Origin of the sequence: Biformimicrobium ophioploci (assembly GCF_030270605.1) — a bacterium.
In the GTDB taxonomy this organism is placed as follows: domain Bacteria; phylum Pseudomonadota; class Gammaproteobacteria; order Pseudomonadales; family Cellvibrionaceae; genus Biformimicrobium; species Biformimicrobium ophioploci.
Window position 1 is genome coordinate 690,558 of record NZ_BSYJ01000002.1, and the last position, 55,195, is coordinate 745,752.

At 56.7% G+C, this 55,195-nt stretch carries 55 protein-coding genes and 6 tRNA genes (2 of these 61 only partly in view); 38 read left to right on the forward strand and 23 right to left on the reverse strand.

What is annotated here, in order from left to right; all coding sequences use genetic code 11:
- Together amrB and amrA are read left to right on the forward strand one after the other, a co-directional pair.
- Positions 1-522: the 3' portion of an AmmeMemoRadiSam system protein B gene (gene amrB, locus QSJ80_RS06410; protein WP_285763580.1), read on the forward strand. 288 nt of this gene lie to the left of the window's left edge; the window shows 522 of its 810 coding nt (coding positions 289-810); its start codon lies beyond the left edge, outside the window; the stop codon is at positions 520-522.
- Complete coding sequence (gene amrA, locus QSJ80_RS06415) at positions 519-1,100, forward strand: AmmeMemoRadiSam system protein A (RefSeq protein WP_285763581.1); 582 nt, start codon at positions 519-521, stop codon at positions 1,098-1,100. The genes amrB and amrA overlap by 4 nt, the downstream gene beginning before the upstream one ends.
- A gap of 44 nt (positions 1,101-1,144) precedes the next feature.
- On the opposite strand, the gene QSJ80_RS06420 is transcribed toward amrA, so the two are convergent.
- Together QSJ80_RS06420 and QSJ80_RS06425 are read right to left on the reverse strand one after the other, a co-directional pair.
- Positions 1,145-2,383, reverse strand: a complete 1,239-nt coding sequence (locus QSJ80_RS06420; RefSeq protein WP_285763582.1) for a hypothetical protein — start codon at positions 2,381-2,383, stop codon at positions 1,145-1,147.
- Positions 2,384-2,549: 166 nt separating this feature from the next.
- The gene (locus QSJ80_RS06425) at positions 2,550-4,064 is read right to left on the reverse strand and encodes a dipeptidase (RefSeq protein ID WP_285763583.1); all 1,515 of its coding nucleotides are present in this window, start codon (positions 4,062-4,064) and stop codon (positions 2,550-2,552) included.
- A gap of 294 nt (positions 4,065-4,358) precedes the next feature.
- Between QSJ80_RS06425 and QSJ80_RS06430 the strand changes: the two genes are divergently transcribed.
- Complete coding sequence (locus tag QSJ80_RS06430) at positions 4,359-5,246, forward strand: DUF5829 family protein (protein ID WP_285763584.1); 888 nt, start codon at positions 4,359-4,361, stop codon at positions 5,244-5,246.
- A 10-nt stretch (positions 5,247-5,256) separates the two neighbouring features.
- Here the strand turns inward: QSJ80_RS06430 and QSJ80_RS06435 are convergent, their stop codons facing one another.
- Together QSJ80_RS06435 and QSJ80_RS06440 are read right to left on the reverse strand one after the other, a co-directional pair.
- Entirely contained in the window at positions 5,257-5,715 is a 459-nt protein-coding gene (locus tag QSJ80_RS06435) for a zinc-binding dehydrogenase (protein WP_285763665.1), read from the reverse strand.
- Positions 5,612-6,106 carry an alcohol dehydrogenase catalytic domain-containing protein gene (locus tag QSJ80_RS06440; protein ID WP_285763585.1) on the reverse strand — a complete coding sequence of 165 codons (495 nt, stop codon included), beginning with the start codon at positions 6,104-6,106 and terminating at the stop codon, positions 5,612-5,614. The genes QSJ80_RS06435 and QSJ80_RS06440 overlap by 104 nt, the downstream gene beginning before the upstream one ends.
- Before the next feature lie 202 nt (positions 6,107-6,308).
- Between QSJ80_RS06440 and QSJ80_RS06445 the strand changes: the two genes are divergently transcribed.
- The 5 genes from QSJ80_RS06445 (at position 6,309) to QSJ80_RS06465 (ending at position 13,341) form a co-directional block, all read left to right on the forward strand.
- A complete protein-coding gene (locus QSJ80_RS06445) occupies positions 6,309-7,100 on the forward strand; it encodes an OmpW/AlkL family protein (protein ID WP_285763586.1) in 792 nt (263 codons plus the stop codon).
- A 305-nt stretch (positions 7,101-7,405) separates the two neighbouring features.
- Entirely contained in the window at positions 7,406-8,305 is a 900-nt protein-coding gene (locus tag QSJ80_RS06450) for a DUF5829 family protein (protein ID WP_285763587.1), read from the forward strand.
- Between the two features lie 2,254 nt (positions 8,306-10,559).
- Positions 10,560-11,213, forward strand: a complete 654-nt coding sequence (locus QSJ80_RS06455) for a recombinase family protein (protein WP_285763588.1) — start codon at positions 10,560-10,562, stop codon at positions 11,211-11,213.
- Between the two features lie 941 nt (positions 11,214-12,154).
- Positions 12,155-12,367 carry a hypothetical protein gene (locus tag QSJ80_RS06460; RefSeq protein ID WP_285763589.1) on the forward strand — a complete coding sequence of 71 codons (213 nt, stop codon included), beginning with the start codon at positions 12,155-12,157 and terminating at the stop codon, positions 12,365-12,367.
- A gap of 281 nt (positions 12,368-12,648) precedes the next feature.
- Complete coding sequence (locus QSJ80_RS06465; RefSeq protein ID WP_285763590.1) at positions 12,649-13,341, forward strand: hypothetical protein; 693 nt, start codon at positions 12,649-12,651, stop codon at positions 13,339-13,341.
- Here QSJ80_RS06465 and QSJ80_RS15625 read toward each other — a convergent pair.
- From QSJ80_RS15625 to QSJ80_RS06480, 4 genes are all read right to left on the reverse strand, one after another.
- A complete protein-coding gene (locus QSJ80_RS15625) occupies positions 13,249-13,746 on the reverse strand; it encodes a Rha family transcriptional regulator (protein ID WP_352176214.1) in 498 nt (165 codons plus the stop codon). The two genes, QSJ80_RS06465 and QSJ80_RS15625, sit on opposite strands and share 93 nt — an antisense overlap.
- Before the next feature lie 662 nt (positions 13,747-14,408).
- The gene (locus QSJ80_RS06470; protein WP_285763591.1) at positions 14,409-16,109 is read right to left on the reverse strand and encodes a site-specific integrase; all 1,701 of its coding nucleotides are present in this window, start codon (positions 16,107-16,109) and stop codon (positions 14,409-14,411) included.
- A 111-nt stretch (positions 16,110-16,220) separates the two neighbouring features.
- Positions 16,221-16,308 (reverse strand) — tRNA-Ser (locus QSJ80_RS06475).
- Between the two features lie 119 nt (positions 16,309-16,427).
- On the reverse strand, positions 16,428-16,988 hold the full coding sequence (locus QSJ80_RS06480) for a nitroreductase family protein (protein ID WP_285763592.1): 561 nt from the start codon (positions 16,986-16,988) through the stop codon (positions 16,428-16,430).
- A gap of 253 nt (positions 16,989-17,241) precedes the next feature.
- On the opposite strand from QSJ80_RS06480, the gene QSJ80_RS06485 reads away from it, so the two are divergent.
- The 3 genes from QSJ80_RS06485 (at position 17,242) to QSJ80_RS06495 (ending at position 19,871) form a co-directional block, all read left to right on the forward strand.
- The gene (locus QSJ80_RS06485; protein WP_285763593.1) at positions 17,242-18,642 is read left to right on the forward strand and encodes an adenylate/guanylate cyclase domain-containing protein; all 1,401 of its coding nucleotides are present in this window, start codon (positions 17,242-17,244) and stop codon (positions 18,640-18,642) included.
- A 301-nt stretch (positions 18,643-18,943) separates the two neighbouring features.
- The gene (locus QSJ80_RS06490) at positions 18,944-19,180 is read left to right on the forward strand and encodes a hypothetical protein (protein ID WP_285763594.1); all 237 of its coding nucleotides are present in this window, start codon (positions 18,944-18,946) and stop codon (positions 19,178-19,180) included.
- Between the two features lie 199 nt (positions 19,181-19,379).
- Entirely contained in the window at positions 19,380-19,871 is a 492-nt protein-coding gene (locus QSJ80_RS06495; protein ID WP_285763595.1) for a hypothetical protein, read from the forward strand.
- Positions 19,872-20,106: 235 nt separating this feature from the next.
- Here QSJ80_RS06495 and QSJ80_RS06500 read toward each other — a convergent pair.
- Together QSJ80_RS06500 and QSJ80_RS06505 are read right to left on the reverse strand one after the other, a co-directional pair.
- Positions 20,107-20,183, reverse strand: a tRNA-Arg gene (locus QSJ80_RS06500).
- Between the two features lie 209 nt (positions 20,184-20,392).
- A complete protein-coding gene (locus QSJ80_RS06505; RefSeq protein ID WP_285763666.1) occupies positions 20,393-21,331 on the reverse strand; it encodes a tRNA dihydrouridine synthase in 939 nt (312 codons plus the stop codon).
- A 313-nt stretch (positions 21,332-21,644) separates the two neighbouring features.
- Between QSJ80_RS06505 and QSJ80_RS06510 the strand changes: the two genes are divergently transcribed.
- The 5 genes from QSJ80_RS06510 to QSJ80_RS06530 all read left to right on the forward strand — a co-directional run bounded on the left by QSJ80_RS06510 (position 21,645) and on the right by QSJ80_RS06530 (position 26,919).
- On the forward strand, positions 21,645-21,902 hold the full coding sequence (locus tag QSJ80_RS06510; protein ID WP_285763596.1) for an OadG family transporter subunit: 258 nt from the start codon (positions 21,645-21,647) through the stop codon (positions 21,900-21,902).
- A gap of 51 nt (positions 21,903-21,953) precedes the next feature.
- The gene (gene oadA, locus QSJ80_RS06515; protein ID WP_285763597.1) at positions 21,954-23,735 is read left to right on the forward strand and encodes a sodium-extruding oxaloacetate decarboxylase subunit alpha; all 1,782 of its coding nucleotides are present in this window, start codon (positions 21,954-21,956) and stop codon (positions 23,733-23,735) included.
- 12 nt (positions 23,736-23,747) lie between these two features.
- Entirely contained in the window at positions 23,748-25,055 is a 1,308-nt protein-coding gene (locus QSJ80_RS06520) for a sodium ion-translocating decarboxylase subunit beta (protein WP_285763598.1), read from the forward strand.
- A 425-nt stretch (positions 25,056-25,480) separates the two neighbouring features.
- A complete protein-coding gene (locus QSJ80_RS06525) occupies positions 25,481-25,786 on the forward strand; it encodes a BolA family protein (protein WP_285763599.1) in 306 nt (101 codons plus the stop codon).
- Between the two features lie 326 nt (positions 25,787-26,112).
- A complete protein-coding gene (locus QSJ80_RS06530; protein ID WP_285763600.1) occupies positions 26,113-26,919 on the forward strand; it encodes an OmpW/AlkL family protein in 807 nt (268 codons plus the stop codon).
- 69 nt (positions 26,920-26,988) lie between these two features.
- Here the strand turns inward: QSJ80_RS06530 and QSJ80_RS06535 are convergent, their stop codons facing one another.
- From QSJ80_RS06535 to aptA (QSJ80_RS06550), 4 genes are all read right to left on the reverse strand, one after another.
- Positions 26,989-28,929 carry a Na+/H+ antiporter NhaC family protein gene (locus QSJ80_RS06535; protein ID WP_285763601.1) on the reverse strand — a complete coding sequence of 647 codons (1,941 nt, stop codon included), beginning with the start codon at positions 28,927-28,929 and terminating at the stop codon, positions 26,989-26,991.
- Positions 28,930-29,168: 239 nt separating this feature from the next.
- Positions 29,169-30,665 (reverse strand): CoA-acylating methylmalonate-semialdehyde dehydrogenase, encoded by a 1,497-nt coding sequence (locus tag QSJ80_RS06540; protein ID WP_285763602.1) that lies wholly within the window; start codon positions 30,663-30,665, stop codon positions 29,169-29,171.
- A 66-nt stretch (positions 30,666-30,731) separates the two neighbouring features.
- Positions 30,732-32,075, reverse strand: a complete 1,344-nt coding sequence (gene aptA / locus QSJ80_RS06545; protein ID WP_285763603.1) for an omega-aminotransferase AptA — start codon at positions 32,073-32,075, stop codon at positions 30,732-30,734.
- A gap of 215 nt (positions 32,076-32,290) precedes the next feature.
- Entirely contained in the window at positions 32,291-33,613 is a 1,323-nt protein-coding gene (gene aptA, locus QSJ80_RS06550; RefSeq protein ID WP_285763604.1) for an omega-aminotransferase AptA, read from the reverse strand.
- Between the two features lie 219 nt (positions 33,614-33,832).
- Here aptA (QSJ80_RS06550) and QSJ80_RS06555 point away from each other — a divergent pair, with 219 nt between their 5' ends.
- Positions 33,833-34,243 carry a hypothetical protein gene (locus QSJ80_RS06555; protein ID WP_285763605.1) on the forward strand — a complete coding sequence of 137 codons (411 nt, stop codon included), beginning with the start codon at positions 33,833-33,835 and terminating at the stop codon, positions 34,241-34,243.
- Here QSJ80_RS06555 and QSJ80_RS06560 read toward each other — a convergent pair.
- The gene (locus tag QSJ80_RS06560; RefSeq protein WP_285763606.1) at positions 34,240-35,016 is read right to left on the reverse strand and encodes a glutaminyl-peptide cyclotransferase; all 777 of its coding nucleotides are present in this window, start codon (positions 35,014-35,016) and stop codon (positions 34,240-34,242) included. The genes QSJ80_RS06555 and QSJ80_RS06560 overlap by 4 nt on opposite strands.
- Before the next feature lie 18 nt (positions 35,017-35,034).
- Here QSJ80_RS06560 and QSJ80_RS06565 point away from each other — a divergent pair, with 18 nt between their 5' ends.
- Positions 35,035-35,661 (forward strand): DUF502 domain-containing protein, encoded by a 627-nt coding sequence (locus QSJ80_RS06565; protein ID WP_285763607.1) that lies wholly within the window; start codon positions 35,035-35,037, stop codon positions 35,659-35,661.
- A 7-nt stretch (positions 35,662-35,668) separates the two neighbouring features.
- On the opposite strand, the gene mnmC is transcribed toward QSJ80_RS06565, so the two are convergent.
- From mnmC to QSJ80_RS06585, 4 genes are all read right to left on the reverse strand, one after another.
- Positions 35,669-37,672, reverse strand: coding sequence for a bifunctional tRNA (5-methylaminomethyl-2-thiouridine)(34)-methyltransferase MnmC2/FAD-dependent 5-carboxymethylaminomethyl-2-thiouridine(34) oxidoreductase MnmC1 (gene mnmC / locus QSJ80_RS06570; RefSeq protein WP_285763608.1), 2,004 nt, complete (start codon positions 37,670-37,672; stop codon positions 35,669-35,671).
- Positions 37,662-38,186, reverse strand: coding sequence for a flavodoxin FldB (fldB, locus tag QSJ80_RS06575; protein ID WP_285763609.1), 525 nt, complete (start codon positions 38,184-38,186; stop codon positions 37,662-37,664). Before fldB ends, mnmC begins: the two co-directional genes overlap by 11 nt.
- A 12-nt stretch (positions 38,187-38,198) precedes the next feature.
- The gene (trmL, locus tag QSJ80_RS06580) at positions 38,199-38,714 is read right to left on the reverse strand and encodes a tRNA (uridine(34)/cytosine(34)/5-carboxymethylaminomethyluridine(34)-2'-O)-methyltransferase TrmL (protein ID WP_285763610.1); all 516 of its coding nucleotides are present in this window, start codon (positions 38,712-38,714) and stop codon (positions 38,199-38,201) included.
- 74 nt (positions 38,715-38,788) lie between these two features.
- The gene (locus QSJ80_RS06585) at positions 38,789-39,328 is read right to left on the reverse strand and encodes a glycine cleavage system transcriptional repressor (RefSeq protein WP_285763611.1); all 540 of its coding nucleotides are present in this window, start codon (positions 39,326-39,328) and stop codon (positions 38,789-38,791) included.
- A 201-nt stretch (positions 39,329-39,529) separates the two neighbouring features.
- Here QSJ80_RS06585 and QSJ80_RS06590 point away from each other — a divergent pair, with 201 nt between their 5' ends.
- The 6 genes from QSJ80_RS06590 (at position 39,530) to tusA (ending at position 43,060) form a co-directional block, all read left to right on the forward strand.
- The gene (locus tag QSJ80_RS06590) at positions 39,530-39,841 is read left to right on the forward strand and encodes an MTH1187 family thiamine-binding protein (protein ID WP_285763612.1); all 312 of its coding nucleotides are present in this window, start codon (positions 39,530-39,532) and stop codon (positions 39,839-39,841) included.
- The gene (locus QSJ80_RS06595) at positions 39,838-40,656 is read left to right on the forward strand and encodes a class I SAM-dependent methyltransferase (protein ID WP_285763613.1); all 819 of its coding nucleotides are present in this window, start codon (positions 39,838-39,840) and stop codon (positions 40,654-40,656) included. Before QSJ80_RS06590 ends, QSJ80_RS06595 begins: the two co-directional genes overlap by 4 nt.
- A 116-nt stretch (positions 40,657-40,772) precedes the next feature.
- Positions 40,773-41,000, forward strand: coding sequence for a YheU family protein (locus tag QSJ80_RS06600; protein ID WP_285763614.1), 228 nt, complete (start codon positions 40,773-40,775; stop codon positions 40,998-41,000).
- A gap of 8 nt (positions 41,001-41,008) precedes the next feature.
- On the forward strand, positions 41,009-41,668 hold the full coding sequence (locus tag QSJ80_RS06605) for an alpha/beta family hydrolase (RefSeq protein ID WP_285763615.1): 660 nt from the start codon (positions 41,009-41,011) through the stop codon (positions 41,666-41,668).
- A 35-nt stretch (positions 41,669-41,703) separates the two neighbouring features.
- Entirely contained in the window at positions 41,704-42,801 is a 1,098-nt protein-coding gene (gene rlmM, locus QSJ80_RS06610) for a 23S rRNA (cytidine(2498)-2'-O)-methyltransferase RlmM (protein ID WP_285763616.1), read from the forward strand.
- 16 nt (positions 42,802-42,817) lie between these two features.
- Positions 42,818-43,060 carry a sulfurtransferase TusA gene (tusA, locus tag QSJ80_RS06615; protein ID WP_285763617.1) on the forward strand — a complete coding sequence of 81 codons (243 nt, stop codon included), beginning with the start codon at positions 42,818-42,820 and terminating at the stop codon, positions 43,058-43,060.
- A gap of 81 nt (positions 43,061-43,141) precedes the next feature.
- Here tusA and QSJ80_RS06620 read toward each other — a convergent pair whose 3' ends face one another.
- Complete coding sequence (locus tag QSJ80_RS06620) at positions 43,142-43,828, reverse strand: hypothetical protein (protein ID WP_285763618.1); 687 nt, start codon at positions 43,826-43,828, stop codon at positions 43,142-43,144.
- 306 nt (positions 43,829-44,134) lie between these two features.
- Between QSJ80_RS06620 and QSJ80_RS06625 the strand changes: the two genes are divergently transcribed.
- From QSJ80_RS06625 to QSJ80_RS06645, 5 genes are all read left to right on the forward strand, one after another.
- Positions 44,135-44,650: an elongation factor P hydroxylase gene (locus QSJ80_RS06625; RefSeq protein WP_285763619.1), complete on the forward strand. Its 516-nt coding sequence runs from the start codon at positions 44,135-44,137 to the stop codon at positions 44,648-44,650.
- A gap of 75 nt (positions 44,651-44,725) precedes the next feature.
- Positions 44,726-45,610 carry a 5'-3' exonuclease gene (locus QSJ80_RS06630; protein WP_285763620.1) on the forward strand — a complete coding sequence of 295 codons (885 nt, stop codon included), beginning with the start codon at positions 44,726-44,728 and terminating at the stop codon, positions 45,608-45,610.
- Positions 45,611-45,640: 30 nt separating this feature from the next.
- The gene (locus QSJ80_RS06635) at positions 45,641-46,786 is read left to right on the forward strand and encodes a 4-phosphoerythronate dehydrogenase (RefSeq protein WP_285763621.1); all 1,146 of its coding nucleotides are present in this window, start codon (positions 45,641-45,643) and stop codon (positions 46,784-46,786) included.
- A complete protein-coding gene (locus tag QSJ80_RS06640) occupies positions 46,783-47,937 on the forward strand; it encodes an ATP-NAD kinase family protein (RefSeq protein WP_285763622.1) in 1,155 nt (384 codons plus the stop codon). The genes QSJ80_RS06635 and QSJ80_RS06640 overlap by 4 nt, the downstream gene beginning before the upstream one ends.
- The gene (locus QSJ80_RS06645) at positions 47,934-48,893 is read left to right on the forward strand and encodes a class I SAM-dependent methyltransferase (RefSeq protein ID WP_285763623.1); all 960 of its coding nucleotides are present in this window, start codon (positions 47,934-47,936) and stop codon (positions 48,891-48,893) included. Before QSJ80_RS06640 ends, QSJ80_RS06645 begins: the two co-directional genes overlap by 4 nt.
- Here QSJ80_RS06645 and QSJ80_RS06650 read toward each other — a convergent pair.
- Together QSJ80_RS06650 and QSJ80_RS06655 are read right to left on the reverse strand one after the other, a co-directional pair.
- On the reverse strand, positions 48,853-49,272 hold the full coding sequence (locus QSJ80_RS06650) for a hypothetical protein (protein ID WP_285763624.1): 420 nt from the start codon (positions 49,270-49,272) through the stop codon (positions 48,853-48,855). The genes QSJ80_RS06645 and QSJ80_RS06650 overlap by 41 nt on opposite strands.
- A gap of 47 nt (positions 49,273-49,319) precedes the next feature.
- Positions 49,320-50,537 carry a pyridoxal phosphate-dependent aminotransferase gene (locus QSJ80_RS06655; RefSeq protein WP_285763625.1) on the reverse strand — a complete coding sequence of 406 codons (1,218 nt, stop codon included), beginning with the start codon at positions 50,535-50,537 and terminating at the stop codon, positions 49,320-49,322.
- A 101-nt stretch (positions 50,538-50,638) separates the two neighbouring features.
- Between QSJ80_RS06655 and msrB the strand changes: the two genes are divergently transcribed.
- From msrB to QSJ80_RS06690, 7 genes are all read left to right on the forward strand, one after another.
- Entirely contained in the window at positions 50,639-51,049 is a 411-nt protein-coding gene (gene msrB / locus QSJ80_RS06660; protein WP_285763626.1) for a peptide-methionine (R)-S-oxide reductase MsrB, read from the forward strand.
- Between the two features lie 11 nt (positions 51,050-51,060).
- Positions 51,061-51,741: a DNA-3-methyladenine glycosylase I gene (locus QSJ80_RS06665; RefSeq protein WP_285763627.1), complete on the forward strand. Its 681-nt coding sequence runs from the start codon at positions 51,061-51,063 to the stop codon at positions 51,739-51,741.
- Positions 51,742-51,762: 21 nt separating this feature from the next.
- Complete coding sequence (locus QSJ80_RS06670) at positions 51,763-52,512, forward strand: DUF1499 domain-containing protein (protein WP_285763628.1); 750 nt, start codon at positions 51,763-51,765, stop codon at positions 52,510-52,512.
- 231 nt (positions 52,513-52,743) lie between these two features.
- Positions 52,744-52,819 (forward strand) — tRNA-Glu (locus tag QSJ80_RS06675).
- A 72-nt stretch (positions 52,820-52,891) separates the two neighbouring features.
- Positions 52,892-52,967, forward strand: a tRNA-Gly gene (locus tag QSJ80_RS06680).
- A 42-nt stretch (positions 52,968-53,009) separates the two neighbouring features.
- Positions 53,010-53,085, forward strand: a tRNA-Glu gene (locus QSJ80_RS06685).
- A gap of 5 nt (positions 53,086-53,090) precedes the next feature.
- Positions 53,091-53,166: transfer RNA gene (locus QSJ80_RS06690), tRNA-Gly, on the forward strand.
- A 53-nt stretch (positions 53,167-53,219) separates the two neighbouring features.
- On the opposite strand, the gene QSJ80_RS06695 is transcribed toward QSJ80_RS06690, so the two are convergent.
- Entirely contained in the window at positions 53,220-53,621 is a 402-nt protein-coding gene (locus QSJ80_RS06695; RefSeq protein ID WP_285763629.1) for a PA2817 family protein, read from the reverse strand.
- A 123-nt stretch (positions 53,622-53,744) separates the two neighbouring features.
- Here QSJ80_RS06695 and QSJ80_RS06700 point away from each other — a divergent pair, with 123 nt between their 5' ends.
- Positions 53,745-54,671, forward strand: coding sequence for an ABC transporter ATP-binding protein (locus tag QSJ80_RS06700; protein ID WP_285763630.1), 927 nt, complete (start codon positions 53,745-53,747; stop codon positions 54,669-54,671).
- Positions 54,668-55,195: the 5' portion of an ABC transporter permease gene (locus tag QSJ80_RS06705; protein ID WP_285763631.1), read on the forward strand. 246 nt of this gene lie beyond the right edge of the window; only the first 528 of its 774 coding nucleotides appear in the window; its start codon is at positions 54,668-54,670; its stop codon lies beyond the right edge, outside the window. The genes QSJ80_RS06700 and QSJ80_RS06705 overlap by 4 nt, the downstream gene beginning before the upstream one ends.

Genomic DNA, 55,195 nt, shown 5'->3' on the forward strand with positions numbered 1-55,195 from the left:
AGTACCCCGCTGGGCGATATCCCATTAGACCGGGAGATAATTGCCAGGCTTGAATTGTTGCCGCAGGTTCGCAGGCTGGATCAGGCCCATGCGCTCGAGCACAGCCTCGAGGTACAGCTGCCGTTTCTGCAGGAAACCCTCCGTGACTTTACCCTGGTTCCCATTGTGGCGGGGGATACCGGAGTGGAGGCGGTGGCGGAAGTGATTGCTCAACTCTGGGGTGGGGATGAAACCCTGATCCTGATCAGTTCCGATCTGAGTCACTACCTGGACTATGCCACGGCCTCGAAAATGGACCGGGCAACTTCAGAGGCAATTGAAGCGCTGGATGGCGCCAGAATAGGAGCGGGCGACGCGTGCGGTCGTGTTCCACTGCGCGGTTTTTTGCAGGAGGCACATCAGAGGGCGCTTCGTTGTCAGACCCTCGATCAGCGCAACAGTGGAGATACCGCCGGTCCAAAAGACCGGGTTGTTGGGTATGGCAGTTACCTGTTTTGGCAGGAAGAAGTTGGTGAGCCGTGACCGGGTATAAGATCCAGAAAGAGGAGCAGGAATTGCTGCTTGCTGTTGCGCGGGAATTCATTGAGTCCGGCGTGACTGGTATCGCAAGAATCGAGCCCGTTGTTGCCGAGTACCCTGTAGCGTTGCAGCAACAGTGTGCGAGCTTTGTGAGCATCAAGCGAGGAGATGAACTGCGGGCTTGCCTCGGTACTGTAGAAGCGCACCGACCTCTTGTTTCGGACGTGGCCAGTAACGCGCATGCTGCGGCGAGCCGGGATCATCGCTTTGCACCCCTGGAGGCGTGGGAACTTGCCACTCTGCAGGTGCAGATCTCAGTGCTCTCGTCCGCGCAACCAATGGAATTCACGACGGAAGAAGAACTGCTGGCACAGCTGAGACCCGGCACGGATGGACTGGTGCTTGAGGCGGGGTCTGCGCGCAGTACTTTCCTGCCGGTGGTTTGGGTAGCCTTGCCGGATCCGCAAGACTTTCTGCGTCAATTGAAATTAAAAGCGGGATTGCCGGGAGATTATTTCCCCGCGGAACTGAGGGTCAGTCGCTACACGACAGAATCCTTTGCTGCCCCCTATGCGAGCTAAAAGCATGATTGCTAATGTGCAATTCAGGGTAAAGGCAATGACTATTAGTCATTGCCTGCAAGAAACTTCCTGTCCAGTTGCGGCACGCGGTTGCCTGCGGCTTCCTCGACGAGCGCGCGAAACTTTTTCAGCGTCACTTCGCCACGCTCAGCGGCCAGGGCGGTGACCACGTCATCGAGACTGCGGTTGCCATTGCTGGATTTCTGGATAGTCTGGTCGATCTCGTGCAATACGACAGTAGCCCGCGCGGTAACCGGCCCTGAAGAACTTTTAACCAGCAGGTTGGGCGACTCCGTCCCCCATTTTGCGAGATTCTCAAGCGCTTGCTGAAAGCGCCGTTCACTGATGCCTCCGCTCCGGCGCAGCGTCTGCAGCGAGTAGTACTCGGCGATACCCTCAACGATCCAGTCGCTCTCCTTGTCGCCGCGGATGCCTGTTCCCACATGAATCAACTCGTGCAGTATGCTGCTGGTACGGTTGCCGGAGATCAGCGGCCGGTCGGCGTGCATAAACAGGGACCGGGTTCCGGAGAGTCCGCCGCGCCACATGGGGTCGCGGGCCATGACGATCAAAAGTTCTTGAGGGAATTCCGGAAACACTTTTTTCAGGTCCGGTAGCGTCCAGCTCAGAAACGCCAAGGTGTCTTGCCTCCGTACGCCCTTGCCAAGAGGTGCCGCGATTACCGTGCTGGTGCCATCGATCACATCCTGCCGGCTGCCGATTTCCCCGGCAATCATCCAGCCTTTGGGGCGAATAAAGCGGCGACCAGGATCTTTAAGTTCGAAATCCCCGCGCTTGTTTTTGCTGTAGGGTGCAAGCACGCTCCATTCGCCAGGCAGCTTCATTGCCAGCGTTGCCCGCGATTGCAGGCTTCTCGCCGCGCGGGCTGAAATTGGCGGAACCAGTTTATCGCTGCGAAAAATAGCCCACTTATTAGTGATGCGAGAGTCATATCGTCCGGAGGCTTTGATTTCGTCGATTACAAAATCGTAAGTAAGGGTCGAAGTGCCGGGATTCGGCTCCCAGATAACTTCGTCATTGTTGATTTTTACTCCGCCCGAACTCGTAACATTTTTGTGGCGCTCAGGATCTACGTGCAACGTCAGACGGCTCGGCAGCTTTGCGCCTTTTAAAGTAATGGAGACACGCGCAACTTCGTTTCCTGCCTCTAGCTGCGCCTCGTACAGGATGTCGTAGTACTTGATGCGGTCATCACTGGCGGCAAGCGCCATATTGGAAGCGATGAAGGCAACGCTCAGTATTGCGCGGAAAATCCAGGGCATTGATCGGAAACTCTACTTGTAATGCTTATGGAGTAAATTATGGGATTGACCACATCAACGAGGTCTTCTGTTGAGACAGTGCCGAAGCGTAACAGTGCCATTTAGTTGAGCAAAGTTTATAGCAGCGGCAGGTAATACCTAGCGTGATACCATTCGTTTAAATCTGTCACAAGTTGGCAATCTCTATCATCATCGCAGTGTACATTTTCAAGTTGAGGCGGAATTGCTCCTCGGTGATGAATTCGTGCTCTGTATGCCCGGTGTAAATCTGACCTGGCATTGAAGGGCCAAAGCTAATCGCGTCAGGTAGCAGTTTGGCATTGGATGAGCCGCCGATAGCGATGGGCTTGGCATCTTCCATCCCTGAAAAGTGACGAAAAACCGCCAGCAGCGGTTGAATGTGGCCTGCATCCTTAACGATCAGGGGCTCTTCATCCAAATCGATTTGGATGCCGGCTAATCGGGCACCGCTGTGCTGTTGCCAGTTAGAAAGGGCCGTGCGTATTTCACTTTCTAACTGCTTGGTCGCCTTGCCGGCGGGCCTGCGGAGATTCAGGTAGGTTGTGAGGCCGTTCAGTCCGGGCTTGACCATGGTTACCGTGGCCGTCAGGGGGCCCATAAAGTCATGAGTGTAAGCAATATCGCCAAACTTGGCCCCTTCGACACCGGTTCCCACCAGCTGGTTCAAGTAGTCCACGGTCGCCCCGGCTGCGTTGTTGGGCCACCGTCGGGCACCCAGAGCCGCCGCCAGGAAGGTGATCGCGTTGATGCCATGCTGTGGCTGGGCGCTATGTGCGGATTTTCCTCGCGTCGTTATGAGCCAGCGATCCCCGTCCTGACGAAACTCATACTTAATGTTTGATTGTGCGGCGGCGCGGGACCGGATTGCGGCTTTCAGCTGCGGGTCGGCATTGATGACAGTGGCATGGGCCTCATCGGGCACCTGACCGCGGAAATAGCCACCGTAAAACTCGGCGAGGTAGGGGCCGTCCTCGGGAATCGACTCGGTGTCTATCGCCGTTACCTGTACTTCACCCCAGCCTTTCTCTGCGGTTACTACCGGGTACACGGCATCGATGGTGATGCTGTACTGAGGGACGGGATAGTTCTCCAGAAATGCTCTGAGAGGCTCCCAGTCGGATTCCTCGGCAAGGTAAATCAGCAGCTCAACGCGACGCTTCAGGGCTAGCTCGCGATCCTGAATGGCCTTCATGGCATAAAGGGCGGTGGCAATTGGCCCCTTATTATCCTCGGCACCGCGGGCGATTAACTTGCCGGGCTCACTTTGGGTATCAAGTGAAAACGGGCTTGCTTCCCATTTGGCCGGGTCGGCTGGCATTACGTCGCCATGGGTTAGGATGCCCACCTTCTCTTTACCGCTACCTATGGCCACGATAACTACATGGCCATGGTCTTCGTATTCAAGCCCGAGCGCTTCGGCGTGCTGAGCCAGGCTGCTCTTGAAACCGACGAATTCTGGGTTTTGATCGAGTGATAGCTTGGCAGAGGCAACCGTTTGGTATTCGACCAGCTCCGCCAGAGTGTCTGTCATGGCTTGCGCATAGGTTTCGACCGCATACGCTGCCGTTTCCTTCGCGGTATCGGAAACCTGTGCTAGGGCGAGAGCCGATAGTAATCCCAGTAGCGTTACAAATACCGAATTGATCAAGGCTTGTTTCATTACTCTTTCCATTATTGGCCGGTCGAAGGGCGCTAGCCGGTGCCTTTGGTGTTTTTTCGCAGGTGCTGAGAACGAAAAAAGGTGATAAAACCGTTTTTCGATCGTATCTTGCCCAAAATATATTTGCTAACAGTTTGTGGCATAGGGTGCCATGGGTACGTCTTTATGACCTGTCTCGTTGACAACATAAAATATTGTCGCGACTATTTCACCTCCGATATAACAAGTGAGCACATTCTGGGTAGTTGACGTTGTGCGTAGCTCTCGACTGCTCGCATATCTGGATGGGACATTATGAATAAGTGGATCTTATACGCTGTATCTGCGGTATTCGCAGCGTCGGCTTCAAATACCCTTGCGCACCCCAAGCAAATCGCCTTCCTGAATCACCTATATGCCGTGGTTGATATTGAGACGGTGAATGCGATCGAGCAGTCCAGCTACTTACCGGGTTTCATTGACTACGAAAAGCTGACCGTAACCGCCGATGGCGAGGAAAGCTGGACTGGCCGTTATCTGAGCGGCAGATCGACGTATATCGAGTTCTTTAGTCCGGGTGATGTGGCAGGTGGGGAGTTGGGGAATATCGGACTTGCGTTTGGTACCGAGAGAGTTGGCGATATCGTGAGAATGGCGCGTCATATGCGCAAGGATGACGCGCGTTTTTCACGGGAAATGCGCAAGCGAAGTTTCGATGGGGAGGAGGTTGACTGGTTTCATGACCTCGGATTGAAAATGGAAAATACCGGCGCGGAATTCTGGGCCATGGAGTATGTTGCTGATTATATGGATCACACTGCGGCGAATAAGGAGCTTGCCGAAGGTGACTGGGACCGGATTAGTCGGGAGCGATACCTGAATGATAACTATCGCGGGAAACTCGTCCGGGACATTGCCTATGTAGCTTTCCATATCGATAAGGCGAGCATCCAGGAAGCAATGCCGCTCATTCTGGCAGCTGGATACGAAGTCGTGGAGGGCGATGGATTAACGCGCCTGCTCGGACAAGAAGCAGAGATCGATCTTTTCCATGCCGAGGGCGGGAAACGAGGATTGGGCAAGCTTGGGTTTGCCCTGAATCGTGCAGTGACAGGGCAGCACCTGGAGCGTATTGGCAATTCCGAGCTCCGCGTTGGCCCTGGTGAAATAGCTACCTGGACATTTGAGTTGCAAGAATCGTAGATAGTCCGGCTTAACATGTCGCCTTTCCGCTACGCAGGTGCTCGAACGCATCGTTGACCTTGCTCATTGGGAAGTGCTCATTGATTGGGGCGATATTGTGCCTGGCGGCGAACTCCAGCATCCGGCGTATGACCACCGGTGCGCCAACGGGTGAGGATCCCACAGACAGCTGGCTGAACATCATGTGCGGCAGCAGGTTGATATCCAGTGGTGCAGTTACGGCGCCGGGCATCTGCAGTGCACCGCGGGGCTTGAGCGTTGCCAGAACCGCATTCCAGTCCATCTGTACATTGACCGTGGACAGCACCAGATCAAAGCGGCCTGCCGCTTTTTTAATCGCTGCCGGGTCGCGCGAGTTGACGGTGTCATGGGCGCCCATCGCAAGTGCTTCCTCCTGCTTGGATTCGGAAGTGAAGGCCGTGACATGGCAGCCCCAGGCGTTTGCGAATTTCAGGCCCAGGTGACGCAGTTCGCCTTTGCCGAACGAAGTCGGCGAAGCCGCCATGGCGGGCGGCAATGGTGGGTTGCGCGCTGCCGCAGAGATTGTGGTCGCCGCCCATGCACTGGTCGCAGGTCATGCAATAGCCCGCATGCCAACCGAGCCCCACTCGGTCTCCTACAGCCAGATGGGTGACCTGCTCACCAACGGCCGCAACGGTCCCGATCACCTCGTGGCCGGGAACCAGCGGGTATTCCGCCATGCCCCATTCGTCGTCCAGCATACTGAGGTCACTGTGGCAGATGCCACAGGACTCGACTGCAATATCCACCTCATCCGATGCGATTTCAACGAGCTCAAACTCGAATGGCGCGAATTGTCCATTGGCTTCGGTTGCAGCGTAGGCTTTGACAGTGCGCATGGTGCTTCTTCACCCGGCTGGTCCATGAGTATTTGGGCTGGAGTATAGACAGCTAGCTGGGGTGGGATTGGGCGCAGGGAAAGGGAGCGACCGTAAGCGGGTCATGCGTACTATTCTGGCGTCTAAAGCTTACTGTTTTCGGTAAGTCGAAAATGGGTGAATTACACTTTTTATTTCATGGGTATAAAAGGAGTTGCCTTGAATGAAAAGGATGTTCAAATTTGCGCCAGTTCTGGCGCCGCTGGCTTTGGCATTTAGCAGTACCGTCTCGGCGAACGGCCTCGGCCTCACCGGGCCGCAGGACTTTATTGTCCGTGCTGGCGGATATTATATTTCCGCAGGAGATGACAAGGTCAGCTTTGTCGATGATACCTTCGAGAATTTCGACGGGTTTCGCTCTACGGTCGACCCGGGTTCCGAGTGGGGCTGGTATCTCAACCTGGAGTGGCAACCGATTGAGCACTGGGGCATCGAACTTGGCTATATGGACGGCGACAACCATACCAGCACGCACGCGGACGACTTTTTTTCACTGGATCTCGATGATCTTGAAGATGTCGAATATCGTGATGTCGCCCGGTTTGATGCTGATATCACTACCCTGAGCCTGAAATTCTACCCGCTCGATGAGAGCTGCCTGGTTCAGCCTTATGTGGGTGGTGGGATTAGCTATACCCACTTCGGCGAGCGTGGGCCCAATAACATAGTGCAGGATGACCTGGCTGAATTTGGCCTGCGCGGCGACTTCGATCTGGGGTCCTCCTGGGGCTATACCTGGCAAGCGGGAGTTGATTTCAATTTCGGACACGACAGCGCCTGGCTGCTGAACTTCGCTGCGGTTTACACGCGAGCCACGACAGATATGCGGTTGCAACTTTTTGATGACGTTCCGCCGCCCGCGGATGTAGAGCCGATTTTTGAGTCCTATTCCGGGGATTACATCTATGATCCGTGGATGCTCAATCTGTCAGTAGGGTACAAATTTTCCTTCTGATGCGCGAAATCCGGCAGTGGGCGCCTCGGCGCCCATGCTTTCATCATTAGAATTTGCTTTTATATGCCTGATGCGTATGGTCTGAATATCTCTAGGTCGCGGCAGAAACTTATAAATGTCTGAAATCGCATGTACCCGGTTGTTGCTTGGAAGCATGAATTAGAATGCAGGATGAGTCAGGTGCAAGGTGACCTGAATAGATTTTTGGCTGTTTTCTGTAGTAATTTATTGGTTTAACTGAAGATATTGTTTTTATTTCGCTCGTTGGCCATTTGTGCAGAGCTCAAAAATAAGGATAGAAGGTCATGAGTAAATGGATGTCGTTAGTTGCGTCGATAGTACTCTCTGTTTCTGCAGCAAATATTTACGCTCACCCTAATCAGGTTGCGTTTGTAAATCATCTTTATGCGGTTGTTGACCGTGAGACTATCGATGCTATCGAGCAGTCTAGCTATTTGGCTGATTTCATCGATTATGAAAAGAAAACGGTGAGGGCGGATGGCGGTAGTAGTTGGACCGGTCGATACTTTACAGGTAAATCGACATATATAGAACTCTTCGGCGCAGGTGACCTTAAGGGAGGCATACCGGGTGCGGTCGGGCTCGCTTTCGGAACTGACCGTATCGGCGATGTCGATAAAATAGAGCGTCATTTAGAGAGGGATGGCGCTAATTATTCTAGGAGTTTGCGCAGCCGCAATTTCGATGGGGAGGAGATAGACTGGTTCCATGCTCTCGGATTAGAGGTCGAAAACAGAGGGGCTTATTTCTGGCTCATGGAATATGTAAAAGAATATTTAGACCATCCTGCGGCCGAAAAAGAAGTTGCTGAAGGGGAGTGGGATTTAGTCAGCCGTGAGAGATATAACAGCGATGATTATCGTGGAAAGCTTGTCCAAGACACGAGATATATCGCCTTCCACGTTTCCAGGGAAAGTATCCCTGATTCAATGCCACTGTTTCTCGCTGCTGGGTACAATGTCTCTGAGGGTGAGGGGGTGACACGCCTGATAGGCCAGGAAGCAGAGATTGCTCTCTTTCACTCCGAAGGTGGTATGTATGGATTGGCAGAGCTTAGGTTTATCTTGAACCGTTCAGTTGCGGACCGGCATATTGAGCGCATAGGTAGCTCGGAGCTTGTTGTAGGTCCAGGAAAAACGGCCATATGGAAATTTGCGTTGCAAGAGCCTCAGCTCGAGAATTAGGGATCTCTAAATAGACCCCAAAAGTATCAACCTCTTTCAGGACGGGGCAGCAAATAAAAAAATCCCCATGCTTTCGGTCAAGGTGAGGTGCTTTTAGTAGGTACCGGTCGGGATGCGCTTCGCTTCGCTCGCGGCTCTACGGCGTTGCACGCCTCCGAGTCGAACAGAGTTAGAACAAACCCCTGTCATCGGATACAAAAAAAGCCCCATGCTTTCGGCCAAGGTGAGGTGCTTTTAGTGGGCTACCGGTCGGGATGCGCTTCGCTTCGCTCGCGGCTCTACGGCGTTGCACGCCTCCGAGTCGAACAGAGTTAGAACAAACCCCTGTCATCGGATACAAAAAAGCCCCATGCTTTCGGCCAAGGTGAGGTGCTTTTAGTGGGCTACCGGTCGGGATGCGCTTCGCTTCGCTCGCGGCTCTACGGCGTTGCACGCCTCCGAGTCGAACAGAGTTAGAACAAACCCCTGTCATCGGATACAAAAAAAGCCCCATGCTTTCGCATGGGGCTTTTTTTGTATGTGGCGGTGAGGGAGGGATTCGAACCCTCGATGCCTCTGTACTTTTCTCTGCTATCTAAAAAGCTTTGCTAATCAATAGCTTATGGCAATGTCGATTGGCGTTAGTTTCATTTTGTGTAGCATTATGATGCCATTTTATGTAGCAAATTGATAGCCTCAGGAGTCGGAAGGAACCCATTGCTACACAACTTTTCAGTAGCTAACAGCTCTCCTCGAATTCTTGTAGTCGAAGTTGTCAATCGATCCCGGTCCATACGATTGGCGACAGTTGTGACATCTCCACTCTTGGTTGCCTTCATCTCTTAGCGTGAATAATTTGTCATGCTGCTCGTGACATGGCAGGCAGAACGGACCGGCTTCAGACCCATCTTGGTTCAACATGTACCGCATGTAATCTCGGTCAACCCTTTCTCGCTTATCCCTCATGTACCACTTAGCGAACGCCGGTACCCAACTAAGCGTATAGCCCAGCAGCGTAAAAACTCCCGTAACCAAAGCTACCCAAACTTCCATCGACACCCCCCATCCCTAGTTAATCCATAACAAACCTCAAGCCTATCACCACCCAAGGAACCATATGAAATCAGAACATAAACGATGCTCCCAGTGCGGAGAGAAGAAACAACATAGCGAATTTAACCGCAACGGAACAGGAGGCCTCAGGACTGCCTGTAGAACCTGCTACAACTTCAGGAAGAAGTGGGAGAGGGCAGGACGTCTAGCTGTCCTCGGTACGCCCACGAGAGCGACAGGACGTCACTACGACCACCCGTTGTACCCAACCTGGAATGCAATGCTGTACCGCTGTAACAGTACCAACAGCAATTCCTACCGATGGTATGGAGCGAAGGGCATCAGAGTCTGTGAGCGTTGGCAGGACTTCTGGAACTTTGCTGAAGACATGGGAGAGAAGCCGAGCAGCGTTCACACGCTAGATCGTATCGATAATGCCGGTGACTACTGTCCTGAGAACTGCCGCTGGGCAACTCCCAAGGAGCAGGCGAACAACAGGACATCCAACAGACTGTGTCAGGTATTCGATGAGACCAGGAGTTTCAAGGAGTGGGCAGACTTGGCAGGGATGTCACATCAGAGGCTGAGACATCGTGTGGACAACCTCGGGATTGGTCTCGAGGCTGCCCTGTGTGGTGGTTAATTCTTGTCAGCGCGTAAATTGGAATAGTGGATAACCCAGTAGGCGGTAGCTCCTACGACCCCCGATATTAGTACGGCCAATCCCCATACGACTGGCCCAACGAATTGCGGCATCTCGGCAGTTTCGCTGTGCAGTTTTTCGCTGTCTCGGAAAATAGCAAGCGCGAGTGCCACATGGACGACTACGCTGGATACCATTATCACCAATGCAGCCAATTGCATTCCTGGGAGGCTAATACCTGAAATACTCATCCTTGTTTCCTATTTAGGTTCTTGAACGATCGTATTGGAACTCGGCGTGACCGCGATATCACAGAAGGAAACCTTAGGCTTTGATCAGGAATACGTAAAGGGACGCAAACTTTCTAGCTGCAAAAATTTCTCCCCAAGACCTCAATCTATAAAAGGCTGAGTTCCCCCCGTGGGGTGCCTCCTTTACATCCTCAAGACCTCCTCAGCACCCGTAACATCCCCCGCATTTACTGGCTGCAACGGAACCCTACGTAGGTTGAGTATGTTGCAAGGCCTGTCCTTCTGTGTTTTTATAATGCCGACAACCAGCAAGGACAGGCCGATAGCAATGATCAAGTACGTCATCTACCGTAGAGTATCTACAGCACAGCAGGGCGCCTCAGGCCTTGGTCTGGAGGCTCAGGAGCGGGACATTGATATCTTCCTCAATCAGTATTCAGGCCAGCCCTACACAATCCTCGGCACCTTCACGGAGGTCGTTACCGGCAAGGACACTGGAGCAGTGAAGGAGGAGCGGCAGAAGGCGATTGATCTCGCAAGGCGTAACAAGGCTGTCCTGCTGGTGGCCAAGCTCGACAGGCTGTCCCGTGACGTTGCTGACATCGCGACAGTGATCAAGACAGTGGATGTGAAGGTTGCCTGTATGCCTCACGCTGACAAGTTCCAGCTGCACCTGTATGCCGCTCTGGCTGAGCAGGAGAGGGAGTTTATCAGTCAGCGTACCAAGCAGGCTCTGGCCGCTGCTAAGGCTCGTGGCGTAAAGCTGGGAGGCAAGAGAGCAGGGCATAAGGCTAGTAATGAGGCAGTCAAGAAACAGGCTGACGAGCGAGCAGAGAAGCTGAGGGGTATCGTTAAACCGCTGGTTGCTGCAGGTATGACTACGAGAGAGATTGCTGACGAACTGAACAGGGCTGGGCTGCGTACTGTGCGCGGTAATGAGTATCAGTCAATGACGGTGAGCCGACTGATCAAGCGGTTGTGATTCCTGAGGAATCTACAGGTACTCGTAAGCCAGGACACCGGCAATGATCATCCAGAACAGCGGGGTGCCGATGACGCCCATGATTGCTCGAGCCAAAACGTAGTGCATGCCTTTCCCTCTCATTGTTGTTCTTGCCCACATTATACCAGATCGTTGTCTTGCCATGATGGTTAGCTACTGGGTTGAACAGATGGATGCTGATGCCAGGAAGCTGGAAGAGGCCCGTTTGGAGGATGCTCTAGAGGCGGAACTACGTACCTTTGTGGAGCATGCAGGAGGAATATCGTTGCCTAAGAAGTCCTGGGTAGACTGGTAAATCGATCAGCCGCGCCTATGGAAGAAGAATTGGAAAGGAATGATTAAGATTCCTTAGGAGTGTCTCAGATTGCCTGGGAACACCATTCCCCTCTTCATACCTCTTGCTCATTGCTTGTCTCCTACCTTCCTTAGCATTCGCCAGGATTGCGTAGGCAATGGTGGTAGCAGTAATCAATAGAGGTATCTTCCAAGCTGCACTGGGTTGTGTACACATCTCTTTGTTCCTGTAATTCAATTGGTGATAACCACCTGCTGAAGTCCTCAGGACATCTGGTTCATGTGTTCTTCCCCCGCACAATCGTACATGGCTCAGAGCAGCTACCTTTGTGTGAACAATCTTTATGACGATGTCTTGGCTGCGATCACCTCGTAGGAGGCTCTGGTGTGGGACTCCTGCCGGTCAGGGTATCGTCATAACAATTGTTTCTCATTGTTTCTTAGTTTGATGCTTGAGCTTGTGGAGCTTCTCCCTATCCCATCCACCTCTTGGGGAGAGGCCTCACCTTTTTTTAAGCAAAAGTAACTTACCTCCTCAGGTTCCTGAAGATTCCTCAACATCCTCAGGTTCCCCCATTTGTTTTCGTAAAAATAACTTACTACCAATTATCAGGAGCATTCCCCCAATGTATATCCGTACTGAACACTACAAATGTATTGCCGCTAACACCCCATTCAAGCTCATTGCTGATGTCGATGCTGAGGTAGCAACAATCCTTAGCACTCTTCAGGATGTCGAGCAGAAGCGTCGAGATCGAAAGGTTCCTGTGAGGGAATTGGTGAGCGACATTATCAAGGGCTTTGTGGTCGTCCCTAAGCGGAATGGTGGTCGTCATTGATCGATTGTCCCACCATGACCGACCTACACCTGTAGAGCCTTACACAGCCTCTCACATCCCTTTCTCAGACCGTGTTGCATTTCATTTCAGTCCTACCGCTACAGGTAAACGACTGTCATATCTCATCGATCACTTCAGCAGGCTCAAGGGTGAACCAGTAGATGCTGAGTTCATCGTTAAGTTCTGTATTGATCAGATATTCACAGATGTAACCAACCGTAATTACAAGGCAAGTTTGCCAAGAATCTTCAAGTTCCCATAAACAACCAAAGGAAGAACACATGACTAATATTCGCTCACAACTGGTAGCAGGTATGCGCCGCGCTACAGATGTACAACCTACCGCTCGCCCTGAGGCTGGCCGTCCCAACTATGAGACTGTCGACCCGTATAACGATGCTGCTGAAGTCAGTATTCGCGGTGTTAATCAGAAGTACCTGAACTCCCTCAATGATCAGCTGAAGGCTGGTGTCATTACCGCTGAACAACATGCTGTCTACATGCAGCAGGAACACGGTGACCTGGGGGCTATCCATCCTGACCACCGCTACCAGCAGGAGACTGCTTATGACTCTCCAACAGCCAAGCACATGGCATGGATGCGAGACCATATCGGTAACCAGGAATTCAGTACTTCCCTCTCATCATTCATGAACGGTGACCCTACTGCAGTTATGGCTGCGCACAAGCTGGTAGACCCTGAGTCAGGTGTCACACAGCAGGACATCCAGGAACTGTATGAGGATGTCGTAGCCCATGCGATGGACTCCGTAGATGACAAGCTCGAGGCGCTGGGCTTCGGTGACATCGATGCTGATGACCTGGCTCGCTATTCCAAGGCTGTACCGGCTTACGGTAGTCAGTCCCGTCAACTGATCAACTCAGTCATGGTCGGTGCTGTACAGGGTGACATGAGTGACCTCGCTGAGCTTGCGCACCGCTGTCGCCGTTGGATGCAGACAGGTCGGACGTAAGCGTATGCCAATAGCGATTGCCTGCCTTCTGCTCACCGCTGTACTCATACATGTCCACACTTTGCCTGCTACAGCATTCGAGAAGCTCCAAGTCTTCGCAGTGCTAACAGTCCCATGCTGGCAGTGGCTCTGATCACCGCTGACACAATCGAAGATTGGTCGAGCCGCAAGGCTCTGCCACCTGTCCACAAGACGCGCAGTGAACTCAGGTGATAACTGAGCGACGACTACGTAGCTGTCTCGTTGGTTGATCAGGTAGACCTTGGTCACTACCCCATTGGCTGATTGAGGCCCGTCCACCATTGGTGGTTGGGATATAAGTCCACGATCAGCGAGCCTTTCTACGGTTCGCTTCACGCTGTCGTGTCGAGCCTCAACGATCTCAGCGATCTCAAGGCTGCTCATGGTTGGTTCGGTGGTGTCCACCAGTTGTAGTTCTTGCTGTCGCTACGCTCCGACCTTCGGTCATGCCTATCCTCAACTTGTGCAACTTCTATCCGCTTTTCGGTCAATTCACGCAATTATCTGATCAGCGGGTAGGGTTGTGCTGTGGCATCTTCAGGATGACCAGGAGGAGGCCGGTGGTTCCGGTCTTCCTTCATCTATACACTGGGGATGTGAGGGAGTGATTAGGCGGTGACTGATGCGCCAAGCTCAGCAGGGCTGCTCAGGAGTGTCTGAGAGGCTCTGTAAGCCATTCTGAGGGCGATTAAAGCGAAAGTGTAGGCAACGTACTGCTGTGTAGTCGTGTCTACTGGGCGGCTTCTCAGGCGCCTTGCTGGCGATTCACTGCTTTTGGCCGCTGAGAGGTCTTACACTCTCTAATATCTTTGACCCAAGATATCTTAAAGAATGATAATGTTCTCCTTTCGATCCTATTCTTAGTAGTAATCAATCTTATACAATCTTTTCCTAAGATAATATCCTCAAGATATCCTGAGGATTAGTCTGTTATTGCTGTGTCAAGCTGTAGCCAGTCTGTAACCACAAATAACAACAATTCACTACGGGTGTACAAATAACAGCCAGTAACAAATCTTGTGTTGTATCTACTACCGGCTGCTGTTTCAGTCCTCAAGATTCCTGAAGTGGGAGACTGGAATCTTGGCTCTATCGATCTTCTGTATCACGGCATTAGCGGTATCAGTTTCTATCCCACCGTATCCACGACCAACGGAAGTGCCGGAGTGTCCTGTGATTGCATCGTGTACATCTTCTGCCACTCCCATTCGACGAGCAACAGTCTTGATGTAATGACGGAAGCCATGCATCGGTTGAATGCCTGACGTAATTCCGGCCTGCTTTAGGCGACGACCAAGAATCTTGCTGATACCTGAAGAGAGGTCGCCGTCCTTGTTCGGCTGCAGCATGGAAAACACGCGGTGGCTTGTGGCTGTCTTGTGCTGCTTATGCTGTCGCTTGCCTTCCTCGATATACTCAAGGAAGCCCAGGTCAATCAGGTGCTTGTGAACGGGTACCAGGCGAGCCTTGCCGTTCTTGGTTCGCTTGTCAGTATCATTCGGTGATATGTCGAAACACCAGATACCGTCCTCCTCGCGTACGTCGACCAGATGCAGCTGTACAATCTCATTGAGCCTTGCTCCGGTGTAGTAGGCGATCAGTGGTATCCAGAAGGTGGCGAGACCGTAGTCAATGTCTGCCTTCCTGCTGGGCTTGTATCGTTCACTGAATACAACACTACCGAATGCCTTCTTCAGGTCAGCGGCTGAGTAGCCTGTCTTCTTGGCTGGCGCTTTAGCTACATGGCGATCAACCCGCCTCAACGCTCCAGAGAATGGATTGCTATTGAGGTAGTGCTTATCGACCGCGAACGAGAAGACGGACTGAAACAGCTTCACATCTTTCTGTGTCGTGGTCAGGGCAACTGTCTCCTGATCGTTATCCTTCGCCCACTGTATCTGCTCGGAAAGCGGTAGAGCTTTGATGTTAGGCTTCTTCGTCTTCGGTCGCTGTCCCATCTTGGTAATGAATGCGCCGACCTGCTGCTTGGTCACCTGCTGTACAGGCACATCGTCGCCAAGATGCTCAATGAACCAGCGGGAGACCTGATCAAGATCACGGAAGCGTTTCGCCAGTGCTGCCTTCTTGCTTTCAGGGTTGTACGCGAACTCCTCAGCCTTGTACTGCTCGTAGAGTTCAGAGATCGTGAGCGCATCGTCAACTAATAGACGGGCGGCATCAGAGAGATGCTCTGCATTCAGGGAGATGTCTGCCGGTGTTGTCCACTTGTCAGCACCTCGGTGTGTCAGTGCGAAGAGCAGGCTGTCCCACTTGCTGACGATTACCTTACTGACATCTGCGAACCCTTTGCTTTTGGGTGACAGTGCGATCTTCTTTGCTGTCAGGAAATCCAATAGCAAGCGGTCTGCTGCCTTCTTACTTGGCGCCATGTCTGGTGTCAGATCGTGGAGGTAGCTGACGTAATCAACGATGTGATCAGCGTCTTCCATTTGCTCGATCTGGTAGGCGATGCACATGTCAGCAAGGACATGATGGTCTTTCGGCTTGAGCTTCAGGCTGTCATGACGCTTTGGCTGCAGCTTAAGGCGCGCCTCTGCGATCTTCTTGTCGATCTCAGCGATAACCTGGGGAGCGAGGGCGGCTGCTTCAGCCTTGTTCTTGGTCTTCAGCGACTCGAGGAACTCGGACTTGCCGATGATCTCACGGACAGCATCAGGCACACGCTTACGCACATACCAGTAACCGTTCTTGCGCTGATGGATTTTCATGATTGCAAAGCCTGCCACAATGCTTGATCTCCGATTGTGTAGCAATCAGACACCGTTTTATGTAGCAATTGTAGCAAGCTTAGACCTCTCCGAGGAGAGAGCCCTTAAGAATCAAGGGTTTAGAGAAGGTGGCGGTGAGGGAGGGATTCGAACCCTCGATACGTTTCCGTATACACACTTTCCAGGCGTGCTCCTTCAGCCACTCGGACACCTCACCGGAGAGGATCTGCCTTAAAGACAAAATCCTTTTGAATCAGGCACATAGGCCTCACTCAACGAGGGCGCAACTCTACACAAACGATAGCCGTTGCGCAACCCGTTTTGGAAAAAATCCGGTTACTTGGCGGTCCAGCTGGAGAAGTAGTCTTCTACCGCCAGTTGCGGGGCTTCACGAGGCGGGTTCTTCGGAGTGCCCATGTAGATGAAGCCGGCGATTTCTTCGTTAGCGGCAAGGCCCAGGCCGTCGTGGACGTCCCGGTTGAACGCCAGGTCACCTGTACGCCAGTAGGCGCCGACGCCTTCTGCAAACGCGGCGGTGAGCAGGGCCTGAACCGCGCCGGCGGTAGACATGCGCTGCTCAATTAATGGCACCTTGGGGTGCTCTGAAGTGCAGGTAACGGCTACGACAATCAGTGGTGCGCGCTGCGGCAGGCCGCGGGTTCTGTCGACTTGGAAGTCACTCATGTCGCCCTGTGCGTTGCAGGCCTGCACGAAAACTTCTCCCAGGGCCGCGCGCGCGTCGCCTTCCACTACGAGGAAACGCCACGGGCGCAGGTTGGCATGGTCGGCTGCGCGCAATGCCGCGCGGAATATACGTTGCCGCTGCTCTGCGTTGGGTGCAGGTTCTTTCAGCTGCCCTACAGAAACGCGGTTATGCAGTGCCCAGATAGCATCCATAAAGTGAAGCTCGTCTAAATCCTCGGAACGCCGCATTCTACGCGATGGGGCCCGCTTGCCAATAATGCCCGCGGGAATTTTGTGTTTTGAGGTAGGTGGCGCGCGATGAGTCCTGTACAATCTTTCAATTAGGAAAAACAACAACAATTTGTAACCAACGAGCTGTATAAAAAATGGTCTCCGGCTCGGGCGTAGCTAGTTTTGCGCCCGGTCATTGAGTACTGCACACGTACCGACCAAACCAATCCAGATAATGCTCAAACTGAAAGAACATCCTGACAATCGTGGCCTGACGGCCGAGACACTGTACCCATACTATTTTCGGGCGCTGATCTGCTTTGCAGCGTCGGGTACGCTGCTCAATAGTATCGACTGGTCCTCCAACTGGACGTCGGACAAGCTGGTGGTTGCCGGGATGGCGATCTTCCTGCTGATTTACATCGTGATAGCGGTGCGGCTGGTTAAGACGGCGAAGCCGGAGAAGGCGGAGTCGGTCAAGAATCTCCTCGCCTTTACAGATGCCGGCCTGATCGGCGGCGCGGTGGCGCTGACCAACTTCAACCCGTTGCCGAGTCTGCTGTTTGTCATCATGGTGCAGTTCAACGCCCTGAACCAGGGTGGCGGCCGGCGCTGGTTCGAACACAACACGGCACTGATTCTCGGTATTGCGGCCGGCTACATGGCGTACCGACCAGATGTAGTCGTGACGGCAGACCTCAGTATCAGCGCCGCCAGCCTGATCGGTGTCTTCACCTATTTCTGCGCTTATGCATTCTATACCCACAAACAAATCAAGAATCTGCGCATAGAGAACAGTCGCCTCGGCCACGAACAGCGTATATCCAAGATGCGCACCTACAAGTTGTCCCGCTATTTACCGCAGCGTTTGTGGCGCGCGATTACGACCGGCAAGGAGCAGGAGCTGGCCACCGATCGCAAACTGCTGACGGTCTTCTTCTCCGATATCAAGGATTTCAGCCAGCTGACAGAGGAACTGGAAGCGGAGACCCTGACCGAGCTGCTGAATAGTTACCTGACGGAAATGTCGAAAATCGCCGCGCAGTTTGGTGGCACCATCGACAAGTTCATCGGTGATGCCCTGATGGTGGTGTTTGGAGATGATGACAGCAAGGGACCGAAGTCGGATGCCCTGCGCTGCATCGCTATGTCCATCGCCATGCGCCGACGTGCGGCGGAAATGCAGAAGGAGTGGTTCGACAAGGGAATTTCCCGGCCGCTGCAGATTCGCATCGGCATCAACACCGGTTACTGCACAGTAGGGGTGTTCGGCACTGCCAACCACCAGACCTATACGGTACTGGGGACCCATGTGAACCTGGCCAGTCGCCTGGAGAGCGCGGCGGAACCCGGAGAAATCCTGGTGAGCCATGAGACCTGGTCGCTGGTGAAGAACTCTGTCCTTTGCCGCGACAAGGGGCATGTAACGGTCAAGGGTTTCAGTGCGCCGGTCAAGGTCTATCAGGTGATCGATATGCGCAAGAACCTTGGCCGCGACCAGAGTTATATCGAGGACCATGCGCCAGGTTTTTCCATGCACCTGGATCTCGATAAGGTGCGTAACTACGACAAAGACAAGGTGCTGAAGGCGCTGCAGGTTGCTGCGGCCAAACTGCGCGAGAAAGTCATCATCTAGTTATTGGCGACGGCGCCGTTATGGACGATGGTCATATAACGGCACGGGTAACCTTCTTAGCCTGCACCTGCGTTCCAGTTGGAGCGCATATTTTCCCTCCCTCGATTACATTCCATTACAGATCGCTGTTTCTCCCCCGATATCACGAAAAAGTGTGATAGGGTTCGCGTTAATGGCGCTATTGGCGGGAGTTATGGCTGGTGCTGAGGGGTATTTCAGCCATCCATTTCCGCGAGCGTCGAGCAGGTTTACGCAAAAGCACACGGGACGTGCTTGGTTTATTGCGCCATGGAGATGGGTTGTGAGTGAGTATCAATTAAATGCGATTCTGCGCAGGCTCGGCTTGCGCTCTGCGGAGCAGTTGATCATTTTGATTGCGCCCGCTTTTTCAAAACAGAGCCGGGATTCCCTTCCGTCCGCGAAGATCCTCAAGGCGGTAATTTCCGAGTGTAACTGTACGCTGGCCGGTGCTGTGCGTTACCTGAGTGAATTCTGGGATAGCCAGAGCGAGCCGTTAACCCGCAACTCGGAAGTTTGACCTGGAGGCCGTGAGGCAGGCTCCGGTATCCCTTCTGTGTCTGACGCCATTTCTGGCGCTGTAATAGATTGTCTGGCGGTACATTTATATGTGTCGCCGAATCGATTTCTGCCGTTGCTATAATTTTTCCGCTTTCTGAAATTGGTATTTTCGTACCATATGTGTCGATTGAGGCATGTATGGCGCGCTGCGGGGAGTTATGGATTACAGGCGTTGCAAGGGATGGTGCGCATCGGTTGGTTTGGCGATCCCACTACTGGTTCCCGTTGTGGTTTCGGCGGAAGACAGGAAACCGGATAATTTCGGGGCGACGTTCAGCCTCGGGCAGGCAATCAGGACGTCAGATTCGGCCGTTGCCGAGATAGCGCTCCGGTACGATCGTTGGGAGCTTGGCGGGACCATATTCGGTCACGGGGATACCAAGCGCGGCGACCAGAATCGCCTCGGGTATGGCGGCTCTGTTTCGCGCCTGTTCAAGCCGGGCTGGAAGTTGTGGCAGGGTGACCTCTACGGTCGCCTGGGGGTTGCCTACATCGAGGATTCCCCTCTGGTGGGGGAGTTTAATTTTCGCAGTGGCTTCGGGATAGATTTCCGGCACTTCCAGATTGAGTACAACCATTATTCCAGTGGAAAGATATATCCCATCAATACCGGGATTGACCTGATACAGCTAAAGGTGCCGTTCTTTTAATGGGTGAAGAGTTGGGAAGGGGGGATTAACCCCAAACACGCTGTGGCGCGTTTGGCCCCTTCGGGCTCGGCGCGAGCGGGGGGCTGGGAAGTGTGGCGGAAGGATGAGCTTCGCAGCAAAGCTGCTCGCTGGTCTCCGCGCACTGCGTGCGCTCCGGCTCGAACCTGCGGTTCTCATACTTTCCAGTAGAGCATACGAAAAAGGCCTGATCCGTTAGGATCAGGCCTTTTTCGTATGGCGCACTCGGAAGGATTCGAACCTTCGACCGCTCGGTTCGTAGCCGAGTACTCTATCCAGCTGAGCTACGAGTGCGTTGTTTGTGGTGGCGAACTATAGAGAGTTGCCGTTGCCGAGTCAACTGTTTTTTTGCAGGTTTTTCGAAAAACCCTTTTAAAAACCGCAGCTTACCTTTTTTGACGGGCTGCTTCTCAACTCGACTGGGCGCGCATTCTACCGCTATATGTTCTGAATGCAACACCTGCGCCCAAATTAATTTTAGGCCAATGCTGTACCCACTGCTGTCAGGCTGCGGTAGCCAGTTGCGGGGCGAAGGCGGCCTCGATTTCATCAGCGCTCCGGCGTCGCTTGAGCTCGTCGAAGAAAGTCCGTGCCTGGGGGTAGGTCTGGCTCAGGTAAACCAGCCACTGTTTGATCCGGTTGCCGAGGTGTTTGGCCGGGTAGTCAGCTTTGGTAACCAGATAGTATTCCCACAGCAGGGCAGCAACCTGCGACCAGGGCATGGGCGAATATGCCTGCCCGGTACAGTAGGCCCGGACCTGGTTGGGGAGGTCCGGGGTGGCCAGCAGGCTGCGGCCAAACATAAACGCATCGCAGCCGGTGACTTCGCGGCAGCGAATAAAGTCCTTGAGTGTCCAGATATCGCCGTTGGCGATGACCCGCATCGACGTCTTTTCCCGGATCTCACCAATGTACTCCCAGTAGGCCGGGGGCTTGTAGCCATCGACCTTGGAGCGCGCGTGGACGGCGAGGGTATCGGCGCCGCCGTTTTGCGCCGCCATGGCATTATCGAGGTAGCTGCTGCGGTCCTCGTAGCCAAGCCGGATCTTGGCTGACAGCGGTATCTGGTCGGGCAGGGCCTTGCGCACAGCGTCGACAATCGACTCGACCCGATGGGGTTCGCGCAGTAGGCACGCACCGCCATCACTGTTGTTCACTGACTTGGCCGGGCAGCCGAAATTCAGGTCGATGGACTGCGCGCCAAATTCCACCGCTTTGGCGGCGTGGTAGGCAATGTTTTCCGGGTTGCCGCCGAGTAGCTGAAGCTTGACCGGGGTACCGTTGGCCGTACGCGCGTTGTTGGCCAGCTCAGGACAGATACGCAGAAAGACGCGCTGCGGCAACTTTGTATGGGTGATGCGCAGGAATTCGGTCACGCACTGGTCGATACCGCTGACTTCGGACAAGAGTTTACGCACATGGTGGTCGATTACGCCTTCCATGGGTGCCTGCACCAGCAGGGGCGCGGTGGCATCAGGCTGGCGGGTAATGTCCTGTCGGGGAATATCGGTTGGCATCGAAACAGTCTGTTGGTTAAAAACCCGGCGGATGGTACCAGAAAATAGTATGACCGCTGAGCCGTCGAGTAGGAACCAACGTTTCAGCTGAAACCTGTTGACCATTGATTCTTAAAGGGTTTTTTATCAATAATGCGTGTTCACAAAAACGGCCCAGAATAAATGTCGCAAGAACGACGCGGGTCATCACTGTTTCAGTGCAGTGTTTATAACGGTCGAAAAGGATTCAGGGGGATTTATGGAGCAGGGACTCTGGCAGCAGGGTGTAGACCTGATGCTGTATGGCATGGGGACAGTATTTGTTTTCTTGCTGCTACTGGTGTTTGTCACCACTTTCATGTCCAGGATCATCACCGGCTTTTTCCCGGAAGCCGAGCCAGCACCTGCCGCATCTGCAAAAGCACCTGCGTCTAAGGGGCAGCTGCCCAGCGAGAAAACACTCGCCATCATCAAGGACGCGATTGCGCAGCATCGTAAGCGCAAGGATCGCGACTAGCGTCCGTATAAACCGTACACATTAAAAGATAATTGGTCTTAGGAATTTGCCATGAGTGATGTAAAAAAGCCTCTGGGCATTACTGACGTTGTTTTGCGTGATGCACACCAATCCCTGTTTGCGACACGCCTGCGTCTCGATGACATGCTGCCGATTGCGGAAAAGCTTGACCAGGTGGGTTTCTGGTCCCTGGAAACCTGGGGCGGGGCCACGTTCGATGCCTGTATCCGTTTCCTCGGCGAAGATCCTTGGGAGCGTATCCGCGAACTCAAGAAAGCCATGCCGAATACACCGCAACAAATGCTGTTCCGCGGTCAGAATATCCTCGGCTATCGCCACTATGCGGATGACGTCGTCGAGAAATTTGTCGAGCGTGCGGCCGTCAACGGGGTCGACGTCTTCCGTGTGTTCGATGCGATGAACGATATGCGCAACCTGCAAACTGCATTGCGTGCGGTAAAGCAGGTTGGCAAGCATGCGCAGGGCACGATTTCCTATACCGTGAGCCCGGTACACACCATGGATATGTGGGTGGAAATGGGGCGCCAGCTCGAAGATATGGGGGCGGACTCGATTGCGATCAAGGATATGGCCGGCCTGCTGCGTCCCTACGAGGGCTATGAGCTGGTCAAGCGCCTCAAGGCGGCGGTGGATATCCCGATCCACATGCAATGTCATGCAACCACAGGCCTGTCTACTGCTACAGCACTCAAGTGCGTGGAGGCAGGTATCGACAATGTCGATACTGCCATCTCGTCTATGTCCATGACTTACGGTCACAGCCCGACCGAGGCGTTGGTGGCAATTCTGGAAGGAACTGATCGCGACACTGGCCTAAATATTCACCTGCTGGAGGAAATTGCGGCTTATTTCCGTGAGGTGCGCAAGAAATACGCGAAGTTCGAAGGCTCCCTGAGAGGGGTGGACTCCCGCATTCTGGTCGCCCAGGTGCCGGGCGGTATGCTCACCAATATGGAAAACCAGCTGCGTGAACAGGGCGCGGGAGATCGCCTGGATGATGTACTTGCAGAAATTCCCCGGGTACGCGAAGACCTGGGCTTTATCCCGTTGGTGACACCCACCTCGCAGATTGTAGGCACCCAGGCGGTGCTCAACGTACTTACCGGGGAGCGCTACAAGAGCATTTCCAAAGAGACCGCGGGCGTACTCAAGGGTGAGTACGGTGCAACTGCAGCGCCGGTAAACGAGGAATTGCAGGCGCGCGTGCTGGACGGCGCGGAGGTCATTACCTGTCGTCCGGCTGACCTGATAAAGCCCGAGCTGTCCGCACTGACAGAGGAGCTCAAGCAGAAAGCTACGGAAGACGGGCTTTCCCTGAGCACCGGTGAAGGCGAGATAGACGATGTCCTGACTTACGCGCTGTTCCCGCAGATCGGCCTCAAGTTCCTGAAGAATCGCGGTAATCCGGATGCCTTTGAACCGGTCCCGACTGGAAAGGAATCTGATGCTGTGACCAGCGATGCTGGCGAAGAGATCTACACCGTTGAAGTGGAGGGCGAAAAATACACCGTGACGGTTTCCGATGGCGGGGACATCACCGGGCTGGTGCCACTTTCTGCCGGCGCTGCAACGGTTTCCGCTGCGGCCCCGGTAAGCGGCGGCGAGCCGGTCAAAGCGCCGCTCGCCGGTAATATTTTCAAAGTGCTGGCAAAGCCGGGTGAGACCGTAGCCGAGGGGCAGACGGTGCTGGTCATGGAAGCCATGAAAATGGAAACCGAGGTCAGCGCGCCGAAAGCCGGCACGGTTACTGAAGTGGTGGTCAAGGAAGGCGACGCAGTTGCCGTTGGCGACCAGCTGCTGTCAATCGCGTAACGGGGGCTGGTGATGGAAAATATTGTTGGCCTTTGGCAGGAGTCCGGGATAGCCCAGATTACCTGGGGGCAGTCGATCATGATTGTGATCGGGTTGCTGTTACTGTTCCTCGCGATTCGCAAGCGATTCGAGCCGCTGCTGCTGGTGCCGATCGGCTTTGGCGGCATTCTGGCGAACCTGCCAGGGGCGGGGCTGGCGCTCTCTTCGGTGGAAGTCGCTATCGCCAGTGGGGATGTGAACCTGCTGCGCCAGATGGCAGCGCTGGTCGGGACTGAATCGCTGGTTGACCTGAAAAATGCGCTGAGTGGTGCTCCTGTGGCAATACAGCAGGCTGCTGCGCAGATGGCGGCAGATGCGGGCTATACCGATGGCATGCTCCACAAGTTTTACACTGTCGCGATCGCATCCGGGGTAGCGCCGCTGGTAATTTTCATGGGCGTCGGCGCGATGACGGATTTCGGACCGCTGCTGGCCAATCCGCGTACGCTGTTCCTCGGTGCCGCGGCGCAATTTGGTATTTTCGCTACCGTGCTCGGCGCTGCAGGTCTGTCCGCGCTTGGTATCATGGATTACAGCATCGCTGATGCAGCCGCGATTGGTATTATCGGCGGCGCGGATGGCCCGACTGCGATCTACGTTTCCAGTATGCTGGCGCCGGACCTGCTCGGGGCAATCGCGGTCGCAGCGTATTCCTATATGGCTCTGGTTCCGCTTATCCAGCCGCCGATCATGCGTGCACTCACCTCCGAGGCAGAGCGCAAGATCGAAATGGTCCAGCTGCGCCACGTGTCGCGCCGTGAAAAAATCGCCTTCCCGCTCGCTCTGTTGATTCTCGTTGCCATATTCCTGCCAGACGCCACGCCACTGCTGGGTATGTTCTGCTTTGGTAACCTGATGCGTGAGTGCGGCGTTGTGGATCGGTTGACGGATACCGCGCAGAACGCCCTGATCAATATCACCACTATCTTCCTCGGGCTGTCCGTTGGCTCCAAGCTGGCTGCAGACAAGTTCCTGGACCCGAAAACCCTCGGTATTCTGGCGCTCGGCATAGTGGCATTTGCAATCGGTACTGCCATGGGTGTGCTGATGGCGAAATTCATGAACGCGGTCAGCAAGCAGAAGATCAACCCGTTGATTGGCTCGGCCGGTGTCTCGGCTGTGCCGATGGCTGCGCGGGTGTCGAACAAGCTGGGCCTCGAAGCCAACCCGCACAACTTCCTGCTGATGCATGCCATGGGCCCGAATGTGGCAGGGGTCATCGGGTCTGCCGTTGCCGCGGGTGTCATGATCACCATGGTGCGCGCCATGGGCGCAGCCTGATTCGCGCATATTGGGAATTTATTCCTTACCGACCGGATATGGCTCCGGTTGGGGGAATAAGTTTTTAAAGTGGCGGGCCGGTCGCGCTCACATTGATGAAAAAATAGCCGCCAGATATAATCTCGCTCTCTGAACACACGGCCCTGATTCCCACCCTGGGAGGGCTTGCTACAGAATGCGAGGTACCTGACGGCTATGTTTTATTTGCGTTGTATCTGGATGCAGCACCGGACCCGAGTGAAAGGTGCCATGGCTGGCAGTATGGCGATTGAAGGGCAGCGTGCGGGCTATTTCTGGGTCTAGTTCGAGGCCCCGCGATTGCCTCTTACGTGCAAACCTATATAAATGTATATAGATGAAGCGCCAGAAAGGCTTGCAACAGAGTGCAGGCCGTAGCCAAAAGGGAAACTAGTTGGAGATAACCTATGAGCCTTGCAGATCGGATCGCTGAAAAGTTGCAACAGGGCCTCGCGCCTTCACGCCTGACTGTAGAAAATGAAAGCCACATGCACAATGTGCCGGCGGGCTCGGAAAAGCATTTTCGGGTAGTAATGGTTAGTGAAGCCTTTGATGGTGTGCGCAAGGTGCAGCGGCACCAGAAAGTGTATGGCTTGCTGGCGGAAGAGCTGGCCGGTCCGGTACATGCGCTGGCATTGCATCTTTACTCACCGGATGAGTGGCAGGGTGAAGCCCCTTCCAGCCCGGAATGTATGGGCGGCGGTAAAAAATAATTTACCGCGGCTCTCTCCAATCTGATTTTTATTTGTTTTTCCTGTCTGACTCCCCTCAGCTTACCCGGCTTTTTCGTAACTTTTCCGCAAAACCATTCCCAATTTGGAAGCCGGGGAAATACCTTCCCTTCCGTTTTGCAAAATGCTTTTAAAAGCGGGTCGGCGCAGTTTTTTGTGTGTCGATTTGCGCGCCTTTTACACTATTTTCCCAATAAAACCCGTTACCAAAGGTGAATTTGTCACCTGACTATTCGAATCTGGCTACACTCAATTCGAGGTTGTTAATTTGCAGCGAGAAATCTCAGCTTTTGTAAATGGAGTTTTATATGAAAGTGATGCGCAAGATTGCACCGCTGGCCGTAGCGATTACTGCTGTTATTGGTGCACAACAGGCTCTGGCTGATTACGAAGGTGGTGATGCAGTAATTCGTTTCGGTGTGACCATGATTGATCCGGACAGTGATCGTCATCGCATCAAGCGGTTCGGGGATACCACCATTACCGATCCGGATGGGATTTTCGAGATCGATGATCTGGGCCTTTCCTTCGGTATTGATGACGATACCACGGGCTTCATCTCGGGTACGCTTCTGGTCGCTGACCACTGGGGTATCGGGGTATACGTACCGGGTGAAACCACGCACGACTTCAACCTTCGCCTGACCGGTGATGTGGTCTTCGATGATGAAGACTTCGAAAATGAGGTATTGCGCGCGACCGGCGATGTTGGTGACTTCCAGATGTGGTTGCCTTCCGTAACGGTGCAATGGTACCCGGTGTGTGTGGAATCCTGGGTTCAACCTTATGTCGGCCTTGGGGTTAACTATTCCGGTATGGATGACGAATCACTGTCGTCAACGGCCCGGAACTTCCTGATCGACAATGGTTATGCGCTTGGCCCTCGCGGTGCGAGAATTGATATCGACAACGACTGGGGTATTACCGGTGAGTTGGGTATCGACATTCTGTTCGGTGAGGACAGCCAGTGGCTGGTCAACTTCGGCGCGACCTATATGGACGTTGATACCGATGTGGAAGTCGTTATCGACGGCGTGGATGGTGATATCCGCTACGACGCCAGTGCCGATATCGATCCATGGGTATTCAACCTGGGTCTGGGTTACAAGTTCTAAACTTGGAACCGAAAAGAGAAAGGGGTGCCTTGGCACCCCTTTTTTTTGTTTGTGAATTGTTCCTGCGTTTCAGGACGCTTTAGTTGCTGCAGCCTTGGCAGGCTGTTCCCAGGGCTCTTCAGCGGATTTGCCGAAGTACGCAAGCACAGCGTACAGGGCACCGAATACGAGCGGGTAGGCGACCCACCAGGGCAGCCCGTAACCCGTCGGTATTGTTCCCAGTACAGAGCTGGCCCCGGCAATGACCAGAGCATAGGGCATTTGCGTGCGTACATGGTCAATCAGGTCGCAGCCACACGCCATCGCAGATAACAGGGTGCTCTCTGCCAGTGGCGAACAATGGTCTCCAAACAGGCCGCCGGACAGTACCGCAGCCACGCAGGCATAAAAAATATGCATATGGCTCTCGTCCGCAGTCATGCCATTGAATGCCATCACCGCCCACGCCAGTGGCAGGATCATCGGCATCATGATGCCCCAGACTCCCCAGCTTGACCCTGTTGCGAACGCCATAAAAGCGGTCAGCAGGAACACCAGGGTTGGCATCATGTACGGGTTGATTTTCTCTCCCAGCGCCAGGATCAGGTAGTCACTGGTGTGCAGTGCATCGTTGACCGCAGACAGCGACCACGCCAGCGACAATACAAAAATCACCAGCAGGATTGAGCGTGCGCCGGTAAACCAGGCACTGGTAATTTCCTCACTGGTCATCAGTCGCTGCCACAGCGTCATGAAGAAAGCCGCAAGGCAGGCGATGGTGGAGCCCCACATCATGGAGCCGAATGCATCAGCGTTGCCGATGATTTCACGCAGTGAGTCATCCGCACGATCAGGGCTGTACCAGCCGGTATACACCATGCCAATAATGGTGGCGACGATCAGTACCAGCATGGGCACCACCGCATTGATGGCCTTGAGCGGCACACCCGGTTTGGGGTCGAGTTCCCGCTCTTCAGGGGAGCCCTCTTCACCATTGGAGGAGCCGGGGGAGAGTGTTTTGCCCGTATGGAAAGCGCGGCGCTCCGCCGCGAGCATGGGGCCAAAGTCCTTTCCGGTCAGCGCAACCATAAACACGAATGCAATCGCGGCCATGGGGTAGAAGGTATAGGCGAGACAATTAAGAAAAATACCGTAGGCATTTTCCTGGTAGTCCGCAATTTTCTCCACACCGTCTGCAATCAGACCGACCTGAAAACCGACCCAGGTGGTTACCAGCAATACTGCAGAGACCGGTGCCGCTGTGGAATCCACCAGAAATGCGAGCTTCTCGCGGGAGATTCGCATGGTATCGCTGATCTTCTTCATGGTATTCCCCACGATCAGCGAATTCGCATAGTCGTCGAAGAAGATGGCTATGCCCAGCGCAGAGGTGCTGGCCTGGGTCTGCTTGCGCGTGCGGATAAAACCGCTCATCCAGCGCGCGATTCCCATGGTGCCGCCATTTTTGGAAACGATGCCCACCATGCCCCCAATCAGGAAGCAGAACACGATGACCTGCATGTGTTCTATATCGGTGACTGCCTGAACCGCCCATACGTTGGCTGAGTCCAACACAGATTTGAACAGCCCCGCCGGGGCAAGCCCGTACAGAAGCCACCCACCGAAGACCAGTGCGGTGAACAGTGCGAGGATCACATTGCGCAGGAGCATTGCCATGGCGACTGCCAGCACGGCGGGCACGACCGACAACCAGCCCGCAATCGCCGGGACCTCCTTCGCTACCAGTTGCTGGCCGGCGGTGTCGGTCACGCGGATGATCGAGTCGCTATCTGCGGTGAGGCCGGAAAAGGTGGCGACCTGTTCTGTTACCCGGGATTCGAATGTCTGCCCGTTGAGTTGCAGGAAAACACTGCTTTCATCTGGCAGTGCGGCGGTGACCGTTACCTCAAAAGGAACACCCTTCAGGAGTACCATCGGTGTATCGATCTGCGCGGCATCCTCGGCCTTGGCATGTGCGAGGGGAATCAGGCACAGCAGTGTGGCCAGTATCAGGGAAACAACACGGGACATTGGCAGTCCTCTTTTTAGGTTCGGGTGGGGTGCCTTTGGAAAGGTGGTTCCTGCAGGCGTATTGTCGTGAGATTAATCCCCTTGGGGGGTGCTGACAATAGCTGGAAACACTGTTTTGGGGGTGGGGAGAAGCGGTGTCTGGGTAGCCGCTGGGGAGAAAGGGGAGAGAGGGAAGAAAGGGGAGGGAGGATGGAAGAGGGGCGCCCGCTGTGCGGTCACCCCTCTGGATGGACTCGAGGTTAGCCGTTGCTTGGGAAGGTGAACTGTGCGCTTTCACGCACGCCACCAGCCGGCCAGCGCTGGGTAACGGTCTTGCGCTTGGTGTAGAAGCGCACAGAGTCCGGGCCGTAGGCGTGCAGATCGCCGAACAGGGAGCGTTTCCAGCCGCCAAAGCTGTGGTAGGCAACCGGTACCGGCAGCGGCACATTGATGCCGACCATGCCCACCTGGATGTTGTCGGCAAAGTAACGCGCAGCCTCACCATCGCGGGTGAAGATACAGGTACCGTTGCCGTATTCGTGGGCGTTGATCAGCTCCATGGCTTCCTGCATGTTTTGCACGCGGACTACGCAGAGCACCGGGCCGAAGATTTCGTCGGTATAGATCTTCATACCGGCGGTGACCTTGTCAAACAGGCAGGCACCCAGGTAGTTGCCGTTTTCGAAGCCCGGTACCACCAGATCGCGCCCATCGACCGCCAGCTCCGCACCTTCCTCGATACCGGAAGCGATGTAGCCGCAGACCTTGTCCAGATGCTGGCGCGTTACCAGTGGGCCCATATCGTTGCTGTTGTCCAGGCCATCGCCGACTTTCAGTGCGCTGATGCGCTCCTTGAGCTTGTCCACAAGCTGATCCGCGACTTCGTCACCGACGGCAACCGCAACGGAGATCGCCATGCAGCGCTCACCGCAGGAGCCGTAGGCTGCACCCATGAGTGCGCTGACAGCATTGTCGAGGTCTGCATCGGGCATGACGATCGCGTGGTTCTTGGCACCGCCGAAGGCCTGTACACGTTTGCCGTGCGCATTGCCGGTTGTGTAGACGTACTCCGCGATCGGGGTGGAGCCGACAAAGCTGACAGCCTTGACGCGCGCGTCGGTCAGCAGGGTGTCAACCGCTTCCTTGTCGCCATTGACGACGTTGAGGACGCCTGCCGGCAGGCCGGCCTCAAGGCCCAACTGTGCCATGAACAGCGCGGAGCTCGGGTCGCGTTCGGAGGGCTTCAGTATGAAGGTGTTGCCGCAGGCAACGGCCATCGGCCACATCCACATCGGCACCATGGCCGGGAAGTTGAACGGGGTGATGCCCGCACAGACGCCCAGCGGCTGGAAGTCGGACCAGGAGTCGATGGCCGGGCCGACGTTACGGCTGTACTCACCCTTGAGAACTTCCGGCGCAGAACAGGCATATTCGACGTTCTCGATACCGCGCTGCAGTTCGCCCATGGCATCGTTGAATACCTTGCCGTGTTCTGCGGTGATCATTTCACAGATCTTGTCCGCGTTTTGCTCCAGCAATTCCTTCAGGCGGAACATGATGCGCGCGCGCTTGATCGGCGGCGTGTCACGCCAGGCCGGGTAGGCAGCTTCGGCTGCTGCGATGGCTTCTTCTACTGTGGCCTTGCTGGCCAGTGCTACCTGCTTGGTCGCCTCGCCCGTGGACGGGTTGAACACGTCCTGTGTACGGCCGCTGTCTGCGACCAGTTCGCCGTTGATCAGGTGTCCTACGACATTCATATGCTTACTCCTCCGGTGCCCGTGGCAAATGCTACGGGCCATGCCCTGCCGGGCTTTCGTTATCTGTTACTGAATTTTTTCGAGCTGTGCAGCAATGGTTTCGACGATCTTGTCGATCTGCTCGCGCTCAATGATAAATGGCGGCGCAATGGCGATGGTGTCGCCGGTCCAGCGCAGCAGGACCCCGTCTTCCCAGGCGCCGAGGACCGCTTCCATGGCGCGCTTGGTTGCCTCGCCGGCGCGCGGCTCCAGCTGGATCGCCGCCGCCAGGCCGTAGTTGCGGACGTCCACAACGTGCGGTTTGCCCTTCAGGCTGTGTACTGCTTCCTCGAAGTAGGGCGAAATTTCACGCACCCGCTCGAACAGCTTTTCGTTTTCATAGATATCCAGCGTGGCCATGGCCGCGGCACAGGCAACGGGGTGCGCCGAGTAGGTGTAGCCGTGGGCCAGTTCCGGCAGGTGCTCGGGACCCTGCATGAAAGCCTCATGGATATGGTCGCGCACGAATACCGCACCCAGCGGTACCGCGGCATTGGAGATACCCTTGGCGGTGGTGATGATATCCGGCAGCACGCCGAACTCTTCTGCGGCGAACGCGGATCCGGTGCGACCAAAGCCGGTGATGACTTCGTCGAAGATCAGCAGGATATCGTGCTTGTCGCAGATCTCGCGCAATTTCTGCAGGTAGCCCTTGGGCGGCAGGATTACGCCCGCAGAGCCTGCAAACGGCTCCACGATCACCGCCGCAATGTTGCTGGCATCGTGCAGGCCCACCAGTTCTTCCAGCCGGTTTGCCATTTCCTCACCGCCGTGTTCCGGCAGGCCGCGGGAGAAGGCATTTTCCGGCAGCAGGGTGTGGGGCAGGTGGTCGGCGTCGACACCCGGCCCGAACAGCTTGCGGTTGCCGACCATACCGCCGACAGAAATGCCGCCGAAGTTCACACCGTGGTAACCCTGCACGCGGCCGATCAGCTTGGTGCGGCTGCCCTGACCTTTGGCGCGCCAGTAGGCACGGGCAATCTTGAGGGCGGTGTCAGCCGCTTCGGAGCCGGAATTACAGAAGAATACGTGGTTCAGGTCTGCGGGCGCCATCTTCGCCAGGCGATCTGCCAGGCGGAAGGCATCCGGGTGGCCAAACTGGAACGGTGGGCAGTAGTCCAGTGACTGCACCTGTTGCGCCACAGCTTCGGAAATCTCGCGGCGGCCGTGGCCGGCATTGGAGCACCACAGGCCGGAGAAGCCGTCGAGCACCGAGCGGCCATCGGCACTGGTGTAATACATGCCTTCGGCACCCACGATCAGGCGCGGGTTGGCTTTGAAGTGGCGGTTGGCCGTAAACGGCATCCAGAAAGCCTGCATTTGCTCTGGCTCGAGGCCGGCCAGCAGGGAAGGGTCGATGGATTGGCTCATGCTGTCCTCTTCAGGCGATCATGTTTTAAGCACGTGATTGTTATTGAGGGCGAGTCTATGGGCGATTAAGAACTTTTACAACCGGTAAATTGAATGATTATTCGGGAAATGTGGTGTGCGTGGCTACTGAGGGGCTGGCTGGTCACGAAGTCCGGTTCTGCAGAAAGAAAAAGGGCCCATGAAATGGGCCCTTTTGTTAAATATATTGATCAAGTCTAGCTTTTTAATACGGCTTCGAAAGCGTCAAAAATCTGGTCGATATGGCTGCTTTCGATAATGAGTGGCGGTGACATCATCAGCGTATCGCCTGCGGCGCGGACAGTGATGCCTTTCTCCAGCAGCTTGGCGGCAACCTGCTGGCCCCGGGTCGGGCCGGGCTCCCCATGCGGCTCCAGGTCGATTGCGCCGACCAGGCCCCAGTTACGTACATCCGTGACGTAGGGCAGGCCATCGAGGCGATGGATGCCTTCCTGCCAGATCTCTGCGGTGGTGCCAGCGCGCTCGAACAGCTTCTCGTTCTTGTAGATATCCAAAGTCGCCAGTGCGGCCGCGCAGGCAACCGGGTGGCCGGAGTAGGTATAGCCGTGCATGAACTCCGGGATGTTCTCGGGGCCCTGCATGCAGGCGTCGTAGACTTCCTGCTTCGCCATGACCGCACCCATGGGGATCACGCCGTTGGTCAGGCCCTTGGCTGAGGTGATGATGTCCGGGGTGATGCCGGTGGCGACAGAGGCGCAGCTGGCGCCGAGGCGGCCATAGCAGGTGATCACCTCATCGAAGATCAGCAGGATGTCGTGCTTGTCGCAGATGGCCCGCAACTTCTCCAGATAGCCTTTTGGCGGCAGGATGACGCCGCCCGCGCCGGACATGGGTTCCACGATCACTGCGGCAATATTGCTGGCGTCGTGCAGTGCGACAATGCGCTCCAGCTCATCGGCAAGCTCCGCGCCGTGCTCCGGCTGGCCCTTGCTGAAGGCGTTCTCCGGCAGCAGTGTGTGGTTCAGGAAGTCCGCCTCGATTACCGGGCCGAAGTTTTTGCGGTTGGGTGTCAGGCCAGCCACGGATACACCGCCGAAGTTGACGCCGTGGTAGGCCTTGTGGCGAGCGATAAACTTGGTCTTCTCGCCCTGGCCCCGGGCACGCCAGTAGGCGCGCGCCATTTTCAGGGCGGTATCGACCGCCTCACTGCCCGAGTTGGTAAAGAATACCCGGTTCAGGCCTTCGGGGGCGATTTCCGTCGCGAGGCGGTGGGCCAGCTCAAAGGCTTTCGGGTGGCCAAAGCCAAACGGGTTGGCGTAGTCCATATCCATCAATTGCTGGTGCACCGCATCGGCAATTTCCTTGCGCCCGTGACCGGCATTGACACACCAGAGGCCTGCGGTGGCATCGATGATCTTGCGGCCGTCCGCCATGGTCATATGCATGCCCTCCGCAGCCACGTACAGCTTCGGATTGGTCTTGAACACGCGGTTGGGGGTAAACGGCATCCACCAGGAGTTCAGCTGCTCCTGGGTCAGGCTATGGGTTTCGTTGGCCATTTGCGTCCTCTGAGCTAAATGTGATCACGAATTTTGGTGGCTAAGCTTGGCGCATTTTTAATGAAAATTAAAGCATGGAGTGCAATTGGGAGGCTGGCCAGCGGCAATGCGGAGAAATCAGGAATTCCGTCTCGTTTTATGGCGTTAAATTTGGCTATGACCCGCTAGCACAGAATTATACTTTTGGGGCCGCAGCCAGTATTTATAAGGACATAAATTGTGCGCGCCTGTTTCATTACCTTGACGACCCTTCTGTTATTGGGGGGCTGCACCGCACCGGTGCATTTCCTGGAGCCAGCCCGGGCGGATACCCACCTCGGCCTGAAGTCATTCAGTGGCTCTGCGCTGTCCTATCAGGTGGCGACCGCGAGCGGTGAAGCCAGCCTGAGCCTCAAGCCTATTCCGGCCAACATAACCAGCCTGAAACTGCTGATTCCCGGGATGAGAAGCCTGGAGGCCGTCGAGTGGACCGGAGATGACGGGGAAGTAATTTTCCTGTTGGAGCGAGCAAGCCTTGCCGAGGGGGTGCGCCTTGAGCGCCAGCGGGTAGGTTTCAGCCTGAACATTGCCGGTGAAAGCCTGGAGGCGATCCGGAGTGGCGGGGACCTGATCCTGCGTGACGACAATTAGTCCGTATCTGTGGTCTTCTGAAAGCCCAGCCCCTCTGGGCGGATCAGGTAGATCGTCGGCCAGTACTTGCCGGTAACCCATAGCCCGTTTCTGTTCCTGTCCCAGGCGATGCCATTAGCGATGCCCGGGTCGGACAGGCTGGTTGGGGCGTAATCCTTGAGGTCCACAATACCAACTACCTGGCCGTTGTCCGGGTCGATGGCGAGAATCCGGCTGTCGTACCAGACGTTTGCCCACACCAGGCCGTGGGCAAATTCCAGTTCGTTCAGGCGGTCCCATTTCCTGAACCCATCGCGCACTTGCAGCGTCTTGATTACCGAGAAGTCTTCTGGATCGTGGAATACCAGCTTGTCGCTGCCGTTACTCTTGATCAGGTGCTCGCCGTCAAACGCCAGCCCCCAGCCCTCACCTTCATAGTGGAGTGTGTCTAGCAGTTTCAGGCTTGTGCTGTCATAGACAAAAACTTCACCCGCTTTCCAAGTCAGCAGGTACAGCTTTCCGTTTGCGAGTGTCAGCCCCTCCGCAAAGCGATCCCCTGCGAGCCACTTGCGCTGTATGGCTTTGGCGCCCGGATCTGTATACTCGGCTAGCCATGAGTGCCCGTAGCGGCCGCTACTTTCAAACCAGCGATTACCACTGATTTCCAGACCCTGGGTGAAATGATTGTCGGTGCGCTGGATGCGATCGATCTCCGTGAATGGAATGTCGGGCGCTGAGTAGGCGCTGGTGGCGGCAACGGCCAGCAGGGTGGTTGCGCATAGTTTCTTCAACATGTCTGTGAATATCGCACTATGAAAAAAGTCAGGACGTTCCTGTCGCTCACGTTGCTTGGTGGTCTCGGTATTGTACTGCCCATCGTTATCTTTGTATTGCTTGCCCAGTGGCTGTTCAGCAAGGTTTCCAGCCTGTTGGCGCCGGCGAGCGCGTGGGTTGAGGCGAATTCACAGTTTAGTGACGCGTTTGCAAGCCTGGTGGTATTTGCGCTGATACTGAGCGGCTGCTTCCTGATCGGCCTGGTGGTCAAGACCGGCATAGGGCGCTGGGTACATACCCAGGTGGATTACTGGCTGGCGAGGCTTGCGCCGGGATACAAGACTATCCGCGAAATCGTGTCGCAGTTTCTCGGTGGGGACGGCAACCAGAGCCTGCTGTCCGGGCAGGTGGCGAAGGTTCGTATCCACGGGCCCGGCGTGCCGCTCAGCGTGACTGCAATCGTTACCTCAGAGCATGAAGGTGGTGAGTGCACGGTGTATGTGCCGACCGCGCCCATCCCCACTTCAGGTTTCGTTTACCACGTGCCGCGGGAGTGTGTGGAATTCATGCCACATGTATCTGTGGAGGCCGCGTTGCGCACGGTGGTGGCCTGTGGCGCGGGCAGCAATGAACTGTTTCGCACGGCCCCGCGCGTGCCTGCCTGATTTCCAGTTATCGATTGCGCCCCAACTCGCGAATCGCAAAGCGCGCCGGGTGTAGCGCCCTGGCAATATCCGCAGAAACCGGCAGGGGCTCCCTGCAGATCCAGGCTGCCAGCAGTTCCGCACTGAGAGGTGCATAGGCGATGCCGCGGGAACCAAGTCCACAAAGGGTGTACAGGCCTTCATGGTAGCTGCTGCGTTCTGCAACCAGCGTCTTGCGGTTTTTGCGCAGCGCGGCGTAGGTGTCCGGCAGGTGTTCGAATTCCGGTACCGGGCCGACGATAGGCAAATAGTCCGGTGTGGTGCAGCGCAGTGAGGCGCGGCCCTGCAGCGGGCCAGTCAGTTGACCGGCAATCTCTGGCAGCAGCGCGCGAATGGTCTCAGCGTTTTCCTGGTGCTCTGTCGCACGCTCATCGGTTTGCGGGTCTTTCAGCTTGAACGTCGCTCCGAACGTGCATTGTCCCCCCAGGCTCGGAGCCATGTAACCCTCTCCGCAAACCACCATATCCAGGCCATTATCGATCACTGCCTGGGTGACCTGTCCTCGAATCGGGCGCAGCGGCAATGGGTCGGTTACCGGGAAACGACGGTTTTCATTCGCACCGCACAGCACCACGGCATCGCTTTCGAAAACGCCATTTCCAGAGGTCAGTGCCCAGCCGCCGGTCTCGCCGCTGCGCTCTATAGCGGTGATCCCGGTGCCGCCATGGAATTCGATATTCGGGTGGTTCACCAGTGCCGCGCAGGCCTCGGGAGGCACCAGCCAGCCCGCTGCAGGAAACAGCAGTCCCGGGAATGCCAGCCGGGTGCCGGCCAGCGCCGAAGCCTCCTCGGCATCGACGTAGCGCACCAGTCCGCGGGCATCATAGTGCTGGGCCCAGGCCTTCAGGGTCGGCAGGTTCTTGCGTGCCTTGTCGCTCTCCGCCAGTTGCAGCACGCCACAGGGTTCGCCCTGGAAGGTCTTTCCCCAGCCGAGGTTCAGGTAGTGGCGCTGGGCGAATTGCAGTGCGGCCAGGTTGAACGCACCCTGGGCGCCGGGACCCGCAGAAATTTTTGCGTAAAGGATGCCCTGCGGGTTGCCGGAGGCTTCTGCGCCCGGCTGTCCATGCCGGTCGAAGATGCGCACCCTGAGGCCGCGCTCGGCAAGGGCGCGCGCGGCACTGCAACCAGCGAGGCCGGCACCGACAATCGCGATGCTGCGGACTTCCTGATGTGTTGCGGGCAGGTGCCACGGGGTGCTGCGGGGCGCAGTGTCCGGTTTCTGTTCAAGCTCGGCGCAGAGCATCTCCCGCTTGTGTCCGAAGCCCGCCACCTTGTGCCACTGGAAGCCTGCGCCTTCGAGGCCGCGTTTGACGATGGCTGCACAGGTAAATGTCGCGGCAGTTGCGCACGGCCGGGACAGCGCGGCCATCGCGTTGAAGAGCTCTGGCTGCCACATATCCGGGTTCTTGGCCGGCGCGAAACCGTCCAGGAACCAGGCGTCGACCAGCCCATCACGCTCGGGCGCATCGAGCAGCAGTGAGCGGAAGCCGCTGGTGGCCTCGTCGACGATGAGCGTGAGGTTGATATTGTTGTCGTTACCGCTGCCCAGTTTCAGGCGATGGATGCCGGGCAGGGGGGCCAGAGGGTACTGCGCAATGAGTTGCTTAGTCAGCCCGGCGAGCTCAGGCCACAGGGCCAGTGCGCGCTGCAGGTCTGCCAGGCGCAGCGGGTATTTTTCTACGGAAATGAAATTCAGCTGGCAGCCGGGAGGTGCAGTTTCCTGCCACAGCTGCCAGGCGGCGAGGAAGTTTAGACCGGTGCCGAACCCGGTTTCGCCGATCGTGAAGCTGGAGCCCGGGCGCATGCCACGCCAGCGCCTGGCGAGGTCGTTGTGCGAAAGAAAAACGTGTCGGGTTTCCTCGAGGCCATTGGCACGGGAAAAGTAAACATCGTCGAAAGTGCCGGACACCGGTTGCCCGTCTTCCTGCCAGTGGATGCTCGCGTAGTGCTGCTCCTCGGGGTTACTGCTCAAGGCCAAACTCGCGCATGATCTGATCGCACCAGGCCGCGATGCGTTCGTCGGTCAGGTCGAATTCGTTCTCGTCGTCCAGTGGCAGGCCGACAAACCGGGTTTCATCCTTGGTCAGGGCCTTGGAACCGGTAAAACGGTAGCCTTCCCGCGGCCAGTAACCCACCGGCTCTACGCCCAGTGCAACGACCTGTGCATGCAGGTAGCCGAGCGCATCCTGGAACCACTCGGGGTAGCCCTCCTGGTCCCCGAGGCCATAGAGCGCTACTTTCTTGCCGGCCAGTTCGAGCTCGGGCAGCTGGTCCCAGACGGCGTCCCAGTCTTCCTGTAGCTCTCCATAATCCCAGGTGGGGATACCGAGGATCAGGAAGTCGTAGGCCTCCATTTCCGTGACGGGGTCTTCTGCGACGTTGTGCAGGTCGATCCAGTTCTCGCCAATTTGCTGGCGAATCTTCTCCGCCGCCATTTCGGTGTAACAGGTGCTGGATCCGTAGAAGAGTCCGATGGGTGCTCGCATGTCTGGGGGGTACTACTGGTTATTGGGCTGCGGGTTTGCCGGGCTCTGGTTTACGGGGGCAGCGGTGGCTGCGCCGGGGTATCCGAGCTGGCGCCAGGCCTCGTAAATCACCACCGCGGCGGCATTCGAGAGGTTCATGCTGCGGCTCTGCGCCAGCATGGGAATCCGCAGGGTGTATTCGTTGCCGGTTGTTGCCAGGAATGTATCCGGCAGGCCGCGGGTCTCGGGGCCAAAAACAATGGTGTCGCCCTCGGCAAAGCCGGCTTCGCTGTGTGCTCTGGTGCCCTTGGTGCTGAGTGCAAAAACACGGCCGGGTTGTTCCGTTTCCACAAAGGCATCCCAGTTGGGGTGCCGGCGCACGACGCTGTATTCACTGTAATCGAGTCCGGCGCGGCGCAGGCGCTTGTCGTCCATCTCGAACCCAAGTGGCTCGATCAGGTGCAGTTCGGCACCGGTATTGGCGCACAGCCGGATGATGTTGCCGGTGTTGGGGGCGATCTCCGGTTCGAACAGGACAATGCGGAACATGGTGATAAGGGCGGTTGCCTGGCTGCTTGAAAGGCGCGGATTATGGCACAGCCGCCCGTAAGTGGGGAGTTGCCCTAACTGGCTTGCAGGGAGGTGGCGATCTCCTCGCAGTCGATGTCGATGCCCAGCTCGTCGGCAATTTCGTCGAGCTCGTCCTTGAGGCCATCGGTATCGATGGTCTCGGAAATGCTGACTACGCAGTCCGCAGTGAACAGTGGCTCTCCGCTCCAGGGCGCACTGGTGTAGCCGGTGTCCAGTTTCTCGATATTGATCTGGTGTGCTGCGAGGGCGCGTGACACCTCCCGCACGATGCCGGGGCGATCGTTGCCGACCAGGTGCAGTTTGAGGGATTGCTGCGGCTCTACATGCACGGCCTGAGCCTCCTCCAGCTGCAGCTTGAGGCCTTTTTCCGCAAGCCCCTCCAGGCTGCTGACCAGCGCATCGTACTGGGCCTCGGGTACGCTTACGCGCGCAATACCGGCAAATTTGCCGGCAAAGTGCGCCATGCGGCTGTCTTCCCAGTTGCCGCCGTTGGTGGAAACGGAACTTGCGACTTCTTCCAGCACGCCCGGGCGATCATCGCTGATCAGGGAGATAATCAGGTGCTTCTGCATGGGTAAATCCTTTTTCTGAAAAACGGCGCCATGCCTCTGGCAGGGGCCTCGCTAATCTAGAACTATAACAAATGTCGCTCTGCCGCAACCGGGATTGACAAGCCAGTCACGGAGGTGCGAGTGTGCACCGGTATCAACTGTGTTTGTGCGATGGGAGTGGTGCCAGTGGAGGGTACTGACTATTTGGAGATGGAGGGCGCTATGCAGGTACATGCTGACCTTTGCCTGATCCCGATCGGCACCGGGGTATCGTTCTCTGCCTATATCGCCGCCTGCCAGAAGGTCTTTGAGGATGCCGGCCTCAGTCACCAGTTGCACGCCTACGGCACCAATGTCGAAGGTGAGTGGGATGCCGTCATGGCTGCCATCAAGGCCTGTCACCAGGCGGTGCATGCCATGGGCGCCATGCGTATCAGCAGTACGGTGAAACTGGGAACCAGGACCGATCGCGCACAGACTCTGCAGGATAAAATCGACAGCGTTAATAACAAACGGAGTGAAAATCCCCGATGAAGACCATTGCTGCCTGGAAGTTACCCCTCGTTGCCCTCGGGCTTGCCGTGAGCCAGTTTTCCCTGGCCGATGACAAGGCCCTGGATGCAGCTATTGCGAGCGACAGCCGTGCCGAAGCGAATGTAGCGCGTGACAAGTTTCGCCACCCGAAAGAGACCCTCGCATTTTTCGGCGTAAAGCCGGATATGTCCGTCGTGGAAATCTGGCCGGGCGGTGGCTGGTACACCGAAATTCTCGGGCCCTACCTGTCCGAAAAGGGCACGCTGTATGCGGGGCACTTCCCGGCGGATACGGAGGTAGGTTACTACACTCGTTCGCTGGAGAAATTCAAGGAAAAAGTCGCTGCGGACAAGGCGAGCTACGGTTCTGTAAAGGTCACCGAGTTCTTCCCGAAGGACGGTCGCTCCCCGGCGCCGAGCGGCAGCGCGGATATGGTGCTGACATTCCGCAACGTGCACAACTGGATGCGCGGTAGCCATGAGCAGAAGGCGTTCGAGATTTTCTTCGATGCGCTGAAGCCGGGCGGCGTGCTGGGTGTGGTTGAGCACCGGGCCAAGCCGGGCACGTCCCTCGATGGCATGATCAAAAGCGGCTATGTGACCGAGCAGCACGTGATCGATATGGCCACCAAAGCGGGCTTTGTGCTTGAAGAGAAGAGTGAAGTGAACGCGAATGCGAAAGACAGTGCGGACCACCCGAAAGGTGTTTGGACGCTCCCGCCGCGTCTCGCTCTGGATGATCAGGATCGTGACAAGTACGTGGCGATTGGCGAAAGCGATCGCATGACCCTGAAATTCCGCAAGCCGGCCAAGTAATACACTTTCCTGGGCGCCCGGGCGCATGACCCGGGCTGTCGGGGCCCCAGCGGCCCCGCACGTTTACCGTCTTTTTGTTCCCGATATTTCCCACCTGTTTAAACTGCGGTACCTGAATGAAAGTCCCCCACGACCAGATTCCCCCTGAAACATTGCAAAGCCTGCTTGAGGAGTACGCGAGCCGCGATGGCACTGATTACGGTGAGCAGGAGGTGTCACTGCAATCCAAGGTCGCCCAGCTGCGCAGCCAGTTACAGCGTGGTGAAATCGTTATCTGGTTTGAACCGGCGGAGGAATCCGTCAACCTGGTTCCGGCAGCCGATATCCCGAAAGACCTCGAGTGACGCGGCCAGTGACACAGCAAACGATGCAGAATGTGGACTGGTTGATTGATCGCCCGCAGGCGGTGCGCGCCTGGTACCTCTTCGCCCATGGCGCAGGAGCACCCATGGACAGTACATTTATGGGTGAGATCGCGAGCCTGCTGTGCGCGCGTGGTATCGGCGTGGCGCGTTTCGAATTTCCCTACATGGCCCAGCGCCGTCACGGCGGCAAAAAGCGCCCTCCGGAAAAAGTCGACAAGCTGGTTTTGCAGTATGGGGCGGCGCTGCAGGCTTTCCTCGACGGACCTGAATTTGCCGGTGAGCCGGTGTTCATCGGCGGTAAATCCATGGGTGGGCGCATCGCGGCCATGCTGGCCGGCAGTGCGCTACCGGAGCCGGTCAGGGGGGTGTGCTGCCTTGGCTACCCGTTCCATCCCCAGGGTAAGCCGGACACGCTCCGTCTGGAGCCGCTGAACGCGTGTCGGCTACCGGTGCTGGTGGTGCAGGGCACCCGTGACCGGCTCGGCAATCGCGAGGAGGTTGATCAATATCCGCTCTCCGATAGAATGCGCTGCCACTGGCTGGCCGATGGTGATCACGACCTGAAGCCGCGTCGGCAGTCGGGCTATAGCCACGCTCAGCACCTTGCCGAAACTGCTGACGCTATAGTGAATTTCACGCAGGGCTGAGCAGTCCTGCAGTCGATTCCCTGAACGGATACCCAATGAGCAACGGTATTGACCATCTGGTTCTATTCTGCCGTCCCGGATTCGAGGGTGAGTGCGCCGCGGAGATTGGTGAGCGCGCCGGTGCCCTGGGCATCCCGGGGTACGCGAAAGCCAAGCCGGGCAGTGCGCTGGTGTTTTTTGTTTGCCAGCAAAAGGATGGTGCCTTCGAGTTGATCAAGCAGCTGGCGTTCGACGAGCTGGTCTTTGCCCGAGCCTGGTTTGCCGGCGCACCGGTGGCGATCGATTCCCCAGAAGACCGGATCAGCCCGCTGGTTGCCGCTGCAGAGGCTTTACCCCGTTGTGGCGGCCTGCTGCAGGAAACGGCCGACACAAACGATGGCAAGCAGTTGCAGGCGCTGGCCAAGAAACTGCAGCGTCCGCTGGAAAGTGTCCTGAGGAAGCGTACGCGACTCAAGAAGAACTCGCCCTGGCGTATGCACCTGTTGTGGCTTTCCGGCACGGAAGCGTTTTTGGGTACGTCCAACCGCAGGAATGCAAGCGCCTGGGCTGGCGGGATCCCGCGCCTGCGGGTTCCAAGGGACGCGCCGAGCCGTGCCACCCTGAAGCTGGAAGAGGCCTGGCACCACTTCATCCCGCAGGAAGAATGGGATATCCGCCTCGCGCCCTCGATGCGTGCGGTTGACCTGGGCGCGGCACCGGGCGGCTGGACTTACCAGCTGGTGCAGCGCAGCATGTTTGTATATGCGGTGGACAACGGCCCGATGGCGCAGTCGCTGATGGATACGGGGCAGGTGGAGCACGTCAAGGCTGACGGTTTCAGTTGGCGTCCGCCCAAACCGGTGCACTGGCTGGTTTGCGATATCGTCGACAAGCCATCACGCACTGCGGCCATGGTGAGTGACTGGTTTGTGCGTGGCGATTGCCGTGAGGCGGTGTTCAACCTGAAGCTACCGATGAAGAAGCGTTATGCGGAAGTAGTCAGCTGTGCGCAGAAAATTGCCAGTGCACTGCATGCGGCCAATATTGAATTCGAACTGCGTATGCGTCAGCTTTACTTTGATCGGGAGGAAGTTACCGTGCACTTGCGCCGCGTAGACCTCAACGATGAAATAGCGATGCACCGGAACTTTTAAAAAGAGTTGTTGCGATATGTCTGAAGACCTCGAACACCAGCATCACCTGGATGCCACTGGCCTGACTTGCCCGGAGCCGGTCATGATGCTGCACAATGCCGTGCGTGAGCTGGGGGCAGGGGAAGTCCTGCTGATGGTTGCCACAGACCCGTCGACCCGCCGCGATGTGCCGAAGTTTTGCCAGTTCCTCGGTCATGAACTGGTGCATGAACTTGCCGAAGACCAGCATTTTTCCTACTGGATTCGCAAGAGCGCCTGATTCCCGTTTATTGCTTGCCCATAACAGCAAAAGGCCCGCTCAGCGCGGGCCTTTTGCTGTTATGGGTGCTTGGAAATGTTGCTAGCCGGACTCGACCAGCGCGGCAATTGCCGCGAGGGCTTCCGGGTCTTCCTGCTTGATCTTGTTGGCGATACTGTGCTGGAAGAAGTAGCGGAAATCGCCGGCTTCGTCAGTGGTATACAGGCAGGCATCACCTGGCAGGACCGGCGTGTTGTGCACGCGATCGTGATCAATCAGGGTGCCGCGCAGTGTACCGTCTCCATAGAGGCGCCAGCTGACGACCTCGGAAAGGATCAGGTTCTGCTTTTCGTCATCCATGAGTACTGCGTGGGTACCGATGGTGTCGGGAACTTCCTGCATGATCTCGTCGGCGGCGTAGCCGTCGTACTCGTAGTACTCTGCGGCAGTTTCCAGCTCGACGACTTTGTGGATGGGTGGCTCAAAGAATATCTCTTCGATACCCGGGTCGTAGTAGCCCTCGAAGTGTCCGTCTAGAGGATCCTGTATGGCCGGACAGGCTACCAGTTTGTTTAACCACGGAACGAGGCCAACGACCTCGCCACTTTTCTTGAGGCCCCAGCAAAGTATTTTCAGGCTGTATAAATCGTCGCCACTGGAGCGGTTGGAGTAGAGCATTTCCAAGCCATCCAACTCGGGCGCCAGGCGGATGAACCGCTCCTCTTCCCGTGTTTTCATTGGCTTGCCGGTGAAGATGTCAACCACATTACTGGTAGTGTGGTCCGTCATATGCCACCTCCTGGCAGGGCCGCTGAGCGCAAGCGCTGTGGGGTGAAAGGTCTTATTATCGCCTTCCCTGAGAACGTCGGTACTACACGACTCCCTGATACTTAGGCAGTGCGCGAAACTGATCGTTCCAGACCTAAGTTATATTCTGTGCCCTTGAATGACAAGCAAGCCTTTAGAACCGTTAGTTATTTGAAACCACAACCTATTGTGGTTTTCGTATTGCCACTGTCGCTGATATAGTCCGCGCTGCCCAAGTAGTGAGCATATCGGGGGTTTAGTGTGCCGGAACCTGGCGCTGATCAAATTGTGAACGTTTTTAACCGGTGTTTTGCCGGGGCGGGCCAGTGGCACACCCGTCTGGTCGGTGGCGCACCAGAGCCCTTTTACGAGCCCGGCGAGGGGGATGCTGGCAGCCAGATCCTGTTCACCCTCGACTACGCCGCGAGCGCCTTGCACGAAGTCGCCCACTGGTGTGTGGCGGGGGAGGCCCGGCGCAAGTTGCCTGACTACGGTTACTGGTACGCGCCGGACGGTCGTACCGAGATACAGCAACAGGAGTTCGAGAGGGTCGAGGTTGCACCACAGGCGCTCGAGTGGATTTTTGCCGAATCCTGTGGGCTCAGCTTCCGGGTGAGCGCGGATAACCTGCAGGCCGGCCTGGGTGCCAGCGACACTTTCCGCGATAATATCTGGCGCCGTGTACAGGATCTTTGCGGGCGCGGCCTGAGCGAGCGCGCCGGCATCTTTGCCAGTGCGCTTGCGGCGCAGTTCGATTGTGGCAACCCGCTGGATGCGTCGCGTTATTGCCGGGAAAATATCTGATCCGAACACGTATACGCACGGGGCTGTTGTGGCAGTCCCCGCAATACTGAACGTAAAGCCAGCCAAGGAAAACGCTTGATTGCTTCCGGTTCCACCCTGCTGGTGGATGCATCTGTTTATATCTTCCGTTACTACTTCGCCCTGCCGGCGCGCTGGCAGAGCCGCACCGGCATGGATACGGAGGCAGTGCAGGGGTTTACCGGGTTTCTGCTGGACCTGATCGAGACCCGCCCTGCACGACTTGCCTGCGCGTTCGATGAATCGCTGGGAAGCTGTTTCCGAAACGAACTCTATCCCGATTACAAATGCAGCCGCGTACTGCCGGACGAGGCGCTCGCATTCCAGCTGGCTGCCTGCCACAGCATGGCGGAAACCCTCGGCATAGCCTGTTACGCACACGATCGCTATGAAGCAGACGACCTGCTGGCCTCACTCACGCGAACCTGTGCCAGTGAGGGGCCGTTGGTAGTATCCAGGGACAAGGACCTGGCCCAGTTGCTGGCCAGTGGTGCTGCCGGTATCTGGGATGCGGCCGCCAACGAAATACACGACACCGCGTCTACCCGGGCCCGCTTTGGTGTGGCGCCGGAGCAGATCCCTGACTACCTGGCACTGGTGGGCGATAGTATTGACGATATTCCCGGGGTGCCTGGCGTGGGTGCCAAGACTGCGGCACGCCTGCTCGGACACTTCCCGGATGTGGAGTCATTGATTGCGGGGGTGGCTGAGGTCGCCGGCCTGCCGCTACGCGGTGCGGCGGGCATTGCCGCCCGCCTTGAGGCCCACAGCGAGCAGATCCGGATGGCAAAGGCGCTGGCGACCCTGGCCGCAGATGCGCCGGCAGCAACCCGTGCGGATGATCTCGCATGGCACTCTCCCGGGGCAGATCTGCCCATCGCCTTCGCGGCGGAACTGGGACTGAGCCCTGCCGTGCAGGCGCGTATGGAGCGGCTTCTCTAGCGAAGCCGGCGAAGAATATCTGGAATTTGCATGTTGAATATAGTCGCAGACGAAAACATCCCCGGGCTGGAAACCTGGTTCGCCCCACTGGGAAGGGTTACCAGGGTCAACGGGCGCACCGTGACGCCTGGGCAGGTTCGTGATGCCGATGTATTGCTGGTGCGCTCGGTCACGCCGGTAGGTGCTGATCTGCTTGAGGGCAGTGCGGTACGGTTTGTCGGTACTTGCACCATTGGTACCGATCACGTGGATATCGACTGGCTGCAGAGGGCGGGTATCGCCTTTTCTGCGGCCCCCGGCTGTAATGCGCGCTCGGTGATGGAATATGTGTTTTGCGCGCTCGCTGCGCTGGACGTTCCCTGGTGGGATAAAAGCTTTGGCATTGTCGGCTGCGGCAATGTAGGCGGGCGACTGTATCGCACACTCAGGGCGCTTGGGCTGGAGTGTGTGGTATACGACCCATGGCTGGGTCCTGAAGATTGTGCAGACCTGGCGCCGCTGGAGCAGGTGCTCCAGCAACAGGTTGTCTGCCTGCACGCGCCGCTTGTCCGGGGCGGGCTGCACCCCAGCTTGCACATGATAGGCGAACGCGAACTCGCCATGCTGGGGCACGGCTCGGTTTTGCTGAACGCCGGTCGCGGCGGTGTCGTGGACAATCATGCGCTCTCGGACTTTATTTCTGCGCGCCCTGATATCGAGGTGGTGCTGGATGTCTGGGAAGGTGAGCCCTCGATTGATCCGGGCCTGCTGGCAAAAGTCAGTCTGGGGACACCCCATATCGCCGGCTATAGCTATGACGGCAAGTTGGCCGGTACTGAATTGATTTACCACGCGCTTGCAGATTATCTGGGGCAGAGTGCCTCCGGGCCAGGCAACGACATACAGGATAAGACCGTAATCGATTGCGACCTGGGGTCATTGAAGGGTCTGTCCGGCGCACTGCTGCAGATTTATGATCCGCGCAGGGATGACGAGGCACTGCGCCATGTGGCACTGGGCGGTGATCTCGGCGGCGGGTTCGACCGATTGCGCCGTGAATATCCGCGCCGGCTGGAATTCAATCACTTCCGGCTGTCGGGGCACGGTAGCGTGGTACCCCGTGAAGTTGCGCGTGTGGCTGATGTACTGGGCCTGGAAGTCGGTGCGGCCTTTGCGGTGAAGCAGGAAAGAAAGTGAAAAAAATCGGATTGATTATCAACCCGTGGGCCGGGGTTGGTGGGCCTGCGGGGCTCAAGGGGAGTGACGGAAGCCACACGGTGGAGCAGGCGCTCGCACGCGGCGCCACGCAACGCGCAGGCGCCCGTATGAAAACCGCCCTGGAATCCCTGTTGCCATTCAGTGCCGATATCCAGTTTGTCAGTTTTGCCGGTGAAATGGGTCAGGCTCTGCTCGAGTCCATGGGATTCCGGGTGGAAGTGATCGGTCGCTCAGCGGCTGAAACCAGTTGTGCGGAAGATACGGAGAAGGCCGCCCGTGTGATTCGCGACCATGGGGTAGACCTGTTGCTGTTTGCCGGCGGTGATGGCACCGCGCGTAACATCTACAACGCCATTGGCGATGACTTCCCTGTTCTCGGCATTCCCGCGGGAGTGAAAATGCATTCCGGTTGCTATGCCATCACACCGGCCGCTGGTGGCGAAGTGCTACGGCGCCTCATGAGCGGGGAACTGGTGGACCTGCGCTCCCAGGAAGTTCGCGATATCGATGAGCAGGCGTTTCGTGCGGGCAAGGTGCGGACGCGCTTCTATGGCGAGTTGCTGGTACCGGAGGCAGGACAGTTTGTGCAGGCGGTGAAAAATGCCGGGCGCGAGGTGGAGGCACTTGCGGTCGCCGACATCGCTGCGGAAATCGTCGAAAATATGGAAGAAGATACGCTCTACATTGTCGGGCCGGGGTCGACAACGTTTGCCGTAATGGAAGAGCTTGGCCTGGACGGAACCTTGCTGGGGGTGGACCTTGTCCGGGGTGGAGAGCTGCTCGCAGCAGATGTCAGCGCGGCAGAAATCGTCGCGCAGCTTTCAGAACAGGTTGGCCCGGTGAAGATCATTGTTACCGGCATCGGTGGCCAGGGGCATGTTCTCGGGCGGGGTAACCAGCAGATTTCACCCGAGGTGCTGCGCACAGTTGGGCGGGACAACATCATCGTTGTCGCTACCAAGACCAAGGTCTCCGAGCTGCAGGGGCGGCCGCTGTTGCTCGATAGTGGCGATGCGCAGCTCGATGAGGACTGGAGCGGCTTTATCCCGGTGATAACCGGTTACCGGGATTCGATTCTCTACCCGGTGAGTGACGGTCGCACGGGTTACGTGCAGGTGCCTGAAGCATGACGGCTGCTAGTGTTGAACCGTTGCTGGAAGCCTTGCGGATCCAGCTTGAGCGGATGGGAAAAGTGACCGGGGAGGGGGACAGTCGCCGGCTTTTCCACGGCCGTGGTGGCTGCTATCAGGGTTTCGATTTTCTTGTCGTAGATTATTTTGCGCCGGTAATGCTGGTGACCTTGTTCCGCCAGCCCGATAACGAGGCCGAAATCCTGAATGCCATGCAGGGCCTCCTTGCCGGGGCTGGTATCAGCAATATTGCAGTGCAGCGTCGCTACCTGCCGGGCGCTCCCTTGAGCTGGCTGACCGAGGCCTGCGGGGAAACACTGTATGCCCGGCGCGGGCCCCTGCGCTTCAATCTCGAGCTTGGCTACCAGAATGTCGGCTACTTTCTTGATATCGAGCCAGGCAGGCAATGGCTTGAAGCCAGGGTGCGGGAGCGCATGTCGGTAAACGGCCGCTGCCGGGTGCTGAACCTGTTCGCCTTTACCTGCGCCTTCTCCGTCATTGCCGCCCGCGAAGGGGCGTCGGTCCTGAACGTCGATATGAATGGCGGTGTACTCAGTCGGGGCCGGGAGAACCATCGCCTGAACGGGCTGGCCGGGGACGATGTGCGTTATATGGCGCTGGATATCCTGCGCAGTTTTGGCCGGATCAACCGGGCGGGGCCGTTCGATATTGCGGTGGTGGATCCACCCACGCACCAGAAAGGCAGCTTTGAGGCGGAGCGCCACTACAGCAAGCTGATCCGGCGCCTGCCTGAGTCACTGGCCGAGGGTGCCGAGCTACTATTATGCCTCAATTCGCCCGGACACAGCGAGGCCTGGCTGCGTGAGCTGGTTGCGCAAAGTTCCGATCAGTTCGAAGTGGTGGCGCGTCTGCCGCAGAGTGAGGATTTCCCGGATATCAGCGGCGATTCTGCGCTCAAGATGCTGCACCTGCGCCGCCGGCCATCTCCCGCATAAGCCGCATCATCAGGGCCTGGAGCTGGTCGGATGATCCCGAACGCACTGCGGCATCGAGCATCTGGGCGTTGGTCTGGCCCGTTACAGTCTCGGGATAGCTGGTCAGTAGCAGAAAGCTGCGGTGGTTGAGGCTGGCGTTTTCAATGGCCTCCTGACGCACGACATTCTCGTACTCGATATAGCCCGATTGCTGCAGCCAGGTCATGGCGCCGAGACAGGCGAGGTGGCGGGGTGAGTGCAGGCCGTATTCATCCGGGGCGTCCGGCCCGGAAATATCCTCGACGTAGACAGTAGTCGGCACCGGGAACTGGTTGTACAGGGCCAGCAGGATACGCCCCGCGTCCTTGTAAAAATCCAGAATGTGCAGGTCGCTGACCATTCCGCTATCGCTCCCGATTCGCTGTGCTGTGTGCTGACGCCAGCCGATTATGATTGTTCGTAGTGTCCGAGGAAGTGCCCGAGGCGCCTGATGGCGTCCGACATTTCATCTGCCCTTGGCAGGAACACAAAGCGTAAATGGTCAGGCTGGTCCCAGTGGAAAGCCGAGCCCTGGTTGAGCAGGATTTTTTCCTGCATCAGGAAATCCAGCACCAGCTGTTCATCCGAATTGATCTTGAAACGCTTGGTATCGAGCCTGGGGAAAAGGTAGATCGCACCTTTCGGCTTCACACAGGTGATGCCCGGGATTTCCGTGAGCATGCGCCACGCCAGGTCACGTTGCTGCCGCAGTCGGCCGCCGGGCAGCACCAAATCGTTGATACTCTGGTAGCCGCCCAGCGCGGTCTGTACGGCGTACATTGCCGGCACATTGGCGCACAAGCGCATGGATGCCAGCATGTCGATGCCTTCCATCAGGCCGTTGGCGCGATGCCGCGCGCCGCTGACGATCATCCAGCCCGAGCGGAACCCCGCCAGGCGATAGGCCTTGGACAGGCCGTTGAAGGTGATGCAAAGCACATCCTCCGCAAGGCTGCCCATGGGGATAAATTCGGCGTCCTCGTAGAGGATCTTTGAATAAATTTCGTCGGAGAAAATGATGAGGTCGTTCTGCCGGGCTATTTCCACGATCTCCAGCAGAAGCTCGCGGCTGTAGACCGCCCCGGTGGGATTGTTCGGGTTGATCAGCACGATCGCCCGGGTCCTCGGCGTGATCTTGCTGCGGATATCGTCGAGATCCGGGAACCATTCTGCCTGTTCATCGCAGCGGTACATCACCGCGTGCCCGCCCGTCAGGTTGATCGCCGCGGTCCACAGCGGGTAATTCGGCATGGGTACCAGCACTTCATCACCGGTATTCAGCAGCGCCTGGGTGGCGATACTGATAAGCTCCGAAACACCGTTGCCCAGATAGATATCGTCGATATCGACGTTGGGAATGCCGATATTCTGGCATTCCTGCATGATCGCCTTGCGCGCGGCGAACAGGCCGCGCGATTCGGTGTAACCCTGCGCGAGCGGCAGGTTGTGAATAACATCGCGGATGATTTCGTCCGGCGCATCGAAACCGAAAGGTGCCGGGTTGCCGATATTCAGTTTGAGAATGCGCAGGCCTTCCTCTTCCATACGGTGGGCCTGGGCCATGACAGGGCCGCGGATTTCGTAGCAGACACCGTGGAGTTTGTCCGACTTTGGGATATCCTTCATGATCGCATTCACATCCTGATGACAGAGTCCAGAGCGGTCACTATTGGCTGGTTGGTGGCGAAGGCTGACGGAGACCAATTTGCAGGACCGGGAGGCAGAGTATGTCAAAACTCGAAGACGATAACTACTGGCGGGAGCGCCTGACCCCGGAAGAATTTTATGTATGCCGGGAGAAGGGCACCGAGCGCGCATTTACCGGGGAATACTGGGATTGTTTCAGGGATGGCACCTACCGGTGCCGCTGCTGCGGCGAGCCTTTGTTCGTCTCTGAAAGCAAATTCGATGCGGGCTGCGGTTGGCCGAGCTTCTATGAGGCGGCGGGCCCGGTCGCGGAGCATGCCGATCATTCCCATGGCATGGTCCGTACGGAAATCACCTGCGGCAAGTGCAGGGCCCACCTGGGGCATGTGTTTCCCGACGGGCCGGCGCCCACGGGCTTGCGTTATTGTGTGAACTCTCTCTCTATTTCACTCGACGAGGAAGGCGAGGGAAATGAACAGGAAAATGAATAGCGGGGCCAGCTTTGCTGACATTTGAGGAAATCTATAAAAGTGCGGTAGCAATCAAGGGTGGGGGCAAAACCGGGAAGGCTTTCGTTGAAGGGCATTTGCCCGAGGTGCGCAGCGCGGATCAGCTGGGCAGCCTGCCGGATGCCTACTTTCTCTCTGAAATCAGCCGGCGTATTTTCCGCGCCGGGCTCAAGCACAGTATGGTCGACGGCAAGTGGCTTTCATTTGAAACGGCTTTCTGGGGCTTCGACCCCATGCGCTGCGCGATGATGAGTGACGACGAGCTGGACGAGCACATGGGTAATGCAGACCTGATCCGGCATTACGGCAAAATGAAATCCATTCGGCACAATGCGCAAATGGTGCTGGATAAGGGGCGTGAGGCCGGCAGCTTTGGCGAGTGGCTGGTGTCCTGGCCCGAAGACGATGCCGTGGGCCTTTGGCTATCGTTAAAGAGGCAGGGGGCGCAGCTTGGTGGGCAATCGGGTGCGCGTTTCCTGCGACAGGTCGGATATGACACATTCCTGCTGACTGATGATGTTGTCTCTGCACTCATTGCGCAGGAGATTGTCAGCAAAAGACCAACCGCGCAGCGTGACCTGAAACAGGTCCAGCTAGCATTTAACGGTTGGCGTGAAGAATCTGGAAGGCCTTTGGCGGAGATCAGTCGGATAATCTCGTTCGTCGCCTGGTAGGCCACCGCACCGGGGCCGGTTATGCAAGCACACTGGAGTCGCTGGGTACCCCGTACCCAATGGGTAATCGTTGGCAGTATGCTGGTGGCCGCCGTGCTGTTGCGCCAGCATCTGGTTGGCTTCCGGCCGGTATTCAGCTGGTTCCAGTACGCGGGGCTTGCAGCTGTGCTGATTGGCCTGTTCTGCACTTTCCTGTTTGGCTGGGGCGTGCGGATGCGTAACCCGGAAGTGCGCCGGAATGCGATCGTGGGGCTGTTTCTCGGCTTGCTGCCTCTGGGGGTGGTGCTCCTGAGTGTCGGCCAGAAAAACTTTGCGGTACCACCAATTCACGACATCACCACAGATACGGTCAACCCGCCCCAGTACCGGGTCGCATTGACGGCGCGCGCGCCGGGCGAAAATAGCCTCGAGTACGCTGGCGAGGCACTGGCGCTTCAGCAGCTAGAGGCTTACCCTGATCTTTCCCCCCTGTTCTTCGAGCTACCTGCGGCGGACGTGACCCGTCTTGCGGCAGAAGTCGCATTGGCGCAGGGCTGGCAGATTCTGGCGCGGGATGAATCGGCGGGGTACATAGAGGCGGTGGCAACCACGCCTCTGCTGCGGTTTCGTGACGATGTGGTCATCAGGGTTGTCGCCGAGGGGCAGGGCAGCCGGGTCGATGTGCGTTCGAGTTCACGGGTCGGGGTGAGTGACCTGGGTGCGAACGCCGAGCGAATCCGGGTTTTTTCCGCGGCCCTCAAGGAGGCGGTCGCCGCTGAGGGGCGCCGTTAGCAGCCCAGGTCCGTTGACTGCAGTGGTTGGACTGTGTGCCAGCTACTCATCCCGTATAGCGTTGGTCCAATCCGGACGGGTTCTGGTAAGTCACTGTTGGCAAAAGAAAAATATCTAAAAGTTTTTCAAAATGAGTGTTGACAGGTCATCGGGGCCTCAATAGAATGCGCCCCACTTCTGATGCAGAGCGGCAAACAAAAACGCCGGTTCTGGACCGGAAGAAGATTCTGGGTCCCCTTCGTCTAGAGGCCTAGGACACCGCCCTTTCACGGCGGTAACAGGGGTTCGACTCCCCTAGGGGACGCCACTTTTTTTCGGCTCTGGTACTTTATTATTGAGGTACGGGAGTTTTGGCTGGGGCGCCAGCCATGACGGAATTGCGGGAATAGCTCAGTTGGTAGAGCGCAACCTTGCCAAGGTTGAGGTCGCCGGTTCGAACCCGGTTTCCCGCTCCAAATTTCGATGCCGCACCAGGTGTGGGGCAACGTAAAGGTTCCGTCCCCTTCGTCTAGAGGCCTAGGACACCGCCCTTTCACGGCGGTAACAGGGGTTCGACTCCCCTAGGGGACGCCATTTTTGCGGGAATAGCTCAGTTGGTAGAGCGCAACCTTGCCAAGGTTGAGGTCGCCGGTTCGAACCCGGTTTCCCGCTCCAATTAAAAAACCGGTTCTTGCGAACCGGTTTTTTTTTGCCTTGATAAAGGGGCCTCAGTGGAGGCCGAAAATCTTGGCGCGGGCGTCCTGGTAGTGGAAGGTCTCGCCGCTGGACTCGGCCTCATAGCGCGCTTCGTCCAGCGCCTGATAGCGGGCGATGTCCTCATCCGGGATAAAGTGCATGCAATCACCACCAAAGTACCAGAACAGGTCAGGGTGAATATGCGGTGCCAGATTGGAGTAGAGCGATACAATCTTGCACAGGGTGCGTTGACCCAGGGCGATACCGTGCTCATCCAGCTCCCCGGCATCCGCCAGTGCTTTCAGGTCTTGCAGCAGGGTCTGCTCCTCATCGCTGACGGGGTGCTTGATTGCCGGCACCAGCTGGTTGGCCCTGTCGCGCAGGTCGCGCAGCAATTGCTGGTGGTGTTCTCTGTAACCGGTAAGGTTTTCCATCTGGGGGCTCACTCCTGTACTGCATACTATTGTGGCTGCTATTCACGTGGCGACCAGTTGCAAAAAAATGCGTGCCGGCGTTGAATAGGCGGCTAAATTTCTAACCCTGATTGGCTTGGTGCAATGGTATCAGCTCTTTCCATTGAAAATCTGGAAAAAACATACGACAACGGCTTTCAGGCGCTGAAGGGCATTGACCTGAAAGTGGAGCCGGGTGACTTCTTTGCCTTGCTTGGCCCCAACGGCGCGGGTAAGTCCACTACGATCGGCGTGATCAGCTCCCTGGTGCGCAAGTCTGGTGGCAAGGTACGTATATTCGGCGTCGATACGGACCAGGATTTCCCGGGCGCCAAGCAGCTGCTGGGCGTTGTGCCACAGGAATTCAATTTCGGTCAGTTCGAGAAGATCTACGACATTATCGTCACCCAGGCCGGATTTTATGGCTTGCCGCGGAAGCTGGCGGAAGAGCGCACTGAAAAGTACCTGCGCCAGCTGGGGCTTTGGGAAAAGCGCAATGATGTTGCCCGGACACTGTCGGGAGGCATGAAGCGCCGCCTGATGATTGCGCGTGCGCTGGTGCACGAGCCCAGGTTGCTGATTCTCGATGAGCCGACCGCTGGTGTGGATATCGAGCTGCGCCGTTCCATGTGGGAATTCCTGCAGGAAATCAATGCACAGGGCACCACCATCATCCTGACCACCCATTACCTGGAAGAGGCGGAAAGCCTCTGCCGCAATATCGCCATTATCGACAAGGGTGAGATCGTCGAGAACACCTCAATCAAGTCATTGCTGAAGACCCTGAGCCGGGAGGTGTTTATTCTGGACAGCCGCGATGCGCTTCCCGCCAGTCCTGATTTTGCCGGATACGAGGGCAGGGTGCTGGATGATCACTCGCTGGAGGTTGTGGTGGAAAAGGGGCAGTCGCTGAACCGTTTCTTTTCCTCGCTCGCGGAGCAGGAGATTGAAATAGTCAGTATGCGTAACAAGGCAAACCGCCTCGAGGAATTGTTCGTCGCGCTGGTGAAGAGCGGGCAGGAAGAATCATGAATAGTGCCCAGATCTGGATATCGTTCAAGACCATTGTGCGTCGGGAGATCCGGCGCTTTATGCGCATATGGCCGCAGACGCTGCTGCCGCCGGCGATCACCATGTCGCTTTACTTTGTGATTTTCGGCACCCTGATCGGCTCCCGGATTGGCCAGATGGGTGGCTTTGATTATATGCAGTTCGTGGTGCCTGGCCTCATCATGATGGCAGTGATCACGAACTCCTACTCGAATGTGGTTTCGTCGTTCTACAGCGCAAAGTTCCAGCGCAGTGTTGAGGAGCTACTCGTTTCGCCCACGCCCAACTGGGTGATTCTCTCCGGCTATGTGTTTGGCGGAGTCTGCCGCGGACTGGCCGTGGGCCTGATCGTAACGATCCTGTCCCTGTTTTTTTCGAAGTTGCAGGTGTCGCACCTGGGCCTGACCATTGCCATCGTGTTGATGACGTCGATCTTTTTCTCTCTGGCCGGCTTTATCAATGCTGTATTCGCCAACAGTTTCGATGACATCTCCATTATCCCGACC

What these genes read in the sequence shown, in the direction of transcription:
- QSJ80_RS06420 (WP_285763582.1), bottom strand. Translation starts at nt 2,383, where the DNA reads ATGCCCTGGATTTTCCGCGCAATACTGAGCGTTGCCTTCATCGCTTCC.
- QSJ80_RS06425 (WP_285763583.1), bottom strand. Translation starts at nt 4,064, where the DNA reads ATGAAACAAGCCTTGATCAATTCGGTATTTGTAACGCTACTGGGATTA.
- QSJ80_RS06430 (WP_285763584.1), top strand. Translation starts at nt 4,359, where the DNA reads ATGAATAAGTGGATCTTATACGCTGTATCTGCGGTATTCGCAGCGTCG.
- QSJ80_RS06440 (WP_285763585.1), bottom strand. Translation starts at nt 6,106, where the DNA reads ATGCGCACTGTCAAAGCCTACGCTGCAACCGAAGCCAATGGACAATTC.
- QSJ80_RS06445 (WP_285763586.1), top strand. Translation starts at nt 6,309, where the DNA reads ATGAAAAGGATGTTCAAATTTGCGCCAGTTCTGGCGCCGCTGGCTTTG.
- QSJ80_RS06450 (WP_285763587.1), top strand. Translation starts at nt 7,406, where the DNA reads ATGAGTAAATGGATGTCGTTAGTTGCGTCGATAGTACTCTCTGTTTCT.
- QSJ80_RS06455 (WP_285763588.1), top strand. Translation starts at nt 10,560, where the DNA reads ATGATCAAGTACGTCATCTACCGTAGAGTATCTACAGCACAGCAGGGC.
- QSJ80_RS06460 (WP_285763589.1), top strand. Translation starts at nt 12,155, where the DNA reads ATGTATATCCGTACTGAACACTACAAATGTATTGCCGCTAACACCCCA.
- QSJ80_RS06465 (WP_285763590.1), top strand. Translation starts at nt 12,649, where the DNA reads ATGACTAATATTCGCTCACAACTGGTAGCAGGTATGCGCCGCGCTACA.
- QSJ80_RS15625 (WP_352176214.1), bottom strand. Translation starts at nt 13,746, where the DNA reads ATGAGCAGCCTTGAGATCGCTGAGATCGTTGAGGCTCGACACGACAGC.
- QSJ80_RS06480 (WP_285763592.1), bottom strand. Translation starts at nt 16,988, where the DNA reads ATGGATGCTATCTGGGCACTGCATAACCGCGTTTCTGTAGGGCAGCTG.
- QSJ80_RS06485 (WP_285763593.1), top strand. Translation starts at nt 17,242, where the DNA reads ATGCTCAAACTGAAAGAACATCCTGACAATCGTGGCCTGACGGCCGAG.
- QSJ80_RS06495 (WP_285763595.1), top strand. Translation starts at nt 19,380, where the DNA reads ATGGATTACAGGCGTTGCAAGGGATGGTGCGCATCGGTTGGTTTGGCG.
- QSJ80_RS06505 (WP_285763666.1), bottom strand. Translation starts at nt 21,331, where the DNA reads ATGGAAGGCGTAATCGACCACCATGTGCGTAAACTCTTGTCCGAAGTC.
- QSJ80_RS06510 (WP_285763596.1), top strand. Translation starts at nt 21,645, where the DNA reads ATGGAGCAGGGACTCTGGCAGCAGGGTGTAGACCTGATGCTGTATGGC.
- oadA (WP_285763597.1), top strand. Translation starts at nt 21,954, where the DNA reads ATGAGTGATGTAAAAAAGCCTCTGGGCATTACTGACGTTGTTTTGCGT.
- QSJ80_RS06520 (WP_285763598.1), top strand. Translation starts at nt 23,748, where the DNA reads ATGGAAAATATTGTTGGCCTTTGGCAGGAGTCCGGGATAGCCCAGATT.
- QSJ80_RS06525 (WP_285763599.1), top strand. Translation starts at nt 25,481, where the DNA reads ATGAGCCTTGCAGATCGGATCGCTGAAAAGTTGCAACAGGGCCTCGCG.
- QSJ80_RS06530 (WP_285763600.1), top strand. Translation starts at nt 26,113, where the DNA reads ATGAAAGTGATGCGCAAGATTGCACCGCTGGCCGTAGCGATTACTGCT.
- QSJ80_RS06535 (WP_285763601.1), bottom strand. Translation starts at nt 28,929, where the DNA reads ATGTCCCGTGTTGTTTCCCTGATACTGGCCACACTGCTGTGCCTGATT.
- QSJ80_RS06540 (WP_285763602.1), bottom strand. Translation starts at nt 30,665, where the DNA reads ATGAATGTCGTAGGACACCTGATCAACGGCGAACTGGTCGCAGACAGC.
- aptA (WP_285763603.1), bottom strand. Translation starts at nt 32,075, where the DNA reads ATGAGCCAATCCATCGACCCTTCCCTGCTGGCCGGCCTCGAGCCAGAG.
- aptA (WP_285763604.1), bottom strand. Translation starts at nt 33,613, where the DNA reads ATGGCCAACGAAACCCATAGCCTGACCCAGGAGCAGCTGAACTCCTGG.
- QSJ80_RS06560 (WP_285763606.1), bottom strand. Translation starts at nt 35,016, where the DNA reads ATGTTGAAGAAACTATGCGCAACCACCCTGCTGGCCGTTGCCGCCACC.
- QSJ80_RS06565 (WP_285763607.1), top strand. Translation starts at nt 35,035, where the DNA reads ATGAAAAAAGTCAGGACGTTCCTGTCGCTCACGTTGCTTGGTGGTCTC.
- fldB (WP_285763609.1), bottom strand. Translation starts at nt 38,186, where the DNA reads ATGCGAGCACCCATCGGACTCTTCTACGGATCCAGCACCTGTTACACC.
- trmL (WP_285763610.1), bottom strand. Translation starts at nt 38,714, where the DNA reads ATGTTCCGCATTGTCCTGTTCGAACCGGAGATCGCCCCCAACACCGGC.
- QSJ80_RS06585 (WP_285763611.1), bottom strand. Translation starts at nt 39,328, where the DNA reads ATGCAGAAGCACCTGATTATCTCCCTGATCAGCGATGATCGCCCGGGC.
- QSJ80_RS06590 (WP_285763612.1), top strand. Translation starts at nt 39,530, where the DNA reads ATGCAGGTACATGCTGACCTTTGCCTGATCCCGATCGGCACCGGGGTA.
- QSJ80_RS06595 (WP_285763613.1), top strand. Translation starts at nt 39,838, where the DNA reads ATGAAGACCATTGCTGCCTGGAAGTTACCCCTCGTTGCCCTCGGGCTT.
- QSJ80_RS06600 (WP_285763614.1), top strand. Translation starts at nt 40,773, where the DNA reads ATGAAAGTCCCCCACGACCAGATTCCCCCTGAAACATTGCAAAGCCTG.
- rlmM (WP_285763616.1), top strand. Translation starts at nt 41,704, where the DNA reads ATGAGCAACGGTATTGACCATCTGGTTCTATTCTGCCGTCCCGGATTC.
- tusA (WP_285763617.1), top strand. Translation starts at nt 42,818, where the DNA reads ATGTCTGAAGACCTCGAACACCAGCATCACCTGGATGCCACTGGCCTG.
- QSJ80_RS06620 (WP_285763618.1), bottom strand. Translation starts at nt 43,828, where the DNA reads ATGACGGACCACACTACCAGTAATGTGGTTGACATCTTCACCGGCAAG.
- QSJ80_RS06635 (WP_285763621.1), top strand. Translation starts at nt 45,641, where the DNA reads ATGTTGAATATAGTCGCAGACGAAAACATCCCCGGGCTGGAAACCTGG.
- QSJ80_RS06645 (WP_285763623.1), top strand. Translation starts at nt 47,934, where the DNA reads ATGACGGCTGCTAGTGTTGAACCGTTGCTGGAAGCCTTGCGGATCCAG.
- QSJ80_RS06650 (WP_285763624.1), bottom strand. Translation starts at nt 49,272, where the DNA reads ATGGTCAGCGACCTGCACATTCTGGATTTTTACAAGGACGCGGGGCGT.
- QSJ80_RS06655 (WP_285763625.1), bottom strand. Translation starts at nt 50,537, where the DNA reads ATGAAGGATATCCCAAAGTCGGACAAACTCCACGGTGTCTGCTACGAA.
- msrB (WP_285763626.1), top strand. Translation starts at nt 50,639, where the DNA reads ATGTCAAAACTCGAAGACGATAACTACTGGCGGGAGCGCCTGACCCCG.
- QSJ80_RS06670 (WP_285763628.1), top strand. Translation starts at nt 51,763, where the DNA reads ATGCAAGCACACTGGAGTCGCTGGGTACCCCGTACCCAATGGGTAATC.
- QSJ80_RS06695 (WP_285763629.1), bottom strand. Translation starts at nt 53,621, where the DNA reads ATGGAAAACCTTACCGGTTACAGAGAACACCACCAGCAATTGCTGCGC.
- QSJ80_RS06700 (WP_285763630.1), top strand. Translation starts at nt 53,745, where the DNA reads ATGGTATCAGCTCTTTCCATTGAAAATCTGGAAAAAACATACGACAAC.